Annotated in this window: 46 protein-coding genes and 1 pseudogene; 27 read left to right on the forward strand and 20 right to left on the reverse strand. The window is 71.6% G+C overall.

The genetic code is table 11. The features are described from left to right. Positions 1-117 precede the first annotated feature (117 nt). Complete coding sequence (gene purU / locus ACFVYS_RS36285) at positions 118-999, reverse strand: formyltetrahydrofolate deformylase (RefSeq protein WP_389509112.1); 882 nt, start codon at positions 997-999, stop codon at positions 118-120. Between the two features lie 219 nt (positions 1,000-1,218). On the opposite strand from purU, the gene ACFVYS_RS36290 reads away from it, so the two are divergent. From ACFVYS_RS36290 to ACFVYS_RS36325, 8 genes are all read left to right on the forward strand, one after another. Next, positions 1,219-2,688 carry an aldehyde dehydrogenase family protein gene (locus tag ACFVYS_RS36290; protein WP_389509114.1) on the forward strand — a complete coding sequence of 490 codons (1,470 nt, stop codon included), beginning with the start codon at positions 1,219-1,221 and terminating at the stop codon, positions 2,686-2,688. A gap of 20 nt (positions 2,689-2,708) precedes the next feature. After that, positions 2,709-3,797 (forward strand): glycine betaine/L-proline ABC transporter ATP-binding protein, encoded by a 1,089-nt coding sequence (locus ACFVYS_RS36295; RefSeq protein WP_389509116.1) that lies wholly within the window; start codon positions 2,709-2,711, stop codon positions 3,795-3,797. Then, entirely contained in the window at positions 3,797-5,770 is a 1,974-nt protein-coding gene (locus ACFVYS_RS36300; RefSeq protein ID WP_389509118.1) for an ABC transporter permease, read from the forward strand. The genes ACFVYS_RS36295 and ACFVYS_RS36300 overlap by 1 nt, the downstream gene beginning before the upstream one ends. Positions 5,771-5,781: 11 nt before the next feature. Then, on the forward strand, positions 5,782-6,759 hold the full coding sequence (locus tag ACFVYS_RS36305) for an ABC transporter substrate-binding protein (RefSeq protein ID WP_389509120.1): 978 nt from the start codon (positions 5,782-5,784) through the stop codon (positions 6,757-6,759). A 207-nt stretch (positions 6,760-6,966) separates the two neighbouring features. Continuing rightward, entirely contained in the window at positions 6,967-9,405 is a 2,439-nt protein-coding gene (locus tag ACFVYS_RS36310) for an FAD-dependent oxidoreductase (RefSeq protein WP_389509122.1), read from the forward strand. A 162-nt stretch (positions 9,406-9,567) separates the two neighbouring features. Beyond that, on the forward strand, positions 9,568-10,809 hold the full coding sequence (locus tag ACFVYS_RS36315; RefSeq protein WP_389509124.1) for a sarcosine oxidase subunit beta family protein: 1,242 nt from the start codon (positions 9,568-9,570) through the stop codon (positions 10,807-10,809). Between the two features lie 11 nt (positions 10,810-10,820). Further along, entirely contained in the window at positions 10,821-14,090 is a 3,270-nt protein-coding gene (locus tag ACFVYS_RS36320) for a sarcosine oxidase subunit delta family protein (RefSeq protein WP_389509126.1), read from the forward strand. Next, entirely contained in the window at positions 14,083-14,685 is a 603-nt protein-coding gene (locus ACFVYS_RS36325) for a sarcosine oxidase subunit gamma (protein ID WP_389509128.1), read from the forward strand. Before ACFVYS_RS36320 ends, ACFVYS_RS36325 begins: the two co-directional genes overlap by 8 nt. 32 nt (positions 14,686-14,717) lie before the next feature. On the opposite strand, the gene ACFVYS_RS36330 is transcribed toward ACFVYS_RS36325, so the two are convergent. Continuing rightward, entirely contained in the window at positions 14,718-16,052 is a 1,335-nt protein-coding gene (locus tag ACFVYS_RS36330) for an amidohydrolase (RefSeq protein ID WP_389509130.1), read from the reverse strand. Positions 16,053-16,082: 30 nt separating this feature from the next. Between ACFVYS_RS36330 and ACFVYS_RS36335 the strand changes: the two genes are divergently transcribed. Together ACFVYS_RS36335 and ACFVYS_RS36340 are read left to right on the forward strand one after the other, a co-directional pair. Further along, positions 16,083-16,436: a TetR/AcrR family transcriptional regulator C-terminal domain-containing protein gene (locus ACFVYS_RS36335; RefSeq protein WP_389509132.1), complete on the forward strand. Its 354-nt coding sequence runs from the start codon at positions 16,083-16,085 to the stop codon at positions 16,434-16,436. Positions 16,437-16,673: 237 nt separating this feature from the next. Further along, positions 16,674-17,246 carry a peptidase inhibitor family I36 protein gene (locus ACFVYS_RS36340; protein ID WP_389509134.1) on the forward strand — a complete coding sequence of 191 codons (573 nt, stop codon included), beginning with the start codon at positions 16,674-16,676 and terminating at the stop codon, positions 17,244-17,246. 66 nt (positions 17,247-17,312) lie between these two features. On the opposite strand, the gene ACFVYS_RS36345 is transcribed toward ACFVYS_RS36340, so the two are convergent. Beyond that, a complete protein-coding gene (locus tag ACFVYS_RS36345) occupies positions 17,313-18,488 on the reverse strand; it encodes a spore photoproduct lyase family protein (protein WP_389509136.1) in 1,176 nt (391 codons plus the stop codon). A 76-nt stretch (positions 18,489-18,564) separates the two neighbouring features. Then, complete coding sequence (locus tag ACFVYS_RS36350; RefSeq protein WP_389509138.1) at positions 18,565-19,563, reverse strand: helix-turn-helix transcriptional regulator; 999 nt, start codon at positions 19,561-19,563, stop codon at positions 18,565-18,567. A gap of 92 nt (positions 19,564-19,655) precedes the next feature. Here ACFVYS_RS36350 and ACFVYS_RS36355 point away from each other — a divergent pair, with 92 nt between their 5' ends. Beyond that, positions 19,656-20,078, forward strand: coding sequence for a VOC family protein (locus ACFVYS_RS36355; protein WP_389509140.1), 423 nt, complete (start codon positions 19,656-19,658; stop codon positions 20,076-20,078). Positions 20,079-20,150: 72 nt separating this feature from the next. Here ACFVYS_RS36355 and ACFVYS_RS36360 read toward each other — a convergent pair whose 3' ends face one another. Then, positions 20,151-21,965 (reverse strand): serine/threonine-protein kinase, encoded by a 1,815-nt coding sequence (locus tag ACFVYS_RS36360; RefSeq protein ID WP_389509142.1) that lies wholly within the window; start codon positions 21,963-21,965, stop codon positions 20,151-20,153. 257 nt (positions 21,966-22,222) lie between these two features. Next, on the reverse strand, positions 22,223-23,200 hold the full coding sequence (locus ACFVYS_RS36365) for a zinc-binding alcohol dehydrogenase family protein (RefSeq protein ID WP_389509144.1): 978 nt from the start codon (positions 23,198-23,200) through the stop codon (positions 22,223-22,225). Between the two features lie 138 nt (positions 23,201-23,338). Between ACFVYS_RS36365 and ACFVYS_RS36370 the strand changes: the two genes are divergently transcribed. Both ACFVYS_RS36370 and lexA read left to right on the forward strand, forming a co-directional pair. After that, positions 23,339-23,692: an ArsR/SmtB family transcription factor gene (locus tag ACFVYS_RS36370; protein WP_389509146.1), complete on the forward strand. Its 354-nt coding sequence runs from the start codon at positions 23,339-23,341 to the stop codon at positions 23,690-23,692. 295 nt (positions 23,693-23,987) lie between these two features. Next, a complete protein-coding gene (lexA, locus tag ACFVYS_RS36375; RefSeq protein ID WP_389509148.1) occupies positions 23,988-24,659 on the forward strand; it encodes a transcriptional repressor LexA in 672 nt (223 codons plus the stop codon). Positions 24,660-24,718: 59 nt separating this feature from the next. Here lexA and ACFVYS_RS36380 read toward each other — a convergent pair whose 3' ends face one another. Beyond that, a complete protein-coding gene (locus ACFVYS_RS36380; RefSeq protein ID WP_389509149.1) occupies positions 24,719-29,227 on the reverse strand; it encodes a trypsin-like peptidase domain-containing protein in 4,509 nt (1,502 codons plus the stop codon). Between the two features lie 16 nt (positions 29,228-29,243). Then, the gene (locus tag ACFVYS_RS36385) at positions 29,244-29,567 is read right to left on the reverse strand and encodes a CU044_2847 family protein (protein ID WP_389509151.1); all 324 of its coding nucleotides are present in this window, start codon (positions 29,565-29,567) and stop codon (positions 29,244-29,246) included. 134 nt (positions 29,568-29,701) lie between these two features. Between ACFVYS_RS36385 and ACFVYS_RS36390 the strand changes: the two genes are divergently transcribed. Beyond that, the gene (locus ACFVYS_RS36390) at positions 29,702-30,130 is read left to right on the forward strand and encodes a hypothetical protein (protein WP_389509152.1); all 429 of its coding nucleotides are present in this window, start codon (positions 29,702-29,704) and stop codon (positions 30,128-30,130) included. Positions 30,131-30,145: 15 nt separating this feature from the next. On the opposite strand, the gene ACFVYS_RS36395 is transcribed toward ACFVYS_RS36390, so the two are convergent. The 3 genes from ACFVYS_RS36395 to abc-f all read right to left on the reverse strand — a co-directional run bounded on the left by ACFVYS_RS36395 (position 30,146) and on the right by abc-f (position 35,823). Then, positions 30,146-31,705 carry a mucoidy inhibitor MuiA family protein gene (locus tag ACFVYS_RS36395; protein ID WP_389509154.1) on the reverse strand — a complete coding sequence of 520 codons (1,560 nt, stop codon included), beginning with the start codon at positions 31,703-31,705 and terminating at the stop codon, positions 30,146-30,148. 8 nt (positions 31,706-31,713) lie between these two features. After that, on the reverse strand, positions 31,714-33,870 hold the full coding sequence (locus tag ACFVYS_RS36400; protein ID WP_389509155.1) for a DUF4139 domain-containing protein: 2,157 nt from the start codon (positions 33,868-33,870) through the stop codon (positions 31,714-31,716). Between the two features lie 198 nt (positions 33,871-34,068). Continuing rightward, the gene (abc-f, locus tag ACFVYS_RS36405) at positions 34,069-35,823 is read right to left on the reverse strand and encodes a ribosomal protection-like ABC-F family protein (RefSeq protein WP_389509156.1); all 1,755 of its coding nucleotides are present in this window, start codon (positions 35,821-35,823) and stop codon (positions 34,069-34,071) included. Between the two features lie 280 nt (positions 35,824-36,103). On the opposite strand from abc-f, the gene ACFVYS_RS36410 reads away from it, so the two are divergent. From ACFVYS_RS36410 to ACFVYS_RS36420, 3 genes are all read left to right on the forward strand, one after another. Continuing rightward, positions 36,104-37,291, forward strand: a complete 1,188-nt coding sequence (locus ACFVYS_RS36410; protein ID WP_389509157.1) for a glutamate--cysteine ligase — start codon at positions 36,104-36,106, stop codon at positions 37,289-37,291. 98 nt (positions 37,292-37,389) lie between these two features. Further along, a complete protein-coding gene (locus ACFVYS_RS36415) occupies positions 37,390-39,174 on the forward strand; it encodes an N-acetylglutaminylglutamine amidotransferase (RefSeq protein ID WP_389509158.1) in 1,785 nt (594 codons plus the stop codon). Then, on the forward strand, positions 39,147-41,336 hold the full coding sequence (locus ACFVYS_RS36420; protein ID WP_389509159.1) for a S9 family peptidase: 2,190 nt from the start codon (positions 39,147-39,149) through the stop codon (positions 41,334-41,336). Before ACFVYS_RS36415 ends, ACFVYS_RS36420 begins: the two co-directional genes overlap by 28 nt. Before the next feature lie 17 nt (positions 41,337-41,353). Here the strand turns inward: ACFVYS_RS36420 and ACFVYS_RS36425 are convergent, their stop codons facing one another. Beyond that, positions 41,354-42,106 (reverse strand): helix-turn-helix domain-containing protein, encoded by a 753-nt coding sequence (locus tag ACFVYS_RS36425; protein ID WP_389509161.1) that lies wholly within the window; start codon positions 42,104-42,106, stop codon positions 41,354-41,356. Positions 42,107-42,328: 222 nt separating this feature from the next. Between ACFVYS_RS36425 and ACFVYS_RS36430 the strand changes: the two genes are divergently transcribed. The 3 genes from ACFVYS_RS36430 (at position 42,329) to ACFVYS_RS36440 (ending at position 44,231) form a co-directional block, all read left to right on the forward strand. Continuing rightward, positions 42,329-42,994, forward strand: coding sequence for a DUF4097 family beta strand repeat-containing protein (locus tag ACFVYS_RS36430; protein WP_389509163.1), 666 nt, complete (start codon positions 42,329-42,331; stop codon positions 42,992-42,994). Between the two features lie 95 nt (positions 42,995-43,089). Continuing rightward, positions 43,090-43,443: a VOC family protein gene (locus tag ACFVYS_RS36435; protein ID WP_389509165.1), complete on the forward strand. Its 354-nt coding sequence runs from the start codon at positions 43,090-43,092 to the stop codon at positions 43,441-43,443. A gap of 98 nt (positions 43,444-43,541) precedes the next feature. After that, entirely contained in the window at positions 43,542-44,231 is a 690-nt protein-coding gene (locus ACFVYS_RS36440) for a M24 family metallopeptidase (protein WP_389509167.1), read from the forward strand. Positions 44,232-44,341: 110 nt separating this feature from the next. Here the strand turns inward: ACFVYS_RS36440 and ACFVYS_RS36445 are convergent, their stop codons facing one another. After that, positions 44,342-45,166, reverse strand: coding sequence for a class I SAM-dependent methyltransferase (locus ACFVYS_RS36445; protein WP_389509168.1), 825 nt, complete (start codon positions 45,164-45,166; stop codon positions 44,342-44,344). A gap of 526 nt (positions 45,167-45,692) precedes the next feature. On the opposite strand from ACFVYS_RS36445, the gene ACFVYS_RS36450 reads away from it, so the two are divergent. Further along, a complete protein-coding gene (locus ACFVYS_RS36450; RefSeq protein WP_389509169.1) occupies positions 45,693-46,139 on the forward strand; it encodes a hypothetical protein in 447 nt (148 codons plus the stop codon). Between the two features lie 103 nt (positions 46,140-46,242). On the opposite strand, the gene ACFVYS_RS36455 is transcribed toward ACFVYS_RS36450, so the two are convergent. Further along, positions 46,243-46,896: a pyridoxamine 5'-phosphate oxidase family protein gene (locus ACFVYS_RS36455; protein WP_389509171.1), complete on the reverse strand. Its 654-nt coding sequence runs from the start codon at positions 46,894-46,896 to the stop codon at positions 46,243-46,245. Between the two features lie 535 nt (positions 46,897-47,431). Here ACFVYS_RS36455 and ACFVYS_RS36460 point away from each other — a divergent pair. From ACFVYS_RS36460 to ACFVYS_RS36470, 3 genes are all read left to right on the forward strand, one after another. Further along, positions 47,432-48,292: an oxygenase MpaB family protein gene (locus ACFVYS_RS36460; RefSeq protein WP_389509172.1), complete on the forward strand. Its 861-nt coding sequence runs from the start codon at positions 47,432-47,434 to the stop codon at positions 48,290-48,292. A gap of 105 nt (positions 48,293-48,397) precedes the next feature. Next, a complete protein-coding gene (locus ACFVYS_RS36465; RefSeq protein WP_389509174.1) occupies positions 48,398-49,273 on the forward strand; it encodes a hypothetical protein in 876 nt (291 codons plus the stop codon). 298 nt (positions 49,274-49,571) lie between these two features. Continuing rightward, on the forward strand, positions 49,572-49,748 hold the full coding sequence (locus tag ACFVYS_RS36470) for a hypothetical protein (protein ID WP_389509176.1): 177 nt from the start codon (positions 49,572-49,574) through the stop codon (positions 49,746-49,748). Positions 49,749-49,774: 26 nt separating this feature from the next. Here ACFVYS_RS36470 and ACFVYS_RS36475 read toward each other — a convergent pair whose 3' ends face one another. The 3 genes from ACFVYS_RS36475 to ACFVYS_RS36485 form a co-directional block, all read right to left on the reverse strand. Next, positions 49,775-51,088: a replication-associated recombination protein A gene (locus ACFVYS_RS36475; RefSeq protein WP_389509178.1), complete on the reverse strand. Its 1,314-nt coding sequence runs from the start codon at positions 51,086-51,088 to the stop codon at positions 49,775-49,777. A 93-nt stretch (positions 51,089-51,181) separates the two neighbouring features. Further along, positions 51,182-51,550, reverse strand: a complete 369-nt coding sequence (locus tag ACFVYS_RS36480; protein WP_389509179.1) for an MmcQ/YjbR family DNA-binding protein — start codon at positions 51,548-51,550, stop codon at positions 51,182-51,184. Further along, entirely contained in the window at positions 51,547-51,942 is a 396-nt protein-coding gene (locus tag ACFVYS_RS36485) for an MmcQ/YjbR family DNA-binding protein (protein ID WP_389509181.1), read from the reverse strand. The genes ACFVYS_RS36480 and ACFVYS_RS36485 overlap by 4 nt, the downstream gene beginning before the upstream one ends. A gap of 63 nt (positions 51,943-52,005) precedes the next feature. Here ACFVYS_RS36485 and ACFVYS_RS36490 point away from each other — a divergent pair. Beyond that, positions 52,006-52,446 (forward strand): annotated as a pseudogene (locus ACFVYS_RS36490) (helix-turn-helix domain-containing protein); the annotation flags it as partial. A gap of 28 nt (positions 52,447-52,474) precedes the next feature. Here ACFVYS_RS36490 and ACFVYS_RS36495 read toward each other — a convergent pair. From ACFVYS_RS36495 to ACFVYS_RS36505, 3 genes are all read right to left on the reverse strand, one after another. Beyond that, on the reverse strand, positions 52,475-52,906 hold the full coding sequence (locus ACFVYS_RS36495; protein WP_389509183.1) for a YybH family protein: 432 nt from the start codon (positions 52,904-52,906) through the stop codon (positions 52,475-52,477). Between the two features lie 123 nt (positions 52,907-53,029). After that, positions 53,030-54,058, reverse strand: a complete 1,029-nt coding sequence (locus ACFVYS_RS36500) for an alcohol dehydrogenase catalytic domain-containing protein (protein ID WP_389509185.1) — start codon at positions 54,056-54,058, stop codon at positions 53,030-53,032. Between the two features lie 44 nt (positions 54,059-54,102). Continuing rightward, positions 54,103-55,539: a carboxylesterase family protein gene (locus ACFVYS_RS36505; RefSeq protein WP_389509187.1), complete on the reverse strand. Its 1,437-nt coding sequence runs from the start codon at positions 55,537-55,539 to the stop codon at positions 54,103-54,105. A 256-nt stretch (positions 55,540-55,795) separates the two neighbouring features. Between ACFVYS_RS36505 and ACFVYS_RS36510 the strand changes: the two genes are divergently transcribed. Together ACFVYS_RS36510 and ACFVYS_RS36515 are read left to right on the forward strand one after the other, a co-directional pair. Continuing rightward, on the forward strand, positions 55,796-56,035 hold the full coding sequence (locus ACFVYS_RS36510) for a hypothetical protein (RefSeq protein ID WP_389509189.1): 240 nt from the start codon (positions 55,796-55,798) through the stop codon (positions 56,033-56,035). Between the two features lie 128 nt (positions 56,036-56,163). Then, positions 56,164-56,577, forward strand: coding sequence for a cupin domain-containing protein (locus ACFVYS_RS36515; RefSeq protein WP_389509191.1), 414 nt, complete (start codon positions 56,164-56,166; stop codon positions 56,575-56,577). Positions 56,578-56,903: the final 326 nt, after the last annotated feature.

Here is a 56,903-nt window from a genome sequence, read left to right on the forward strand (position 1 = left end):
GTAGCGGCACGGGGGGCGCGGCGCGGTGGGGGCGGGGCTGCAACGGTTAACGCCCTCGTTATCCGTACGGGGGGGGGGGGCCGCACGCCGGCCCCCGCCCCCCTCGTGTCGTACCCATCAGCGGAAGATCACCGTGCGGTTGCCGTACACCATGACGCGGCTCTCGCTGTGCCACTTCACCGCGTGCGCGAGCACCTGTGCCTCCACGTCCCGGCCGACCGTGACCAGGTCCCCGGGGCCGAGCGAGTGGTCCACCCTGACCACGTCCTGCTCGATGATCTGCCCCTCGTCCAGGTCCGGGGTCACATAGTGCGCCGTCGCGCCGACGAGCTTCACGCCACGGTCGTAGGCCTGCTCGTAGGGTCGCGCGCCCTTGAAGCTGGGGAGGAAGGAGTGGTGGATGTTGATGGCGTGACCCTCGAGCTGCTTGCACAGGTCGTCGGAGAGGATCTGCATGTAGCGGGCCAGCACCACCAGGTCGACGTCCAGGTCCCTCACCAGCTCCAGCAGGCGTGCCTCGGCCTCGGCCTTGGTGTCCCTGGTGACGGGGATGTGGTGGAACGGGATGCCGTACGTCCGCGCCAGGCCCTCGAAGTCCCGGTGGTTGGAGACGATCGCCGGGATCTCGATGTTGAGTGCGCCGGTGCGTTGGCGGAACAGCAGATCGTTGAGGCAGTGACCGAACCGGGACACCATGATCAGCGTGCGGGTCGGCGTCGACGCCTCGTTCAGCGTCCACGTGATGCCGTACGCCTCGGCGACGGGACCGAATCGGTAACGCAGTGTTTTCACCTGCGCGTCCGGGTCGGAAACGTCGAAGTGAACCCTCATGAAGAAGCGGCCCTGCAGCCGATCGTCGAACTGCTGACTTTCCAGGATGTTGCCCGAGTTCCTGACGAGGAAGCCGCTCACCGCGTGGACCAGTCCGGCGCTGTCGGGACAGGAGAGGGTGAGGACGTACTCACGACCGGGCTGCGGACCAGGGTACTCAGCGGACACAGCGACCTCCGTCGGTGCGTATTGCACAACATGATGAGCGATACGCAACATCGTCGACTCGACTCCGCTTTCGGTCAAGGGCGGCCGCATAAGTACCCGCATGGCGAAATCGTCATCCGCCAACCCCTTGACGCAGGTCTGTGGCGTTCGTCAAGGTGTTCCACCACAAGCAATTGAATGCATGATGCGCAACGCATTTCGGCTGAAGGGCATTGGCGCGTGGCAGACCTGTATGTGGCTGGGGAATGGCGGGACCCGTCGGCCGGTGGGAGCCGGGAGATCCGGTGCCCCGCCGACGGCTCTGTCACCGCGACCGTCTCGGAAGGGACGCGTCCCGACACCGAGGCGGCGATCGCCGCCGCCCGTCGCGCCTTCGACGAGGGACCCTGGCCCCGCACCTCCGAGCGGGAGCGCGGCGCGCTGCTGCAGCGCACCGCCGACATCGTCGAGCGCGATGCCAAGGAGTTCGCCCGCGCGGAGTCGCTCGACACCGGCAAACGGCTGGTGGAGAGCGAGTACGACATCGCCGACGTGGTCTCCTGCCTCCGCTACTACGGCGGGATCGGCGGCACCGACGCCGGCCGGGTCATCGACACCGGCCGCGACGACGCCGTCAGCCGCGTCGTCTACGAGCCGATCGGCGTGTGCGGGCTGATCACCCCCTGGAACTACCCGCTGCTGCAAGCGAGTTGGAAGGTCGCCCCGGCCCTCCTGGCCGGCAACACGATCGTCCTCAAACCCAGTGAGCTCACCCCCTCCACCTCGATCCTGCTGATGAGGGCGCTGGCGGAGGCCGGACTCCCGGCCGGCGCCGCCAACCTCGTCCTGGGCGCCGGGCCCGAGGTCGGCGCCCCGCTCTCCGAGGACCCCGCCGTCGACATGGTCTCCTTCACCGGCGGCCTGGAGACCGGCAAACGGATCATGGCCACCGCCGCGGCGACCGTGAAGAAGGTGGCGCTGGAACTCGGTGGCAAGAACCCCAACGTCATCTTCGCCGACGCCGACTTCGAGACGGCCGTGGACTTCGCTCTCACGGCCGTCTTTCTGCATTCCGGGCAGGTCTGCTCGGCCGGCGCCCGGCTGATCGTGGAAGACGCGCTGCACGACCGGCTCGTCGACGAGGTCGTCCGCCGCGCCCGGCGGATCCGCCTCGGCGGGCCCTTCGACCCCGAGGCCGAGACCGGAGCGCTGATCTCCGCACAGCACCGGGAGAAGGTCGAGGCGTATGTCGCGGCGGGCCTCGCCGAGGGGGCCGTGCTGCGCTGCGGCGGTGAACGGCCCGACGACCCGGCCCTCGCCGACGGCTTCTACTACCCGCCGACCGTCCTCGACGAGTGCCGGCAGGACATGCGCGTCGTGCACGAGGAGTCCTTCGGTCCCGTGCTCACCGTCGAGCGCTTCACCGACGAGGACGACGCCGTGCGGATCGCCAACGACACCGAGTACGGACTGGCCGGGGCCGTGTGGACGCAGGACGCGGGCAAGGCCCAGCGGGTGGCCCGGCGGCTGCGTCACGGCACGGTGTGGATCAACGACTACCACCCCTACGTGCCGCAGGCGGAATGGGGTGGCTTCGGGCATTCGGGCGTGGGCCGGGAGCTGGGACCGACCGGCCTGGACGAGTACCGAGAGCCCAAACACATCTGGCAGAACATCCAACCCCGGCCGCAACACTGGTTCCGCGGCTGAACGCCGAAGAGAGGTCGATCATGACCCCAACACAGACCGAGGTGCCGCAGCGGCGCGGCGCGCCCGAGGATTCGGACGGTACTCCGGTCATATCCGTGCGCCGGCTGTGGAAGGTGTTCGGGCCGAAGGCCGACCAGGTGCCGGACTCAGAGGAGTTGTGCGGGCTCACCCGCCGCGAGCTGATGGACCGTACCGGCTGCACCGCCGCCGTACGCGACGTGAACTTCGACGTCCGCCAGGGCGAGGTGTTCGTCGTCATGGGCCTGTCCGGCTCGGGCAAGTCCACGCTGGTGCGATGTCTGACCAGGCTGATCGAACCCACGGCCGGTGAGATCGTCTTCGAGGGCGAGGACATCCGCGAAGCGGACCCCCGACGCCTGCGCGACCTGCGGCGCCGCAAGTTCTCCATGGTCTTCCAGCACTTCGGACTGCTGCCGCACCGCCGGGTCGTCGACAACGTGGCCTTCGGCCTGGAGATCCGTGGCATGAGCAGGGCCGAACGCAACAAGCGGGCCCTGGAGGTCGTCGAACTGGTCGGCCTCTCCGGCTACGAGAACTCCTACCCCGACCAGCTCTCGGGCGGTATGCAGCAGCGCGTCGGCCTCGCCCGCGCGCTGGCCGGCAACCCGGACGTGCTGTTCTTCGACGAGCCCTTCTCGGCGCTCGACCCGCTGATCCGGCGCGACATGCAGAACGAGGTCATCCGGCTGCACCACGAGGTCGGCAAGACCATGGTGTTCATCACCCACGACCTCTCCGAGGCGCTCAAGCTGGGCGACCGCATCCTGATCATGCGCGACGGCAAGATGGTCCAGTGCGGCACCGGCGACGAACTGGTGGGCGCACCGGCCGACGACTACGTACGCGAGTTCGTCAAGGACGTGCCGCGCGGCGATGTGCTCACCCTGCGGTGGATCATGCGCCCGGCGGAGCCCGACGACGCCCTGGACGGTCCCGAGTTGGGCCCGGACGTCGTGGTGAAGGAGGCCACCCGGGCGGTACTCGCGGCGGACCGGCCGGTCAAGGTCGTGGAGGACGGCAAGCTGCTCGGCATCGTCGGTGACGAGGAGATCCTCGCGGTGGTCGCCGGGCACGAAGGCGGGGCGTGATGGCCGTCGCCCTGGAGAAGTCCGCACCCCTGGCCGGCGTGCGCACACTCCGCCGGCGCACGGTGGTGGCCGCGATCCTGGTGGCCTGGCTGCTGCTCTTCGTCGTCCTGCGCGGAAAGCAGACCCTGACCCTGGCGGCGGCGGACCTCACCGACCTGCACCGGTGGTTCAACGACGTCAACGACTCGATCGGCGCCGACCGCAACTCCAACCCGCTGTTCCTGTACTTCTTCAACGAGATCCGCCTGGTCATCGACAACCTGGTGACCTTCATCCAGCACCTGATCTCACAGCCTTCCGCCGGCCGTCCCCTTCCGCAGATCGGATGGCTCGGCGTCGTCGGCATCGTGGGCTACGTCTCCTGGGCCGTGGGCAACTGGCGGGTCGCCCTGCTGGCCGTCGCGGGCTTCACCTTCTTGGGCCTGCAGGGTCTGTGGCAGGAGAGCATGGACACCCTGTCGCTCACGCTCTCCGCGGTCTTCGTGGCGCTGCTGTTCGCGATCCCGCTGGGTGTGTGGGCGGGGCTGTCGGACCGGGTCAACCGGATCGTGACGCCCTTTCTGGACTTCATGCAGACGATGCCGACCTTCGTCTACCTCGCCCCGCTGACCCTGTTCTTCCTGATCGGCGGGGCCTCCGCCACGATCGCCACCGTGATCTACGCGGCGCCACCCGCGATCCGTATCACGGCGCACGCCATCCGTTCCGTGCCGGAGGCCACCGTCGAGGCCGCCGAATCGCTGGGCGCGACCCGACGGCAGGCACTGCTGAAGGTGCTGCTGCCCATGTCCAAGCGGACCGTGGTGATGGGCGTCAACCAGTCGATCATGGCCGCCCTGGCCATGGTGACCATCGCGGCGCTGATCGACGCGCCCGGCCTCGGCAAGACCGTCGTGCAGGCCCTTCAGTCGCTCGACGTGGGAACGGCCTTCAACGCGGGGCTCGCCATCGTCGTCATGGCGATCGTCCTCGACCGGGTCACCACCGCGGCCAGCGCCCGTGCGGAGACGGCCCGGCGTTCGAAGAACCGCTTCCTCAAGTGGCGCGGGCCGCTGCTGGGCGCGGGAGCGGCGGTCACGGCCGTCCTCGTCTACCTCTCGCACACCTATCTCTGGGCGGCGGAGTTCCCCGGCGACGGCGGCACCGGCAGCTCCATCGCGAGCGCGGCCGACACCGCGACCGGTTGGGCGCAGGACCACCTGTCGGGCCTCACCAACGCCTTCCGCGACGGCATCACCAACGGACTGCTCAACCCGTTCCAGTCGCTGCTCACCGACTCGCCGTGGTGGCTCGTCGCCGCGGTGCTGATCGCGCTGGGCACCGTGCTCGGCGGCCGGCGGGCCGGGGTCACCACAATCGTCTGCCTGGGCCTGCTGGTCGGCACCGGCCTGTGGTCGGACGCGATGACGACGCTGGCGTCGACCCTCGTGGCGACGGTGCTGGTCATGCTGCTCGGCATGGTCCTCGGGGTGTGGATGGGGCGCAGTCCGCTCGTCGACCGGCTGCTGCGGCCCACGCTGGACGCGGCGCAGGTGATGCCGCCGTTCGTCTATCTCGTGCCGTTCCTGGCGCTGTTCGGCGCGACCCGCTTCACGGCCATCGTCGCCGCGATCGTCTACGCGGCGCCGGTCGCCATCAAGATCATCGCCGACGGGGTGCGGGCCGTGCCCGAGACCACCGTGGAGGCGGCCACGTCCGCCGGGTGCAACACCTGGCAGATCATCACCAAGGTTCAACTGCCGATGTCACGCAGTGCCCTGACGCTCGCGACCAACCAGGGCCTGATCTACGTGCTGTCGATGGTTGTTGTGGGCGGCCTGGTAGGAGCGGGCGCCCTCGGCTACGACGTCGTGGCCGGCTTCTCACAGGGGCAGCTGTACGGGAAGGGACTCGCGGCGGGGCTCGCCATCGTCCTTCTCGGAGTCATGTTCGACCGGATCACCCAGGCAGCGGCGCGACGCGCGAGCGCTTAAGGAGCACCAGCATGGCAACACAAGTACGACAGTGGAGAACCGGTGTGGCCGGCACAGCCGTCGTGACTGTCATCGGGCTGACCCTCACCGCCTGCGGCGGCGCGAAGGTCGGTGACGACTCCGCGGATTCGGGCAGTTCGGGCAAGTGCGGAACCTTCAACCTCGCCGTCAATCCGTGGGTGGGCTACGAGGCGGACGCGGCGGTCGTCGCCTACGTCGCGCAGCACGACCTCGGCTGTACGGTCACCAAGAAGGACCTGAAGGAGGAGATCGCCTGGCAGGGCTTCGGGACGGGCGAGGTCGACGCCGTCCTGGAGAACTGGGGCCACGACGATCTGAAGAAGAAGTACATCACCGACCAGAAGACCGCCGTGTCGGCCGGCTCGACCGGCAACAAGGGCATCATCGGCTGGTACGTGCCGCCGTGGCTGGCCAAGGCGCACCCGGACATCACCGACTGGAAGAACCTCAACAAGTACGCGGCCGAGTTCAAGACCTCCGAGTCCGGCGGCAAGGGCCAACTGCTGGACGGGGACCCGTCGTACGTCACCAACGACGAGGCCCTGGTGAAGAACCTGAAGCTGGACTTCAAGGTGGTGTACGCGGGCAGCGAGACCGCGCTCATCCAGTCCTTCCGCAAGGCCGAGAAGAACAAGGAATGGGTGATCGGCTATTTCTACGAGCCGCAGTGGTTCCTGTCCGAGGTGCCGTTGGTGAAGGTTGATCTGCCCGCGTACACGACCGGGTGCGACGCCGACGCCGCGAAGATCGCCTGCGACTATCCCGTCTACGACCTCGACAAGATCGTCAGCGCCAAGTTCGCGAAGTCCGGCAGCCCGGCCTACGACCTGGTGAAGAAGTTCAACTGGACGAACGACGACCAGAACACCGTGGCCAAGTACATCGCGGTGGACAAGCTGTCGCCCGACGCGGCGGCCAAGAAGTGGGTGGACGCCAACCGCGCCAAGGTCGACGCCTGGATCAAGTAACCCACGTCGGCGGGACGGTCGGAGATGCCCGGCGGGCGGTGTGCACCTGTGTGCGCCGCCCGCCGGGCATTGCCGCGTTTCGGGCTGTTTCCCGACGTCACCGGACCTCTTGACACCCCCTGTCCGCGACAGGCACATTGAGTTGCGCAACCTGAACTATGTTGCGCAGCAAGCAACTCGACTGGTTTTCGATCCGGAGGTGCGGCGATGGCGGGACCCCGAGTGGTGATCATCGGAGCGGGTGTCGTGGGAGCGGCACTCGCGGACGAGATCTCCGCGCGCGGCTGGACCGATGTGACCGTGGTCGACCAGGGTCCGCTCCCCGCGACCGGGGGCTCCACGTCGCACGCCCCGGGCCTGGTCTTCCAGACGAACTCCTCCAAGACCATGACCGAGCTGGCCCGCTACACCGTCGAGAAGTTCTGCTCCCTCGACGTCGACGGCAAGCCCTGCTTCCTCCAGGTCGGCGGCCTCGAAGTGGCCACCACCCCCGAACGCCTCGCGGAACTGCACCGCCGCCTCGGCTGGATCACCGCCTGGGGCATCGAGGCGCGCCTGCTCAGCGCCGCCGAGTGCGTCGAGCAGCACCCGCTGGTCGACCCGGACCGGATCCTCGGCGGCCTCCTCATCCCGACCGACGGCATCGCCAAGGCCGTCCTCGCCGTCGAGGCGCAGATCCGCCGGGCCACCGAGCGCGGCGTCACCTTCCTGGCCCGCCACGAAGTCCTGGACGTACGGCAGAGCGAGGGCCGGGTGACCGGTGTCCTCACCGACCGCGGCGAGCTCACGGCCGACATCGTGGTGTGCTGCGCCGGCATCTGGGGTCCGAGGATCGCCCGCATGGTCGGCATGAACCTCCCGCTGACCCCGCTCGCCCACCAGCTCGCCTGGACCGGCCCGGTCCCGGCGCTCGCGGGACAGACGCAGGAGGCGGTGCGGCCGATCCTGCGCCACCAGGACGCCGACCTCTACTACCGCGACCGCTTCGACGGCATCGGCATCGGCTACTACGGCCACCGCCCGATGCCTGTCTCGGCCGACGACATCCTCTCCGTCGACGAGGCCGACGACATGCCGTCGGTCCTGAAGTTCACGGAGGACGACTTCGCCGACGCCTGGACCGAGACCAGGTCCCTGCTCCCCGCGACCCAGGAGGCCAAGGTCGAGGAGGGCGTCAACGGCCTGTTCTCCTTCACCACCGACAACTTCCCGCTGCTGGGCGAGTCCCCGGACGTCAAGGGCTTCTGGGTGGCAGAGGCGGTCTGGGTCACGCACTCGGCGGGCGTCGGCCGGGCCATGGCCGAATGGCTGGTCGACGGCTTCTGCTCGTCCTTCGACCTGCACGAGTGCGACGTCAACCGCTTCGAGCCGCACCAGCTGTCCCCGGAGTACGTCCTGGCCCGCGACTGCCGCAACTTCGTCGAGGTCTACGACATCCTCCACCCCCTCCAGCCCTCCGGTGACCCCCGTCCGATCCGCACCAGCCCCTTCCACGCCCGCCAGCAGGAGCACGGCGCGTTCTTCCTGGAGGCCAACGGCTGGGAGCGCCCGCAGTGGTACGAGGCCAACGCGGGACTGGCCGAGGGCCGCAACATCCCCACGCCCGACGACTGGGCCGCGCGGTACTGGTCGCCCGTCGTCGGCGCCGAGGCACAGGCCACCCGCGAGACCGTCGCGATGTACGACATGACCGCCCTCAAGCGGCTCGAGGTCGGCGGCCGGGGCGCCGCGGACTTCCTGGAGGGGCTGACCACCGGCAAGGTCGCCAAGTCGGTCGGCTCGGTGACGTACACCCTGCTCCTGGACCAGGACGGCGGCATCCGCAGCGATGTCACCGTCGCCCGGCTGGCCCCCGACCTCTTCCAGGTCGGCGCCAACGGCAACCTGGACCTCGACTGGTTCGCCCGCCGGCTCCCCGCCGACGGCAGCGTCCAGGTGCGCGACATCACCCCTGGCACCTGCTGCATCGGCCTGTGGGGGCCGCTGGCCCGCAAGGTCCTGCAGCCCCTGACGGACGAGGACTTCTCGAACGACGGCCTCAAGTACTTCCGAGCCAAGCGCGCCTACATCGGCTCGGTGCCCGTCACCGCGATGCGGCTGTCGTACGTCGGTGAGCTCGGCTGGGAGCTCTACACCACCGCCGACCAGGGCCTGAAACTGTGGGACACCCTGTGGCGGGCGGCGAAGCCGCTCGGCGGCGTCATCGCCGGCCGCGGCGCCTTCAACAGCCTCCGCCTGGAGAAGGGTTACCGCTCCTTCGGTACCGACATGACCTTCGAGCACGACCCCTACGAGGCCGGCGTCGGCTTCGCCGTCAAGCTCGACAAGGGCGACTTCCTCGGCAAGGCAGCCCTGGAACGCCGCAGGGAAGACGTCCGGCGCAGGCTGACCTGTCTCACCATCGACGACCCGCGGTCGGTCGTCCTGGGCAAGGAGCCGGTCTACGACGGCGACCGCGCGGTCGGCTATGTCACCAGCGCCGCCTACGGCTACACGATCGGCAAGGGCATCGCCTACGCCTGGCTCCCCGCGGAACTCGCCGTCCCCGGGACGGCGGTCCACATCGGCTACTTCGACCGGCGGGTGGAGGCGGTCGTCGCCGAGGAGCCGCTGTTCGACCCGACGATGTCCCGTCTCCGTGGCTGAGCGGGCCCCGCGGCACGGCCGCCTACCCGTGCCCCGAGGCCGCGACCTGACCGCGCCGGCCCACCGGCCCGAGCCGGACATCGCCGCACCGCGCGCCCGCACCGAGGCCCTCGCGGCCGAGCACCCGCTCTCTCCGCACCTCTCGCACGACGGAGACGTCCGATGAGCCCCAGCACCCCCAGCACCCCCGGCGCCGACCTCCCCGACCACCCGGACCGGCTCTGGCGCAATCCCGAACCCAAGCGGTCGTACGACGTGATCGTCGTGGGCGGCGGCGGCCACGGCCTGGCCACCGCCCACTACCTGGCGAGGAACCACGGCATCACCGATGTCGCGGTCCTGGAGAAGGGCTGGCTGGGCGGCGGCAACATGGCCCGCAACACCACGATCATCCGCTCCAACTACCTGTGGGACGAGAGCGCCGGCATCTACGAGCACGCCCTCAAACTCTGGGAGGGACTGGCGGAAGAACTCGACTACCCGATCCTCTTCTCCCAGCGCGGCGTGCTGAACCTCGCCCACAGCCTCCAGGACGTCCGCGACAGCGTGCGCCGGGTCGAGGCCAACCGGCTCAACGGCGTCGACGCCGAGTGGCTGGACGCCGAGCAGGTCAAAGAGGTCTGCCCGATCGTCAACATCTCACCCGACGTGCGCTACCCGGTCCTCGGCGGCACCTACCAGCCGCGCGCCGGCATCGCCAAACACGACTACGTCGCCTGGGGATTCGCCCGCTCCGCGGACGCCGCCGGCATCGACATCATCCAGAACTGCGAGGTCACCGGCCTGGACGTGGTCGGCGGCCGGGTGGTCGGCGTACAGACCACGCGCGGACCCATCGCCGCGGGCAAGGTGGCCCTGTGCTCGGCCGGCCACACCTCGGTCCTCGCCGCCATGGCAGGCATCGAACTCCCCCTCCAGAGCCACCCGTTGCAGGCCCTGGTCTCCGAGCTCCTGGAACCGGTCCACCCCACGGTGGTCATGTCCAACGCCGTCCACGTGTACGTCAGCCAGGCACACAAGGGCGAACTGGTGATGGGCGCCGGCATCGACGCGTACAACTCCTACACCCAGCGCGGCGCCTTCCACATCATCGAAGAGCAGATGTCCGCCGCCCTGGAACTCTTCCCGGTCTTCGCCCGCGCCCATGTCCTGCGCACCTGGGGCGGCATCGTCGACGTCAGCCCGGACGCCTCGCCGATCGTCGGCCTCAGCCCGGTCGACAACCTCTACCTCAACTGCGGGTGGGGCACGGGCGGTTTCAAGGCCACCCCGGGCGTCGGCTGGGTCTACGCCCACACCATCGCCCACGACACCCCCCACTCCCTCAACGCCCCCTTCTCGCTCGACCGTTTCACCACCGGCGCGCTCGTCGACGAGCACGGCGCGGCCGCGGTGGCCCACTAGGGAGCCGAACGATGCTGCTCATTTCCTGCCCGTGGTGCGGGCCCCGCGACGAGGCCGAGTTCCACTACGGCGGCCAGGCGCACGTGCCCTACCCCGAGGACTCCGCCGCCCTCACCGACGAGGAGTGGGCGCGCTACCTCTTCTTCCGCGACAACCCCAAGGGCCCGTTCGCCGAACGCTGGAGCCACGCGGCGGGCTGCCGCAAGTGGTTCAACGCGGTACGCGACACGTCGACGAACGAGGTCCTGGCGGTGTACCGGCCGGGGGAGACCCGCCCGACCCTCACGGAGCCCGGCCCGGCCATTGCAGCCCGTCCGGCGTTCGAGGACGAGGCCCCTTCAGGGCCGAACGGGGGTCTGGGGGCGGAGGCCCCAGCACGGCCCAGGGCGGAGCCCCCAGCACGGCTCGCGAGCCAACCGCACCGCCTGGCCACCGGCGGCCGAATCCACCGCGACGAACCCCTCACCTTCACCTTCGACGGCACCGAGTACCAGGGCTACCGAGGCGACACCCTCGCCTCCGCCCTCCTCGCCAACGGCATCATCGCGGCAGCGACCAGCATCAAACGAGGCCGTCCCCGCGGCATCTTCTCCGCCGGTGTGGAGGAACCCAACGCCGTCGTCCAGATCGAGGAACCCTTCCCCGAGCCGATGCTCCCCGCCACGACGGTCGAGCTGCACGACGGCCTCGTGGCGGCCGGCCTCCCCGGTCAGGGCCGCCTGGCCACCGACCCGGACCCCGCCCGCTACGACGCCGTACACGCCCATTGCGACCTGCTGGTCGTCGGCGCGGGCCCGGCCGGCCTCGCGGCCGCGGCGGCGGCAGCACGGAGCGGCGCCCGCGTCATCCTCGCCGACGACCAGCCGGAGCCCGGCGGCAGCCTGCTCGGCACCGGCGACCACCTCGACTGGGTGGAGGCGACGCGCGCACAGCTCGAAGCCGCCCCCGAGGTACGCGTCCTGCCGCGCACCACCGTCTTCGGTCACTACGACGACAACCATCTCCTCGCCGTCGAGCGCCGCACCAACCATCTCGGCGCCGGCGCCCCGGAGCAGGTCTCCCGCGAGCGTGTCTGGCGGATCCGCGCCCGGCGCGTGGTCCTCGCGACCGGCGCCCACGAGCGCTCGCTGGCGTTCGGCGACAACGACCGCCCCGGTGTGATGCTGGCCGCCTCGGCCCGGACGTACCTGCACCGGTACGCGGTGCTGCCCGGCCGGCAAGCGGTGGTGTTCACCACCAACGACAGCGCCTACGCCGCCGCGCTCGACCTCGCGGCGGCGGGAGTGGATGTCGCGGCGATCGTCGACACCCGGTCCGAGCCGGGGGAGTGGGCCGAGCGCGCCCGGTCCGCAGGGCTCGTGGTGCTGGCCGGACACGCGGTCACGGACACGCGGGGCGGGCCCCGCCTCACCGCCGTGACGGTCGCCCCGTACGGCGAGTCCGCGGAACAGCAGGTCGCACCAGGACAGCAAGTCGCGCCAGGGCAGCAAGTCGCTCCGGAACAACGGGAGTTCGCCGCTGACCTGCTCCTGGTGTCCGGTGGCTGGAACCCCGTCGCGCATCTGTTCAGCCAGGCGGGCGGCAAACTCCGCCACGACGACGTGCTCGGCACGTTCGTTCCCGACAGCTGCCGTCAGGCCGTGGAGGTCGCGGGCGGTGCGAACGGGGTCTTCGACCTCGCCGCGGCCCTCGCGCAGGGCGCGGCGGCCGGGGCGCGCGCGGTGGAGGCGGAAGGCCACCCCGCCGAGGCGCCGGCCCTGCCGGCCGTCGCGACCCTGCCGCACACCCCGCCCATGCAGGTGTTCGCCGTCCCCTCCTCCACCGGAGCGCCCCGGTTCGTCGACCTCCAGCGCGATGTCACGGTCGACGACCTGGCGCGGGCGACCGGGGCGGGCCTGCGCTCGGTGGAGCACACCAAGCGCTACACCACGGCCGGCACCGCCAACGACCAGGGCAAGACGGGCGGGGCTCTGGCGAGCGGGATCGTCGCCGAACTCCTCGGCGTGGACATCTCGGCGCTCGGCCTGCCCACGTTCCGGCCGCCGTACGTCCCCGTCTCCTTCGCCGCCCTCGCCGGGCGCGACCGCGGCGCGCTGTCCGACCCGATCCGCACCACCGCCGTCCACGCGTGGCATGTCGCGCACGGCGCCCTGTTCGAGAACGTCGGCCAGTGGAAGCGGCCCTGGTACTACCCGCGCGACGGCGAGGACATGCAGGCGGCCGTGCTGCGCGAGTGCGCGGCCGCCCGGGAGGGTGTCGCCTTCATGGACGCCTCCACCCTCGGCAAGATCGACGTACAGGGCCCGGACGCCGCCGTCTTCCTCGACCGGCTCTACACCAACATGATGAGCACCCTGAAGGTCGGCATGATCCGCTACGGCGTCATGTGCCGGCTGGACGGCATGATCTTCGACGACGGAACGGTCATCCGCCTCGCCCAGGACCGCTTCCTGGTCACCACCACCACGGGCAACGCGGCCGCCGTACTGGACTGGATGGAGGAGTGGCTCCAGACCGAGTGGCCCGAACTCCGCGTCCACTGCACCTCGGTCACCGAACAGTGGGCCACGGTCGCCCTGGTGGGCCCGCGTTCTCGGGAGGTGCTCGGCTCGCTCGCACCCCGGCTGGCCGTCGCCAACGACGACTTCCCGTTCATGGCGTGGCGGGACACGACGGTCGCGGGCATCGACGCGCGGGTGTGCCGGATCAGCTTCTCCGGTGAACTCGCCTACGAGATCAACGTGTCACCGTGGGAGGGCCTCGCCCTGTGGGAGGCGCTGTACGAGGCGGGCGCCCCGTACGGCATCACGCCCTACGGCACGGAGACCATGCACGTGCTGCGGGCCGAGAAGGGCTACCCGATCATCGGCCAGGACAGCGACGGCACCGTCACCCCGCAGGACCTCGGGATGGGCTGGGCGGTGTCGAAGAAGAAGCCCGACTTCATCGGCAAGCGCTCGTACGCCCGTGCCGACACCGTCCGCGCCGACCGCAAGCACCTGGTGGGCCTGCTACCCGAGGACCCGGGGACCTTCCTGCCCGAGGGCACCCACCTGGTCGCCGACAGCGTGCTGCCCGCGCCGCCCGTCCCGATGCTCGGCCATGTCACCTCCAGCTACCGCAGCGCCGCCCTCGGCCGTACCTTCGCGCTCGCCCTGGTCAAGGGCGGCCGGGACCGTATCGGCGAACGTCTCTACGCGCCCGTGGGCGACCGGCTGGTCGCGGTGACGGTCGCAAGCCCCGTCCTCTACGACCCCGAGGGAGCCCGCCGCGATGGCTGACACCGCTTCGACCGCTCGTCAGCGCAGCCCTCTGGCGCATGCCGCCGACCGCCTCGCCGCCGCGACGCGCTCGTCCGGGGGCGCGATCCGCCTGGCCGAAGTCCCCTTCCTCGCCCAGTTGAACGTCCGCCTGGACGCCAAGAGCCCGGTGGCGGACGCCGTCGGACTCGCCCTGGGGCTGCAACTGCCCCTGGAACCCGACACCGTCGTGCGCGGAGGCGACCTGCGCGCGGTGTGGCTCGGCCCCGACGAATGGCTGGTGGTGGGCCTGCCCGGTACCCAGCGGGACCTGGAGGGCAGGATCCGCTGTGCGGCGGGGGACGCGCCGGTCTCCGTCACCGACGTGTCCGCCCAGCGCACCACCGTCCTGGTCGGCGGACCGCGCGCCCGCGACCTGTTGTCCCACGGCTGCCGGTTGGATCTGCACCCGCGCGCCTTCGGCCCCGGCCGGTGTGCCCAGACGACGCTGGCCCGCACCCAGGTCGTCCTGGTGGCCCGCGACGAGCCCAGGGCGGGCTTCTGGGTGCTGGTGCGCTCCTCCTTCGCCGACCACCTGACGAACTGGCTGCTGGACGCGGCCGTGGAGTACGGGTGAGCGCACACAGGTGAACGCGTTCGGGTGCCCCCTCAGGCGTCGGGCGCCGCGTGGACGCGTTCCCCCGCCACGAAGGCCTGGAGGACCCGGGTGGCCGCGATCTCCTCGGGCGGTCCGGCGAACGGGTCCCGGTCGAGGACGACCAGGTCGGCGGCCTTGCCGACGGTGATGCTGCCGGTGAGGTCGTCGAGGTGGTTCACATGGGCACTGCCCGCCGTGTACGCGGCGAGGGCGGCGCCGAGGTCGAGGCGTTGCCCGGGAAGGAACCGCGGGGTGCCCTCGGGGGCGTCCGGCGAGACGCGGTTGACGGCGACGTGGACGGCCTGGAGCGGGTCGGGGCTGCTCACCGGCCAGTCGCTGCCCGCGGCGAGCGTCGCGCCCGCGCGCAGCAGGTCACCGAAGGGGTACTGCCGGGCGCCGCGTTCGGGGCCCAGGAACGGCAGCGTGAGTTCGTCCATCTGCGGTTCGTGGGCGGCCCACAGCATCTGGAGGTTGGCGGTGGCGCCCAGTGCCCGGAACCGTCGTACGTCGTCGGGGTGGACGACCTGGAGGTGCGCCAGGTGATGGCGGGTGTCCCGGGTGCCGTTGGCGGTCCGGGCGGCCTCGACGGCGTCGAGCGCCTCCCGCACGGCGCGGTCGCCGAGGGCGTGGAAGTGGACCTGGAAGCCGAGCCCGTCGAGTTCGGTGACGTACTTCTTCAGCTCGCCGGGTTCGACGAAGCTGATACCGCTGGTGTCCGAGGCGCAGCCGCAACCGGTGAGGTACGGGTCGAGCATGGCCGCGGTGTGGTTCTCGGCGATGCCGTCCTGCATGATCTTCACCGCGCCGGCGCGGAACCGGCCGCCGCTCAACTCCTGCCTGCGCGCGACGAGTTCGGGGATCTGCTCGGCCCCGCGTGCGCGGTCCCACCAGAGTGCGCCGACGACGCGGGCGGTGAGCAGCCCCCGGTCCAGGGCCGTGCGGTAGGAAGGAGCCGGGTCGGTCACGTTGACGTAGGCGCCGACGATGGCGTCCTGCCAGGCGGTGACGCCGTGCGAGTGCAGCACGGCCTGGGCGCGCAGCAGGGCGGCCAGTTGCTCTTCGGGGGTGGGATCGGGCACCAGCCGGCCCACCAGGTGGACGGCTCCCTCCTGGAGCATTCCGGTCGGGTTTCCGTCCGCGTCGCGTTCGATGCGGCCGTCGGCGGGGTCGGGGGTGCGGGCGTCGAGACCGGCCCGCTCCAGCGCCCGGGTGTTGACCCAGGCGCCGTGGTGGTCGCGGTTGGGCAGGAAGACCGGCCGGTCGGGGACGACGGCGTCGAGGGCCGCGGCGGTGGGGGCGCCGCCGGGGAAGGCCTCCAGCGGGTCCGCGCCGGATACCTCGCGCACCCCCGCGCGGCCGCCTTCGCCTCGTACCGGGTGACCCGGCGGCGGAACGAGATCCGGGCCGTGGAGACCGGGATCGGGCTCCTGCTCTCCGCGGGTTTCGGACCGGCCGACGCGACGCGTCTGTACCTGACGTTCATCGACACCGTGCTCGGCCACGCTGCCATGGACGCCGCGTTCCAGGCGCTCCCGCAACAGCAGCGCGAGAGCGACGACCGGGCGTGGAGCGAGGTGTACCAAGGACTGGACCCCGCGTCGTATCCCGCGCTGACCACGGTGCGCCAGGAGTTGCACGCCATGGGGGAGAGCTCCTTCGAGGAGGCGATAGACCTGCTGCTGGAGGCGCTGAGGGCCCGTGCCCCGGGGAGCCGGCCGCGTCGACCCTGATCGTGCGCGCGAGAAGCGCGCCATCGAGTGTCCGAGTGGCCGGGGGGTGGCAGGCGAGCGGCGGCCGAGTGTGCGGTGCGGCGGCTTTCGAGCTAAAACCGGGCGGGGCTGTGCGGCTCCTTGACCCCACGAACCGCACCCAATAGACATGAGCATGACCAGGCCGACATTGCCGGAGTCGATGCACCAAGGGGGACAAGGGCACTATCGGCCACCAGAACCAAGCAAGGGGGAAGAGTGAAGAAAGTCAGCTCGGTCTTACTGGCCACCGCGCTCGCGGCGACCGGGGTACTGCTCGCAGGTCCGGCGTCGGCGGCAGTCACCGCGGACTCGGCGGTGGGCGGTGCCGTCGCGGCCCTCGGGCAGCAGAAGATCAACCTGAAGCAGGACGGCTGGGGCGCCGCACAGAGCTGCGTGGTGTACTCCACGTCATCGGTGCGCTGCTTCAAGACGCACGCGGAGGCGGACAAGGCGCTCGGCTACTCCCGCGCCACCGACCCCCTGATGGTCGGCAGGAGCGAAGCCCAGATCCAGGCCACACCGGCCTGCGCGAGCGGCTGGCTCTGCCTCTACCAGGACATCAACGGCGGCGGACGCCGGTTGATCTTCAGCGACTACTACTGGCAGAACCTCAACGAGTACGGCTTCAGCGACCAGACGTCGTCGTGGCGCAACAACCAGGGGTCGAGCCAGTGGGGTTGGCTCGCCCGGGACGAGGGTGGCAACGGCGGGCAGATCTCCATCAGCCCCAACACCTACAGCTCCAACCTCGGCGCCTACAACGACTGGGCGAGCTCGGTCGCCGCCTGACGTCCGAGGCCGGGTTCCACACGTGTTCGAGGGGCGGCACCTTCCCGAGGTGCCGCCCCGCTCGTCTCAGAACGCGTAGCGCACGCGCAGCCAGGGGGCTCGGGAGGCGATCAGCGCGCGAAGTCGGTCCACGGCCCGCCCCTTCACGGGACTCGCGTAGCGGACGTTGAGGGCGCCGTTCTCGGAGCGTTTGGTCTCCTGCAGGTCCGGTCGCCACAAGGCGTCCTCGGCCCGCGGGTGCCAGCCGAGGTTGACCTCGTGCAGCTCCCGGTTGTGCGTCAGCATGATCACCTCGGCGGCGGCCTGCCGCTTCACCCGGTCGGGCAGGACATCGTCGAGATGATCGAGGAGTTCCGTCCAGGCCTCCTCCCAGCCGGGGCGGACGACGACGGGCGAGAGGTTGAAGTGCACTTCGTAGCCGGCGTCCAGGAAGTCCGCGGCGGCGGCGATCCGCTCGGCGACCGGTGAGGTGCGCACGTCCAGCAGCCGGGAGTCCTCCGGGGGCATCACCGAGAAGCGGACGCGGGTCCGGCCGCGCGGGTCCAACGCGAGCAGGTCCGGGTTGACGAACTTGGTCGCGAAGGACGCCTTGGCCGTCGGCCACAGCCGGAACGCGTGGACGAGGTCCGCGGTGTTGTCGCAGATCAGCGCGTCTACCGAGCAGTCGCCGTTCTCGCCGATGTCGTACACCCAGGCCTCGGGATCGCACTGGTTCGGCTCGGGCTTCGGGCCCCGCCGGGCGATGTGCCGGCCGATGTGGGCGATGATCCGGTCGATGTTGGTGAAGACGGTGACCGGGTTGGCGTATCCCTTGCGGCGCGGCACGTAGCAGTAGGCGCAGGCCATCGCGCAGCCGTTGGAGGCACCCGGTGCGATCCAGTCGGCGGAGCGGCCGTTGGGACGGGTCCTCGGCGACTTGCGCTCCCCGAGGACGAGCGTCTCGCCCTTGACGCGCACCCAGCGCCCGACGTTGCCCTCGTTGCCGTGCAGCCCCGGGATGCCCCAGTGGGACTCGACCTCGACCAGCCGCGCCCGGGGAAACCGGGCGATGACCTGCCGGCCGCGCGGAGAGGCGGCGGCCGCGGGTTCGGCGTGGATCTCCCGTACGGGCAGCAGTCGCCGTGCGGCGTCGGAATCGCGGAAGGACGGCCGGCCGGTGCTCGCAGGGGGCTCGGGGCTGAGGGCGTCGAGCCCGAACAGGGCGTCGGAGCCGTCGTCCGGTTCGGTGGACGGGGAGTGCATGAACGTTCCGGTCGGGCTGGAGCGGGAGTGAGTGGAGCACGCGGACGAATCCGCACCGCCCAGCTTACGGCGCACGTCAGCGCGACGCCGTCCCACAGGCGTGGGTCGCGAGGCGGTCCGCGAGCGCGATCACGAGGTCGCGCAGCTCGTCGGGGCGCTCGATGGTGAACGGCCGGTCGAGGGAGGCGAGCACCGGAGGCAGCCAGTCGAGTCGCTCGGCCCGCAGCTCGACGACCAGCCAGCGCTCGGTCGCCTGATCCGCACCCGCCGCGCAGGCGGGATCCGTCACGCGCGCGACGCTCGCGGGAAGCCGGGCGCGGATCTGTTCCACCGTCCCGTGGATCCGCAAGGTCACCTCGTGCCGGTAGGCCGCCGTGGCGAACCCGGACAGGACACGCTGCGCCGGGTCCGGTCCGGCGGGCGCCTCGAACGACCCGGGCAGGGTCCTCGCGTCGGTGACGCGGTCGAGTCGGAGGGTCCGTTCCTCCCCTATCCCGGGGTCCGTGCCGGTGACGTACCACCGGCCCTCATGGGCCACCAGCCCGTACGGGTGCAGCGTGCGCTCGCTGCGCCGGCCGGCCCGGTCCGTGTACCTGACCGAGACCGGTCGGCGGTGATGTACCGCGTCGGCGAGGGTGAGCAGCACCCCGGAGTCGGGGGTGGCGAACTCGCCGGGCGGTTCCGTGAAGGCGAGGGACGCCAGGACCGTGTCGAGCCGGCGGGCGAGGCGCTCCGGCAGCACACGCCGGATCTTGGCCGCCGCCGTCTCGCTCGCGGTGGCTGTCGCCGTCGTCAGCCCCGCTCGGCGGCCGGCGACCAGGCCGAGCAGTACGGCGATCGCCTCGTCGTCGCCGAGCATGAGCGGAGGCAGACGGTAGCCGGGGGCGAGGCGGTAGCCGCCATAGCGGCCGCGCACCGACTCGACGGGGACGTCGAGGTCGATCAGCTGGTCCACGTAGCGCCGCACGGTGCGTCCGTCCACGCCGAGCCGGTCGGCGAGTTCGCGCATGGTCCGGGTGCCGCCCGACTGCAGCAGTTCGAGGAGGGTGAGTACGCGGCCGGTGGGTCGGGACATGTTTCGACCCTAGCGCGCATAGTGGACCGATTCTGTCCACTATTGGTTCTAGCGTGCGAGGTGCAACGGCTTCACGAACCAGGGAGAACACCATGGACTTCGTCTCGATCCGGATCATCACCGGTGACGTCGCCCGCCTCGTCGCGTTCTACGAGAAGGCCACCGGGGTGTCGGCGACGTGGTCCACCGAGGACTTCGCCGAACTCAGGACGCCCCGCGCCACCCTCGCCATCGCCGGCACCCGTACGGTCCCGCTGTTCGCGCCGGGCTCGTCCCGCCCCGCCGACAACCACAGCGTGATCCTTGAGTTCCTCGTGGACGACGTGGACCGCGTGCACGGCAACCTGACCGGCTTCGTCACCGACTTCGTCAACGAGCCCACCACCATGCCCTGGGGCAACCGGTCGCTGCTGTTCCGCGACCCCGACGGCAACCTCGTCAACTTCTTCACCCCGGTAACGGCGGCGGCGATCGCGAAGTTCGCCCCGGACGACCGGGTGACACCGGCCTCGTGAGACGGCGCCTCGGCAGCGAGAGGCCGCCGAGCGGGACGCGGTTCCCCGAGCCCCGCAAGCGGCCGTGGCCCGCTACTCGGCCGTGACGAACCGCAGACGGCGGCGGACCCGGGGCGGGGCGTTCCTGCGGGCCCGGATCTCCTGGACGACGGCGACGATCACGATCACGCCCCAGCCCACCGAGAACACCCCGGTCTGCTCGTCCGAACCGAGGGCCAGCCAGCCGACTCCCAGGCCGCCCAGCGTCAGGCCGGCGGCCGCCGCCAGGGGCGAGGGACGTCGCCGGCTCACCGCGCGGACGAGACAGAGCGTGGCGAGCACGAGCGCCGGAACGGCGAGGATCTCGATGTTGTCGTGCGCGGTGTAGTCGCGGCTGACGTCGGCCTGCGCGGGATCGTAACCGCCGCTGTAGTCGTCCTCGAAGAGCCGGTAGCCGGAGGAGTCGGCCGGCAGCTCGTAGTACGCGCCGTAGGAGGAGTCGTAGTAGTAGAGGGTGCTGAAGTCGGACTCGGTGACCGAGGTGTAGTCGTAGTCGTCGACCCCGCCGCCGACCGCGACGCTCGCCATGACCAGGGCCCCGGCGCCCCACCACAGCAGCGTCGAGGTGAGGGGAAGCCAGCGGAACAGGGCGAGCCCGAGCACGACGACGGCCACCCCCACACCGACGAGCTCGTCGGACGCGTCCGCGTACGCGTCCTGGTAGCCGATGGTGACGACCCCGGACACGACGAGGCCCAGCAGGGCGATGATCCTGCCGCCGGTGGGGGAGAACCGCCGTTTCCCCGGCGAGGACGACGGACCGCCGTCCGGCGGCGCCGGGTGCGGCGTCGCGGCACCGTCCGCGGCGCCGGGCACAACCGGGTCGACCGGCCCACCGGGAGGCGGGACGGCCGGCCTGGGCGGCGTCAGCGCGGTGCGGGTGTCCTGCTGCGCCAGCGCCGTGTGCCCGGGGCCCGCCTTGGCCTCGGCCTTCGTGCGCGCGGGCGGCACGGCGGGCGCGGGCGGCGCGCCCGGAGTCGGGGCGGCGGTCCGCGGTTTCGGCGTGGCCGCCGGGGTGCTGAGCGCGGTGAGGGTCGCCGCCAACGTGTCCCGCAGCTCCGCCGCGCTGCCGAGCCGCTGCTCACGGTGCTTCGCCAGGGTCCGGAGCACGAGGTCGTCCACCACGGCCGGGATCTGCGGGCGCAGCCCGGAGGGCGCGACCGGCTCCTGGCTGATGTGCTGGTGCATCACCGCGAACGGGGAGTCGCCGAGGAACGGGGGGCGGCCGGTGAGCAGTTCGTAGAGCAGACAGCCCGTGGAGTACTGGTCGGAGCGGCCGTCCACCGGCCGGCCGGTGAGCTGCTCGGGGGAGAGGTAGGCGGGCGTGCCCACCGTCATGCCCGTCGCGGTGAGGCGGGTGGTGGTCTCCGCGACGACCTTCGCGATCCCGAAGTCCAGGACCTTGATGGCGCCTTCGGACGTCAGCATGACGTTGGACGGTTTGATGTCGCGGTGGATCAGGCCCTGGGCGTGGCTGTGGGCGAGGGCGTCGGCGATGTCCCGGGCGACCGCCAGCGCCCTGACGACCGTGAACGCGCCGTCGGACAGGGCGGCGGTCAGCGTGCGCCCCTCGATGAACTCCATGACCAGGAACGGAGTCGTCTCGCCGTCGGTGGTGTCCTCGCCGACGTCGTGCAGCACGGCGACGTTGCGGTGGTTGAGCGAGGCCACGGTGCGCGCCTCGCGGCGGAACCGGACGCGGAACTCCTCGTGCCGGGTGAGTTCCGGCGGCAACACCTTCACCGCGACGGCGCGGCCGAGCTCCCGATCGGTGGCGCGCCAGACCTCCCCCATTCCCCCGCGTCCGACGGCCTCGACCAGTTCGTATCTGTCCGCGAGCACCCGCATGGCCTGCCCCCTGGTGGCACAGGGCGGCGCGGCAAGAGCCCGGCCGCCCGAAGTTCCGGAACAGCGGCAGACGAAAGGGCGGCACATCCGGTAACTCCCCGGTGGCGGTGGGTCTTTCGCGCGACCGCCCGCTCACCCTACTGGCGGAGAACCCGCCAGGGGATATTCAGCACTTATCAGTACAGATGTGCGACTCTTGTGTGTCCGTCGCGTGTGTCCTTCGCGCCCGCGGCGGGCGGTACGCGCGGTGACCGGCCTCAGTCGGCCACGCGCAGCAGCAGCTTCCCCGTCGACGTGCGCCCGCCCATCAGCCGGTGCGCCTCGGCCGCGTCCGCCAGCGGGAACTCGGCGGTGACCGGGAGGCTCACGGTGCCGTCGGAGACCGTACGGAAGGCGCGCTCGGCGAGGGCGCGCAAGGCCTCGGGAGCGGACTGGGCGAGCCCCAGGATGGAGAAGCCGCCGACCGAACGGCCCTGCGCGTACAGCTCGGGCTGCCCCACGTGCCACGGCTCGGCGCCACTCGCGTTGCCGAAGGACACCAGACGTCCGAAGGCGGCGAGCGCGTCGAGACCGCGGTGCAGGGTGTCGCCGCCCACCGGGTCGAGCACCAGGTCGACCCCCCTGCCGCCGGTGGCGCGGCGGACGTCGGCGGTGAAGGTGTCGCCGACGAACACCTCGTCGTAGCCGTGCTTCAGCGCGTGCTCGGCCTTCGCCGCGGACGACACCACGCCGTACACGGCGCCGGCGCCCGCCGCCCGGGCCAACTGACCGGCGACCGTGCCGATGCCGCCGGCCGCGCCCTGCACCAGCACGGTCTCCCCGGCCCGCAGCCGCCCGACCGCGTGGAGCAGGGCGTGCGCGGTGGGCACCACGGTGGGCAAGGTGGCGGCGGTACGCAGGTCCAGGCCCTCGGGGAGCGGGAACACGGTGACGGCGTCGGCGACGACCACCTCGGCGTAGGCGCCACCGTCGACCAGTGCGGCGACCTCCTGCCCCGGTCGCAGCCCCTCGACGCCGTCGCCGACGGCCCGGACCCGTCCGGACACCTCCAGGCCGGGCCGGAACGGCAGCGACCGCACCCGGTATCCCTCGGCGCGTGCCTTGAGATCGGCGAAGTTCACACCGACGTAGGCGGCGTCGATGCTGACCTGGCCCGGCCCGGGTTCGGGGGTCTCGGCGCGGACGACCTGCAGCACCTCGGGGGCGCCGTACTCCTGGAACTCGACTGCGCGCATGACGGGTCACCGCACCCTTCGATGAGTGTTCAACGGGAAGCGAACACTCGGACTGTAAGATATCCGTCGAACACTCGGCAACCCGCCGGGACGCTCCGCGAGGAGTCCCGGCGGAGCGGGCATGGAGGCGGGCGGGGTATGGCGAAGGAGGCTGCGGGCGGTGGTCACCGTGCGGCGCCGGTGCACACGGATCCCCAGGAGGTGTCCGTACTCACGGCGCTGTCGGCGGTCTCCGACCCGGTGCGCGTGAAACTGATCCGCGACCTGGCGGGCTCCCCCGACTGGACACGCAGCTGCGGCAGCTTCGACGTGCCTGTCGGCAAGGCCGCGCTCAGTCACCACTTCTCGGTCCTGCGCGGCGCCGGCCTGGTCGAACAGCGCGACGAGGGCCCGAAGCGGGTCAACCGACTGCGCCGCGAGGAGTTCGAGGAGCGCTTCCCCGGGCTGCTCGCCCTGCTGCTGCGCGACGAAGGCGCCGTCGCCGCCGAGTGACCGGCGGGCCTCACCGGCCGGCGCCCGCCGGCGGATCGCCCCCTGTCGGCGAGGCGGTGCGCCGACCCGCTGACGTGGTCCGCTTCGTCACCTCCTTCGCCACCACGCCGCAGGACGTCGACCACCTGGTCCGGGCCGTCGGTCGTCACGCCGCCTGACCGGCCGAAGCTTCGGGAAATCGGCACCGAGAGTCGTATCCCGGGCCCCCGAGCCGCCGGGATTCGATAAGGTGTTCCATTTATGGGGGATGACAGGTTAGGGTCATTCCGAATGATCTTGCACGGAGGTGCCCCGGATGGAGAACACCGCGTCCGCCCGCCGGGGGCGTCCCCCGGGGCCCCGGACCGCCGAAGGAGAGCTGACGAACCGCCAGTCGGCCATCGTCCGCTACATCACGGAGTCGGTCGAACGGCAGGGCTACCCGCCGTCGATGCGGGAGATCGGCCAGGCCGTGGAGCTCGCCAGCACGTCCTCGGTCGCTCATCAGCTGATGGCCCTCGAACGCAAGGGCGTGCTCTACCGGGATCCGCAACGCCCCCGCGCCTACCGGGTCCGGCCCTCGTGGGCGCCCGACCTGGGCGGCAGGAGCGAGACGCGGGTGGATGTACCGCTCGTCGGGCGGATCGCCGCCGGCGCCCCGCTGCTCGCCGAGGAGATGGTCGAGGACGTCTACGCCCTGCCCCGCCAAGTCGTGGGCGACGGCGACCTGTTCGCCCTGACGGTCTCCGGCGACTCCATGATCGGCGCGGCGATCTGCGACGGCGACATCGTGACCGTCCGGCGCCAGGACAGCGCCGATCACGGGGACGTCGTCGCCGCGCTCCTGGACGACGAGGCCACCGTCAAGGTGCTGCGCCGGCAGGACGGGCAGGTGTGGCTCATGCCCCGCAACCCGGCCTACGCGCCGATCCGCGGTGACCAGGCACAGATCCTCGGCAAGGTCGTCGGCGTCCTGCGCCTGCTGTAGGGCGGGCGCGCCCCCGCGCGCGGACCGGACGGGTGGCCACGCGCCGTCGAGCGGCCTGGTCAGCAACTCTTGAGGTACTCCGTCCCATTCGCGTACCGCTTCCAGGCCGACGGTGACAGCCCCGCGTCGGCCAGTCGGTCGCAGGCCCGGCGGGGCAGGTCGCGGCGGGCGGACAGCGTGGCGGACAGGTCCCACAGGTCGATCTGGGTGATGGTCTGTGAGGCCAGCGTCCGGCCGTCGGGGAGAAACGTCATCGCCAGGGGCATCGGCAGCCGGTTGTGCAGGGCCGGCCCCATCCTGCGGGGCTGGCTCGGGTCGGTCAGGTCCCAGAGCAGCACGGTCCCGATTCCGATGCCCGCTGCCAGCACGGAGCGGTCAGGAGACAAGGCGACCGACCCCACCGGACCGTCCTGGACCGCGGCGAGGTGCGACAGGCGGCTGGGGCGGCGCACGTTCGACACGTCCCACAGGGACAGGGCGGCGGTGCTGTGACCGACCACGAGCAGCTTGCCGTCGGCGGAGAGGGCGAACGACGAGCGGTCGCTGCCGATCTGGCCGATGTCCGTGGTGCTGATCTTCGTGGGGTGCCCGGAGCCGGTCGGCACGTTCCAGAACACGGCCTTGCCGTCCGTACCCACGGTGAGCAGGGTGTGCGTCGATCGGGCGAAGGACACCAGGCGGAGACCGGTGGGATGTGTCAACTCCGCCAGCCGGGAGGCTCGTTCCGGACGACTCGTGTCCCAGAGGATGACCTTGCCGTCGAAGTCACCCGTGGCCAGCAGGGATCCGTCGGGTGACCGGCCGAAGGCCTGGGGCACGCCTTTGTGCCCCCGCAGCGTGCTGCCCGGTCGCAGCGTCCTGCCGCCGTCCGTCCTCCGGATCACGACGTCCGTCAGCCGCTCCCCGCCGGCGGTGGCCAGGAGATCACCGGCGGGCGAGAGCGCGGATCCGAGCGCTGCCCGTCTCCACTCGTAAGGCAGGCCCGGCCCGGCGTCGACGGATACCAGAGACCGGGCCCGGTCGGGCCGCCGCACGTCCCACAGCAGTGTCCTGCCGTCGGTGGCGCTGCTGGCGAGGAGGGTTCCGCCGGCGGTGAGTTCCCCGTTGGTGGAACCCGTGGCGTGACCTGCCAGCGGGGTGCCGAGCCGGCGCGGTCGCTCCCGGCCGGCCGTGTTCCACAACAGAACCCTGCCGTCGACGCCGCCGGTGGCCAGGAGGTGGTGGGAGACGTCGGCGGCCATGGTGGTCACCGTGGCACCGTGGACGAGCGGCATGTCCGTGCGCTGGAACGGCAGGGTGTCGAGCCGCACGAGTTGCACGCGGCCGTCGTCGCCGCCGCAGGCCAGTACTCCGTCACCGACGAACGCCACCCTTCGCACCGCACTGTAGAGGCCGACGCAGACGGAGGACGAGGTGTCCTGCAGGTCCTTGGGGTGGCGCGGGTCCTGGATGTTCCACACGGAGATGCTTGCGGAGAGGGTGCCGAGAGCCAGGGTCCGATGGTCGGCCGACAGGGCCAGGGAGGTGACCTGGCCCAGATCCTCGGGGACCGGCACGGGGGCGCCGAGTTTGTGGGCTGCGGCGCCCGCCGTGTCCCACAACTGGACGGAGTCGTCTCCGTCACTGGTGATCAGGAGATCACCGTCGGCGGACAGGGCAAGACGGTCGGCCTTGTCCTCGGGGTTGCCACCGTGCTTGATCTTGGCCGTCACGTTGGCGGTCGCGGTTCCGTCGGAATCGATGCCGATGTCCATGAGGTAGCTGTTGAAATAGTTGGCCAACGCGAGCCGATGACCGTCAGCGGTCCATACGGCGGAGGTGATGGCCGCGCCGAATCCCGGCATCGAGCCGAGAGTCACGGGGGCGGCGGCACCGCCGGTACTCCACAGCGTCAACTCCTTCGAGTCCCCGGACGCCAGGACCTTGCTGTCCGGACGCCAGGCGAGCGCGCTGACCGCGCTCGCACCGGCCTTGCTCGCGGACCCCCCGACGTACGTGGGCTTTTCCGGGCGGGAGATGTCCCAGAACCGCACGGACCCGTCGCCGCCGCCCGCCGCCAGCATGCGGCCGTCGGGGGAGACGGCGAGTGAGGTCGGCTCGGTGCCGAGCCCGTCGAGCGTGGCGAGGTGACTGGAGGTCGTCAGCGTTTCCAGCAGACTCGCCCGCGTCGCCGGCTCGTCCGCGCCCAGCCTGTAGGCCGCCAACCCCAACTGCAGGGCGAGCCGGGGGTCGCTGACGCGGAGCGCCTCGGCCTTTCGCACCAGGTTCCGGGCGGTGGAGCCGCGGGCCTGTGCGGCGGCATCGCGGGCCTGCTCCGACGAGGCGCTGCGCTGCCACAGGAACAGTCCCGACGCGATCATGGCCAGGGTGAGTACGCAGGCCAACGAGACCTTGATCCGCCGTGCCCGGCGGGCCACGGCACGCCGTCGCGCATGACTCGTGGCGACGAAGTCGGCGATGCCGTCGGGCAGTCCACGCCGCTTCGACCAGACGAGCCCCGCGGCGAGATCGGTCCCGTCCAGCAGGTCACCGGGGTCGGGGGCGTCGGACTTGCCGGTCCCCTGATTCCCCGGCCCGGCGAAGCGCGCCTGGCGCTCGGCCGTGCGGTGCAGCCAGGACTGGAACTCCTGGTCCGCGGCCACCCAGTCGCGCAGTGTGCCCCAGTCGCGGATCAGGGCGTCGTGGACGAGTTCGGCGGTCGCCGGGGCCTGACCGCCACCGGCGCGAGGTGCCACCCGGGTCGTGATGATCCGCCGCTTGAGCAGGAGGCCCAGCACCACGTCGAAGTCCTGGTCGACCCGCCCACCGCGCTCCTGGCCGGGGTCTCCGCCCGGGTCCTGGCCGGACTCCTGGTCGTGCTTCTCATCCTTCTCGTCGACCTCCCGGCCGTCCGCCGCCGGCTCCGCCGCCAAGGCGCGCAGATGGTCGAGGGGCACCTGACGACGGGTGGCGGGAATCGCGTGGACGTCGTCGGCGGGGCGTACCAGCGCCGTCAGGATCCGCTCGGCGATGAGCCGGAGTTCGGGAGCGAGCCCCCGCAGCGCGTGGTCGCACCACGCGGTCAGGCTCCCGGCGACCCCGCCGAGCCGCTGGTACGCGTCGTGGGTGAGCCGGCCGTCACGGCGGTCCTCCCACAGCCGGCTGAGCGTCAACTGGAGTGCCGGCAGCAGGGTCGCCGACGCCTTCCGTTCGGCGGCGGCGGCCGGGTCGGCCGCCAGCACGTCCGAGATGATCCGTTCCGGCAGGCCCTCTTCCAGGTGCGCGCCCGCCACCCGTGCCGGCTCGGCGATGACGGCTCGCAGCTCCGGGATGTCCAGGGTGGTGCGCACCGGGAACAGACCAGGTGTCACGGCCTTCAGCAGATCCGGGGCCGAGGCGGCCAGCCGGGCGAAGTAGTCGTCCCGCATGACCAGGATCAGACTGACGGCGCTGTCCGAATCGATCACCGCGACAAGCTGCCGGGCGATGTCCGCCAGGGCTTCGTCCGGCGTCGCCGGGCCGGAAGCCGGACCGGTGAAGAGCTCCTCGAACTGATCGATGACGACGAGCAGACGGTGCGACGCCGGTTCCCCGGCCAGCCGGCGTTCCACCGCCGAGGCGATCCCCTCGGTGGCGGCGCCGGTCAGACCGGCCGCTTCCAGCTCGCCCATCAGGTCCTGCCCCGGCCGGGCCGTCACGGACGGCCACCGGCCGCTGCCGGGCACCCTGCCCCCGGACAGGGCCGGGAGCAGACCGGCCCGGACGAGGGACGACTTGCCCGCGCCCGAGGGACCGAGCAGCAGCATGACCCGCCGCTGCTTCTCCAGCACCGCCAGAGCCTCCTCCACGACGGCTTCCCGGCCGTGGAAGTACCTGGCGTGCTCCTCGGTGAACGGCTCGAGCCCCCGGTAGGGACTGACCTGGCTCTCGGCCAGTTGGGGCCAGGCCTCCCGCAGCGTCCGGGTGGGCGTGGCATAGGCGACGTCCAGGCCTCTGAGGAAGCCGTCCTGGGGCGTGATCGCCGTCGTCATCGCGATGACCAGGCCCGTCGTCTCGTCCACGATCGGGGCGCCACTGAAGCCCGACGTGAGGTCGTTGGCGTCGGTCAGTTGCATCAGCGCGGGTGTGTCGCCGCCGGCCGGGATCAGATCACCGGCCGTGCAGAAGCCGTAGCGGCCGCCGGCGGGCGAGTGGGCCGGAAACCCGAACGAACGAACCCGATGACCGCGACATCCCTCGGCGGATCCGAGGGCCAGCGGCACGGAGCCCGCCGGTGGTCCTTCCAGCCGCAGGACCGCGATGTCCTCGGCGTCGGACGGCCGCCAGCCCGCAACCTGCACCCGGGCCGCGGTCCGCGGTGCGCCGGGAAGGTGGGGGAACTCGAGGTCTATTCGTCCACCGGGACCACCGCCGGCGGCGCGGACCACGTGCGCACAGGTGATGACGAGGTCGCGGGCGACGAGGAATCCGGTCCCCGCCGTGCTGTCGTCCGCGGCCCGTACGCGGGCGATCGAGTGGGTGATCGAGGCGGTTCCGGTTCCGGCCTCCGCCCCGGCGGGGGAGATCGGCGAGCCATGGCGATCTGTCATGTCGTGGCCCCCACCCCTACTGCGGGATCCCGGTGCCGCTCCAGGAGGCTCTCACCTTCATGTGCACCGCGCCCGTCCCCTTGCTGATGACGGCCCCCGCCTCGGCGGACAGGGTCACCCCGAACTCCACCTCGACCTCGTCGGGACCGGCCCGCCTCAACTGCTCCAACACCGCTCGTGCGGCATCGCCCACCGGTGTCAGGGACTGTTGCAGCGTCTGGGGCAACTCCCTCACGGCGTCCCCGAACCGGCCGACCTTGACGGGACCGTCGTGTTCCGCCGCGGCCTCGAACTGGATGACGCCCCCGCCTTCCAGCGGAACCCTGACCACGCTCCGCATATGGCTCCCCCCATGTCCGGCGCCTTTCGTGGTGACCGGATGGGCGCCGACGCTACTGGGCCCGGACCTCGCGGACCCTGCGGATCGAGGCGAGCGGTGCCGCTGTTCATACGGAACGGTGAGCGTTCATACGCATGTTCACACGGATCGGCGGGTGCGAGGCCGGCTCCGCCGCACGGACGGGCCGACCGGTGTCGCCGGGAGAGGAGATCGACGTACTGCGTTCCCTGGCGCCCGAGTACCGGGTATGGGGCGGCTACGACGGCCGAGGTCTGGTCATCCGCTCTCCCGAGCCGGTGGACTTCCACCCCGACGGAAAGATCGTCGACGTCGTCCCGGTCGCCGAACTGACCGAAGCCGTCGGACACGCCGGGGTCGCCACCCTGACGGTCGGCGTGTACCCCCCGACCGAGTCGCGAGGCCGAGCTGCGCGACGCCCTCGCCTGTGCCGGCGTCCAGCGCGTGGTGTCCCTCGGCGGGGCGGGGGGAATGCCCCCCCCGGCCTCTCCCCCGACGGCTTCTACCCGCTCCAACGGCTCGTGCGCCGGGTGAACGACGAGTGATCGCGGGACGGCGCCCTACAGCCCGGCGACCTTCGCGCTCGCCGACAGCTCGTAGACCAGGGTGACGGTGCGTCGGCCGCCGGGTGGCACGGCCAGGCTCCAGCAGGCGATGCCGTCGGCGTCGACCGCGTCGGGGGCGGGAGAGCAGGCCTCCTTGCGCAGCCGCACCTCCACCGCCGAGACCTCGGAGACCGGGATCCGTTCGCGCAGGACGATGACCCGTTCACCGTGTTCGCCGGGGGAGGAGAACCGGGACACGTGGAGGCGGACGGTACGGGTGACCACGGTCCGCTGGGTGAGCGTGGCGGTGTCGCGGGTCTCCTCGGTGTGGCGGACGACCCGGTGGTCGTCGCGGCTGCCGTAGGCGAGTTCGAGAGGGGCGTGCGGAGCGGTGAAGTCCAGGGTGCCGCGGCCGGTGAATCCGCTGCCGAGGATCAGGTCGACGGGTCCGGCGAGCAGTGCGTGGCCGGACCGGTTGTCGCACCGTGCCACCTGTGTGACCAGCGGGGACAGTTCAGGTGTGCTGGCGTACTCGATGCTCGCGGTCGTGGCGAAGGAGGAGAGCGGTACCCGGTGGGCGCGGCCGTCCGCGGGCACGGAGACCGGCGCGGGGGCGTTCAGCACCCGTACCTCGTCGCCGTCGTCCACTCCGGGCAGACCGAGCACCGGTGCCGGACCGAGGTCCGCGATCTCCTCCTCGCGCAGCTCGACGTCGACGGTGCGGCGCTCCGCGGAGGTGCGGTCCTGGAGCGTCAGCCGGTCCTCGTCCAGCCGGGGTGGCTCGGTGGACTGCGCGGAGCGTGCCGTCGACAGCGTCAGCCGTACGTCGGACCAGTCCTCGCCGGTGCGCTGCCAGACCATCGCGTCGGTCTCCAGCGTGAGGGAGTCGCCGTCGAGCACCGCCCGGTAGGCGGGCCGCCACAGCGCACACGGGGTGAGGTGGCTGACGCGCAGGTCGGCCGGTCCGGCGGCCGTGGCCTCCAGGGTGAGCTCGATGTGGCCGACCAGTTCGGCGGGTTGCTCCTCGGCGAGATCCATGACCCGCCGGGCCTCGTAGAGTTCGGCGCCGAGTCCCGCCGACCGGGCTTCCACAGCGCGCAGTTGCTCGCCGTAGGAGTCGCGCTCCTCGTCCACCCGGTCCAGTTCGCGGGTCCAGCGGAGCCCTTCGGACTCTCCGGAGCCGGCGCCTTCGCCGATCTCCCGCAGCAGGTCGGCGGCGAGACGGCCCAGCGCGTCGACGCGGGCGTGCAGCCGGTCGCGCCGACGTCCGAGGGCGAGCAGTTCCTCTTCGAGCGTGTGCACGCGGTGGCGCAGGGCGGAGTCGCCGTCGGCGGGCCGCGGCCCGCGCGGCGTCCAGTCGCGGACGATCCGCACGTCGAGCACGGTCGCCGGGTGTTCGGCGGTCACCTCGGCGTGGAGCGTGCGGTCGACGGCCAGCGCGCTGACCGGCCCGAGACGCAGCCTGTGGACTCCCGCCCCCAGGTCCAGCACGGTGGTGCGCTCGACGAGGGCGCGGTCCTCCAGACAGGTGACGGCGGTGACGGGGAGGGGAATCGGCTCCGGTGCCTTGGACATGGGGTGTGTCAGCTCCTGCGGTTGCCGTCGGCCAGCGTCTTGGCGGACGCGATACGGATCTCGTAGCCGCCGTCGAGGGCGGTGGTGGCGCCGGCGGGCAGGTCCACCCGCCAGACGCGGGTGCCGGGTGCGTGCTGCTCCGGGCCCGCACCGTCCCGGGGCGCCGTCCAGTCGGCCCGTTCCTCGATCCGGATGTCCGCGTCGGAGGTGACGGGGACCCGCTCGCGGATCTCGACCGTGACGGGCTCGCCGAGCTGGTTGGCGAGCTCCACGTGGACGCGGTGGTCGAGCACCGTGGTGCTGCCGCGCAGCCCCGAGGTCGACTCGTGCAGGTTCGTACGGCGGGTGACCCGGACACCCTGGGCCGGACCGAGCCCCACCCGGCACTCACCGCCCGGGGCGAGCGTGGGCAGCGCGGTGGTGAGCAGGAAGTCGTCACCGGCGGTGACCTCCACCGGGCCGGCCAGCAGTGCCTGGTCGGTGGAGTTGGAGAGCACCAGCGTCGCGTAGACGGTCTGTTCCACGGACGGCACGCAGAGGTACTCGGTGCGCAGGCCGACCGGGATCTCGCCGACGGTGACGGTGTGCCAGGTGCCGTCCGAGGGAATGTCGGCGCGGGCCACGGCGTCGAAGCGGTGGTCGAAGGAGCCGGCCGACTCACGAGGCCGCACGGCGTGTCCGGGCAGCGGCAGCGCCGTCACCGCCTCGGCGCGGCGGCGGTACTCGTCCGCCACCGGGTCGAAGGGGGAGTCCGGAAACAGCCGGCCCCGGCGACCGCCCTGCTCGTCGGGGCCGCGCAACACGAGGGCGGTGTAGTCGAGTTCGGCGCCGCTCGGCCGGGGCGGACCGGCCGTCGGAGCCACCGGCTGCGGCGTCGCGGCGCCGCCGGGGGCCGTGGGCGCCGGGGGTGGTGGCGCTGCCGCCCGGGCAGCGGCCGGAGGAGCCATGGCGGCGGCCGGCGCGAGGGGCATGCTGCGGGCCCGCCCACGGCCCCCGCCGCCCGGCCGTGACGGCACCGGCTGCGCGGACTCGTTCGTGCCGCCGCCGAAGGGCTGGGGGTACGCGGCGCTGCTCGGCGGCGGCACGGGGGGCGGCGCGCCGTAGCCCGGAGCGGCCCCGGCCGGCGACTCGCCGTAGCCCTGTGGTGCCGGGTACATCGGCGGAACGGGAGCGGGCCCGGCACTGACCGCCGCGGCCGCGAGCACGGGGCCGCCCCCGGGGGCCGGGGGAGTGCCGGCCGCGGCCGGCCGAGGGGGTGCCACGTCGTACCCGGCGAACAGGTCGGCCAGGCCCGTGGGCGGCTCGCGCCAGCCCGACGGCAGAGGTGCGGGCTGACGGCGTCCGATCCGCAGGGAGCGGAGCCGGGGCAGGTCGGTACGGCGCCGCAGGTCGGCGGTGGCCAGAGCGATGCGCACACCGGTCCAGTCCTCGCCGGTGCGTTGGGCGACCGAGGCGCGCAGCACCAGACGGCCGCTGCTGTCGTCCTGACGGTAGGTGAGACGGTAGGTCGGCACCCAGACCGCGCCCGGCACGCCGTACTCCAGCTCCACCTCCGCGTCACCGGTGCCGTCGAGGGTCAGTACCGCCGAGACGGTGCTCTCCACGTGCGTCGCCGGTGCGTCGGTGGAGGCGCGGGCGAGCCGGTCGGCGGCTACGGAGAGCGCGTGGTCGGCGTGGTCCAGCGCCTCCTCCAGCGCGACGAGACGGGTGTGCAGCCCGGCCAGCCGCTCGTCGACGAACTCGGCGAGCTCCAGCCACGCGTCGACCGGGGTACGGCGGTGCGGGTCATCGCGCCTGCGGGCCGGCGGAACCGGCCGCAGCCCCTTGACCTCCTCGATCAGGCGCAGTTGCCGGTCCCGGCGCCCCTGTGCCGCCGCGCGCTCGTCGAGCAGCCGCTCCACCTCGCGCCGCAGGGAGACGGGGGCGGTCTCGGCGAGCGGCTCGGCCTCGACCTCCACCCGTGCCTCGGTGACGCGTACCCCGGTGGTGCCGGTGACACGGGCCCGCAGGGAGCCGGGGTCCAGTGAGCGGGGCAGTCCCGTCACCCGCACCCGGCCGTCCGGCGGCACGCTGCCCGAGGCCAGGCGGCGGCAGACCGCACCCTGGGCGTAGACCACCACCGCGTCGAGGGTCGACCCCCACCTCTGTGATGTCCGAGCTGTCATGTGCCTCGCCCCCCGGCCGCGTCCGTGCTGAGCGAAGCCTACGCGGAGCGGCGACGGACCAGGTCGAACGGGCTGGATTACCGCCGCTCCACAGCGCCGCGAACTCCCGGCAGGTCGCGCACCTCTCGCCCTTGAGCCGCCGAACGGCCTTGCGCTGAGCAACTGTTCGGCGCCCGGCAGGCCGGCGGAGCAAGGTGGTCAGTTACGGCGCTCCTTCTCGGCGGCCATGGGCAGTTCCAGTCGGGGCCCGTGGAAGCGTTCGCGCAGGAGCCGGTCGTGCGTCACCACGACCAGTGTGCCGGTGTAGCGGGCCAGGGCGGCCTCGATCTCCTCCATTAGAGCGGGAGCCAAGTGGTTCGTCGGCTCGTCGAGCAGGAGCAGATCGAGTGGGCCGGCCGTCACGAGCCGCGCCAGTTCGAGCTTGCGGCGCTGTCCGACGGACAGGTTCCGTACGGGAACAGTGAGGTCGGCGGCGTGGAACAGGCCGAGCGCGAGGAGTGCGTCTGCGTGCTCGTCGGGCCGACCCGCCCGGTCGGCCGCGAATGCCGCGAGCAGGGTGCGGGCATCGAAGGCGTCGTCGGGCGCGCTGTGCTGACGGAGGAAGCCGACCCTGCGCGGCCGGCGCACGATCCCGGCGTCAGGCGTCAGTTCCCCTGCCAGCAACTGGAGAAGGGTGCTCTTGCCGACACCGTTGGGGCCGGTGACGAGGAGTCGGTCACCCGGGGCGAGTTCCAGTGACGGTACGTACAACCGCCCGGCGACCAGGACGCCTTCCAGGTGCGCTGATGTGTCCTCGGCGGTCGGCGTGGCTTCGACGCGGCCGGTGAACCGCAGTGGCTGCGGAGGTGGCGGCACGGGGTGCTCCGTGAGCCGCTGCAACCGCTCGCGCGCGTTCCGGATGCGGCTCTGTGCGCCGTGTGCACGCGAGCGCGCTCGAAAGGCGCCGGCACCGCTGAACGCCCTCGGCCCCTTGCCGGGGATCCCGGCCAGCAGCCCGATGGCGGAGTCGGCGAGCTGTTCCTGCCGGGCGACCTCGTTGCGCCATTGCTCGTGATCCCACGCCCACCGGGCGCGGGCCGCCGCCTTGGCGGCGAGAAAGCCGGCGTATCCATTGCCGTAGCGCCGTACCGTGCGCCGGTTGTGGTCCACCTCCAGGACGGTGTCGGTGACGGCTTCCAGGAACGCCCGATCGTGCGTGGCCACGAGGACCGTGCCCCGATGACGGCGCAGATGCGCTTCGAGCCAGGCCACGGCCTCGTCGTCCAGATCGTTGGTCGGCTCGTCGAGCAGCAGCAGTTCGGGGGCCGAGGCCAGGGTCGCGGCGAGCGCGAGCCGGGAGCGCTGTCCTCCGGAGAGGGTGCTCAGCAGCCTGTCCCGCTCCGGCGGCGCGTGCTCGCCCAGCCGGCGCAGGTTCACCTCGACCCGGCGATCCGCTCCGTACCCGCCTCGCGCGTCGAACTCGGCCACCAGCGCGGCGTAGCGCTCGAACTCGGCGGGGCCGGCCGTGCCCAGTGTCGCCTCGGCGACCCGCATACGGTGTTCGAGGGCGCGCAGTTCGCGCAGTACGTGGTCCACGGCGTCGCCCACGCGCGCCGAACCGGGCAGATCGAGAGTCTGGCGCAGGTGGCCGATCCCGCCCGGTGCGACGACGGTCAGGCGGCCGTTGTCGACCGGCTCCTGTCCTGCCAGCAGCCGCAGGAGCGTGGACTTCCCCGAGCCGTTGTCCCCGACGATCCCGACCCTTTCGCCCGGCCGGACGGTGAGAGACACGCGGTCGAGCACCCCGCGGTCGCCGTAGCGCTTGGTCACCTCGGCAAGAGCGATCTGGGACGTGGTGGGAGGAGAGGCGGTGACGGTGGTGTCGACGGGAGCACAGTGCAAGAGCAGTCCTTTGCCGGGCGAACAGGATCGGGTGGCGAGCGGCAGAAACACCAGCGGCCGGCCGATGTACATGAAGCTAGACGAGACGGTCCGTCTCGTCAAGGACTCAGGGGCGGGCCAGGCTTCGGCGAGCCTTCGCGACGGCACAGTCGGTGATGTCGGGCGCGACCGGATCCCGGATGCCGCCAGCCATTCACCTGTCCGACTGCAATTTGCTCGCGTCACATATGCAATGTGTGCTTATAAATCGGCGTTCTGGTGACTCGGAGCCCCTCACCTGCCGCAGCGCGCGCCGGTGAGGGACCCTTCGCCTGCGGCGAACAGCCGCTCCGCATCACCCCGAGGAGTGACCGTGAGCGTTCGTATCGGAGTGGAGGAGGAGTTCCACGTCCTGGAGGTGGAGAGCGGGCTGCTCGTGCCCCGCGCCAATTCGCTCCTGCGACGCCTCCCGAGGCGTACCTTCACCACCGAGCTGCACCAGTCCACCGTGGAGTCGAACAGCGAGGTGCACACGTCCCTCGACGATCTGTACGCCGACCTCGCCGCGACGAGACGGCAGCTCGACGCGGCCGCCTCTTCGCTGGGCCTCGCGGCGGTGGCCGCCGGCGCGGCGCCACTCGCGCCGGCGGCAGCCGCGCACCCCAGCGCCGGAGCGCGCTATCGCCGCATGGTCGAGGACTACCGCACGGTCGCCGACGAGCAGCTCATCTGCGGGGCCCAGGTCCATGTGGACGTCCCCGACCGCGACACGGCGGTGCGGGTGATGTGCGCGGTCTCGCCCTGGCTGCCCGTGCTGCTCGCGCTCTCCGCCAGTTCGCCGATCTGGCAGGGGGCCGACACCGGGTACGCGAGCTGGCGCACCATGCTCTGGCAGCGCTGGCCCACCGCGGGCCCGGTCGGCTGCTTCGCGAGCGCGGACGAGTACGACGCCACGGTGCGTGATCTCGTCGGGTCCGGGATCATCAGTGACGCGGGGATGATCTATTTCGACGTACGACCCTCCTCGCACCTCCAGACGCTGGAACTGCGCATCTGCGATTCCTGCCCGCGCGCGGAGACCGTCGTGCTCGTCGCCGGACTGTTCCGCGCCCTGGTCACCGAGGCCCGTGAGCGGCTCGGGGCGGGCGGCGCCCCGGGCTGCGAAGGACGGCACGAGTGGCTGCGCGGAGCCTCCTGGCGGGCGGCCCGCTCCGGGCTCGAAGGCGGCCTGGTGGATCCCGCGACCCACCAGGAGGCGCCCGCCGGGGAGGTCGTGCGCACCCTGCTCACCCGGCTGCGCCCCGCCCTGGAGGCGCACGGCGACTGGGAGACCGTCCGCTCGTTGGCGGAGGAGGCCCTCGCCGACGGCAGTGCGGCACGCCGTATGCGCCGGGTCGCGGAGGAAGAGGACTTGCTGGCCTGTGTCGACATGCTGATCGCCGAGACCCGCGGCGAACGGCCCGCTGGCAGGGCGGCGGCCACCCGTCGCGGGAACCCTCCGCCCGCCACCGGTGTGAGCGACCCCTCCCACCGGTGCGCGCGGCCGCTGACCCGCAGGTGAGTCGCCATGGTCACGGACGAACCCTTCCCCTGCGCCGGCCGTCCGGTACCCACGTACCGGCGGTCGGCCCACACCCAACGAAACGGAGGCGGCACATCATGTGCGGTCTGAGCGGGGAGATCCGCTTCGACGGTCACCGACCCGACCTCGCGGCCGTCGAGCGCATGAGCGAACGGCTCGCCGCCCGTGGTCCCGACGGCCGGGGAATCTGGACGAGAGGCGCGGTGGCGCTGGGACATCGGCGACTGAAGATCATCGACCTGTCGGACCTCGCGGCACAGCCGATGACCGACTCCCGCGCCGGACTCACCGGAGTCTTCAACGGCTGTGTGTACAACTACCGGGAACTGCGCGAAGAGCTGCGGAGCCTCGGACACCGGTTCACGACCACATCCGACACCGAGGTGGTGCTGAAGGCCTACCGGCAGTGGGGCACCGCGTGCGTGGAGCGCTTCTACGGCATGTTCGCCTTCGCCCTGGTCGAGCACCGGTCCGGACGCGTGGTGCTGGGGCGCGACCGGCTGGGAATCAAGCCCCTGTACCTGGCGCGGACGCCGGGGCGGCTGCGGTTCGCCTCCTCCCTGCCCGCCCTTCTCGCCGCCGGCGGTGTGGACACCTCACTCGATCCGATCGCCGTCCACCAGTACCTGAGCTGGCACGCCACGGTCGCCGCCCCGCGCACCGTCCTCGGCGGTGTGCGCAAACTCCCGCCGGCCACCGTGCGGGTCGTCGAACCGGACGGCAGCCATCACGACCACCGCTACTGGCAGCCGTCGTACACGCGCCGGGCCGAGTACGCGGCGATGGGCGCGCACGACTGGCGTGACGCGATGCTGGAGGCGCTGCGTACGGCCGTACGCCGACGGATGGTCTCCGACGTCCAGGTCGGCGTCCTGCTCTCCGGCGGCCTGGACTCCAGTCTGATCGTCGCGCTGCTGGCCCAGGCGGGACAGCGGGACCTGATGACGTTCAGCGTCGGGTTCGAGGCGGAGGGCGGGGAGGAGGGTGACGAGTTCCGGTACTCGGACCTGGTGGCCCGGGAATTCGGCACCGACCACCGTCGGCTGATGGTTCCCTCCGACCGGGTGTCGACGGCCCTGGACGGTGCGGTCGCGGCCATGAGCGAGCCGATGACCAGCCACGACGTGGTCGCCTTCTATCTGCTGTCCGAGCAGGTGTCCAAGGAGGTGAAGGTCGTGCAGAGCGGGCAGGGCGCCGACGAGGTGCTCGCCGGTTACCACTGGTACCCGCGGCTCGCCGAGGCCGCCCGCGCGGACGCGGCCGAGCGGTACGCCGACACGTACTTCGACCGGCCGCACGCCGACCTCACCCGGATCCTGGAACCCGGCATGCTGCCCGGCGACGACGTCTCGGGCCGTTTCGTCCGGGACCACATGGCGGTCACAGGCGCCGAGACGGCCCTGGACGCGGCCCTGCGCCTGGACACGCACGTGATGCTCGTCGACGACCCGGTCAAGCGGGTCGACAACATGACCATGGCCTGGGGGCTGGAGGCCCGAGTGCCGTTCCTCGACCACGAACTGGTCGAGCTGGCGGCGGCCTGTCCGCCGGAACTCAAGCTGGCCGACGGCGGCAAGGGCGTGCTGAAGGCGGCCGGCCGTCAGCTGCTGCCCCGGGACATCGTCGACCGGCCCAAGGGCTACTTCCCGGTTCCGGCGATCAGGCACATGGCGGGCCCCGTCCTCAAGCGGGTCCGCGAAGCGCTCGAGGCACCCGAGGCGAGGCGGCGCGGCCTCTTCCAGGAGTCGTACGTGTCCCAGCTCCTGGAGGCGCCCGACGAGCACCGCACCAAGCGGGGAGCGAACGCCCTGTGGCAGGTGGCGTTGCTGGAGATATGGCTTCAGACACACGGCGTCACGTGAGTGGCGGGCCGAGCGCGGCGGCGGCCCCGGGCGGCGACCCGGTCGCCCCGGCGCCCCCCGACCCGGGGGCGGCGGACGCGAGTGGCACCGCCTTCGCGGCCGCCCCGGCCCCGGCGCCGGTCCCCCTGCCCGAGGCGAGCGGTCCGCGGGAGGCCGTGACGCGGCTGCGCTCTCACGGCTGCTGGTATCCCTCCGCCCACCCCGGCGGCTCCGAGGCGGCCTTCATCTGCGACCGGGGCGGCGTCCCCCAGCTGTGGGCCGGGCCGCTCTACGGGGACGAGGTGCACCTCCTCGACTCCTTGCCGGACCCGGTCAAGGAGGTGTCCTGGTCACCGGACGGCCGCTGGATCGCCTACACCACCGCACCGGGCGGTGGCGAGCACACCAGGGTGCTGTGCGTACGTCCCGACGGCACCGGCCGCCGTGTGCTGGCCGGGGCCGACCCGGGCCATACCGCCCACCTGGGCTGCTGGGCGCACGACGGTTCGGCCGTCGCCGTCACGCTCGCCGCGCCGGGTGCCGGCCCGCGCCGGAACGGTGCGGGCCCGACCCGCGCCGACGCCGTCCTGCCTGTCAACTGGGCGGACCGGGACGGCCGGGCGACACTCCTGGGCGGAACCCCGTACGACACCACGCCCGGACCGACGCAGGGCGCCACGGCGGTCGACGGCCCGGAGTCCCCGGTACCGTCGGTCCGCCCCGACGGCGGGCTGTCGGCCTACCTGATCGATCCCGACGGTCTGGCGTCCCCCGTCCTCCTCGCCACGGAGACGCACGCCGCCACCCTGCGGGTGTGCGACATCAGCCGCGACGGCGGATTCGCGCTGCTGCGCCGGGGGCCGCGAGGACGACGGGAGGCCGTCGTCCGGCGCACGGCCGACTCGGCCACGACGTGCATCGTCCCGGTCGCCGACGGCGATCCGTGGATCGGCAGGTTCTCACCCGACCGGCGGACGCTGTGGCTGCGCAGCGACGCCGACCGCGAGTACGCGGCACTCCTCGCCGTCGCCCTCGGCTCCGACGGCCGACCGCACGGCACGTCCGTCATGGCGGAACGGCCGGACAGCGACCTCGACCTCCTGGCGTTCTCCCACGACGGCCGCACCGCCGCCCTGTCCTGGAACGACCGGGGCGAGAGCCGCCTCGAACTCGTCCAACCCCTCCCGACGCGCCGGGCCCCCTACGGCCCGCTGCCCACGACGACCGTCCCCCTGCCCCACGAGGTCGTCACCCGCGTCGAGGCAGCCGGCCCCCGGGGACTGCTGCCGGCGCTGTCCGGTTCCCAACGCCGACCCGGGGTGTGGTGGGCCGCCGAGGGCGTGTCCCTGATGCGCACACCCTGGTCCTCCCGGGACGAGGACGCCACCGCGCCGGACCGCCGGCCCGTACGCCCCGTTCTCCTGCGGCTCACGGCGCGGGACGGGCTGCCCCTGAGCGGCTGGTACTACCGGGCACCGGGCCGGGCTACGGGTGACCCGGCGCCCTGCGTGATCCACCTGCACGGCGGCCCGGAAGAACACGAACGCCCCGTCTTCAGCCCGCTCTACCACGAGTTGACCGGGCGTGGCCTGGACGTCTTCGCCCCCGACGTCCGAGGCTCCTCGGGGCACGGAAGATCGTTCGTCGACGCCGACCTGGGCGCGGGACGCTTCGCCGCCCTGGACGACGTGGCGGACTGCGCGGCCCACGCGGTGCCCGCGGGCCCCGCCGACCCGACCCGACTGGCCGTCATGGGGCGCTCGTACGGCGGCTACCTGACGTTCGCGTCCCTCGTACGGCACCCGGAGCTGTTCCGCACCGGCGTCGCCGTCTGCGGCATGTCGGATTTCGCGACCTTCTTCGCCGGTACGGAGCCCTGGCTCGCCGAGTCGGCGGCCCACAAGTACGGCCACCCCGAGCGCGACCGCGAACTGCTGCGGGAGCTCTCGCCGATGACCCGCATCGACGCGCTGCGCGTCCCCCTGCTCGCCGTCCACGGCGAACACGACACCAACGTGCCGCCGGGCGAGTCCGAGCAGTTCGTACGGGCGGCGCGCGACCGCGGCATCCCGGCCGAGCTGCTCACCCTGAAGGACGAGGGGCACGACTTCCTGCGCGCGGACAACCGGCGACTGTTCCGCCGCGCCGCCGCGGACTGGCTGGAACGCCACCTGAGGGGCTGAACCGCCCGGTCGGCAGGCTAGCCGCGCTCCGGACTCGGCTCGGCAGGGCCGTCCGAGGGTGCCTTGGCTTTCGTGTGGAGGACCTCGCGGGCCTGCTCCGCGGCGCGGGTTATGCCCTCGGCGACGAAGTCGACGAAGCGGGCGATGTTCTCAAGGCGGGCGGCGGCCGGGGTGTCGGAGCCGAGGACCCCGACGCCCTGCCGAGCGGCCTCGGCGAGCAGGGCGCTGGACCGGGCACTGGCGATCGTCGACTGATAGAAGACGTCGTCGTCGACGAGGTACCGCTCGCGGCGGCCCTCGTCCCGTTCCCGGCCGATGAGGCCCTGGCTCTCGAGGAACGCGACGGCCTTGGAGACGGACGCCGGGCTGACCTCGAGGCGCTGGACGAGCTCGGACGCGGTGAGGCTGCCCGCGTCGGTGGTGTAGAGGCAGGTCAGCACCCGGGACATCATCTTGGGCAGGCCCTGTCCCATGAGGAGGTTGGTGAACATCTCCTCGTACTCGCGCACGGCCTCGGCGTCACGTCCGTGGGCCGGCGCGGGCGCCGCCCCCCGGGGAGCGGCCTGCCTTCGCCGGTGGGTGCGGCGTTCGGTCGCGTGGTGGGCCAGGTCGGCGCGGTAGGCGGTGGGGCCGCCGTTCCGCATCACCTCACGTGTGATCGTCGAGGTCGGACGGTCGAGACGTCTGGCGATCTCCGCGTAGGCGAGGCCGTCGGCCAGTCCCAGCGAGATCTGCTGGCGTTCCTGCTGGGTGAGTCTGCCTCCCGGCATTGCGATCTCCTTCGTGTGCCGTGGTGTCGCCAGCATAGCTTTCACTTTCCATCCATTGCAACGATCGAGCCTGCTGTCGTTGCATTGAATTCCAAACCATTGCAACGATTTACCGCCTCTGAACTGTATATATGTCGATCGAGTGCAACGAGGACGTTGAAGAATCAGTGAATGCAACGTAGCTTTTCCGGTGTCAGAAACAACGGACCGAAGGAGAGCACGATGCACAAGTTCCAGACCCCCGCCCCGATCACCGCCGTCGTCGACATCCCCGCGGGGCGCATCCGGTTCATCGCCGCCGACCGGCCCGACACCACCGTCGAGATCCTGCCCGCGGACGCCTCGAACGGCCGCGACGTGAAGGCCGCGGAGCAGGCCCGGGTCGCATTCGGCGGCGGCGTCCTGCGGGTCGAGGCCTCGGCGCAGAACAGGATCCTCGGCAACTCCGGATCCATAGAGGTGACCATCCAGCTGCCCGCCGACTCCTGGGTCGAGGCGAAGGCGGCCAGCGGCGAGTTCCGGGGCGTCGGACGGCTCGGCGACGTCGTCATCGAGGGCTCGCACGGTGCGATCAAGCTCGACGAGACCGCGAGCGCCCGCCTCACCCTGCTCGCCGGTGACATCGCGGTCGGCCGTCTCAACGGCCCCGCGGAGATCAGCACCAAGAAGGGAGACATCCGGATCGCCGAGGCCGTGCGCGGCACGGTCGTGCTGCGCACCGACGCCGGCCAGGTGTCGGTCGGCGCCGCCCGGGGAGTCTCCGCCTCCCTGGACGCCGGCACCAGCTACGGCCGGATCGACAACGCGCTCAAGAACACCGACGGCGCCGCCGGCCTGAACATCCACGCGACCACCGCCTACGGCGACATCGTCGCCCGCAGCCTCTGAGGCGCACGCGGAGCACGGCACCGGTGACACGGGGGTGAAGTGGGCGGGTGGTGTGGTGCCGTCCCGCCCCATCGCCGTCCTGGCAAGATGACGGCATGGAACGTGTGCTTGGAATCGGTGGGTACTTCCTGCGGGCTGCCGACCCGGCGGCGCTGAGCGCCTGGTATCGGGACTGTCTGGGCCTGGACGCCGACGAGAACGGCCTGTGGCGTCAGGAATCCGGGCCGACGGTGTTCGCGACGTTCGAGTCCGGGACCGACTACTTCGGGTCCCGCACCCAGCAGACCATGCTCAACTTCCGGGTCCGCGACCTGGACGCGATGCTCGCGCAGTTGCGTACCGAGGGAGCGGAGGTGACCGAAGAGACGCAGGACATGGAGGGCGTCGGTCGTTTCGGCTGGGTCACCGATCCCGAGGGCAATCGGATCGAGCTGTGGCAGCCCGCCTGACCGCGCCCACGCGGGCATCAGGCCGCTCGTAGCGGAGCCGTGCGCCCCTCCGATGTTCGGTTTGCCGAAGATCGAGCCCTGCTCCTACGGTCGGCTCCATGGCGGACGACGAGACCACGCGCGCGGCACGACTGCTGGACGCGCAGGCGAAGGCCCCACGGCTCTTCGCGGAGATCGACAAGCGCGGGCTGGTGGCACCCGGCCAGGGGGAGCGGGCGGTCAGCGACCGCGTCCGCGACCTGGCGAACGAGCTCTTCGGCACCACCCGGCACTGGCACAAGCGGATCGTCCGCTCCGGCCCGAACACGCTGGCGCCGTACAAGGAGAACCCGCCGGACCGGGTGATCGGCGCGGACGACATCGTGTTCGCCGACTTCGGGCCGATCTTCGAGGAGTACGAGGCCGACTTCGGCCGCACCTTCGTCCTCGGGGACCACCCGGTGAAGCGGCGGCTCCGCGACGACCTGCCGAAGGTCTTCGAGGCCGGCAAGCGCTTCTTCGAGAGCGACCCGGACATCACCGGGAAGGCGCTGTACGCCGAGGTCGAGCGGCTGGCCGCCGGCCTCGGGTGGGAGCTGGGCGGCTGGCACGCCGGGCACCTGGTGGGGGAGTTCCCGCACGAGAGGATCGACGGCGCGGACACGGAGTCGTACATCACCCCCGCCAACGACACCCCGCTGCGGCGCACCGACAAGGCCGACCGCCACTGTCACTGGATCCTCGAGATCCACCTCGTCGACCGCGAACACGGCTTCGGTGGCTTCTACGAGGAACTGCTCACCCTCTGATCCGATCGCGCACGGACAGGGCGACGCCGGTGCTGCGGTCACCACCGTCGCACCACGCGAACGGCTGAAGGAGTGCGCGTTCGCGAGAGCCAGAGCCCGGGGGCGGGTCGTCACGCGCCCTCCCCGGGTTTCCACCCCCAGACGGTGAGCATGCCGGCCGACAGCGCGGCGCATTCGGCGGAGTCCAGGTATCGGACCGCCTCGTCGACGGCCGTGTCGTCGACGAGGCCGGTGGCGAGCATCGCCGCTCGGCTCCGCTCCCAGGTGTCCGCCCAGAAGCGGCTGATGGGGCTGCCCGGCAGCAGCGGCGGCACCTGGATCTCGGCGGCGACGGAGTCGAGCCCCGCCCCACGCAGCAGGTGAGGGTACGACGGCACCCAGGAGACGTCGGTGCCGATGGTGGCCCGCAGGCCTTGCCACATCGCCCGCATCGCCGCACTGTACGGCGTGCCGGGCGGCAGGTCGTTCGTCAGATCGACCGCGTCGCTGAGCACCAACACACCTCCGGGCGCGACGAGTTCGGCCAACGCGGTGATCAGGCGGTCGCGCTCGGGCAGGTGCATCAGCACGAAGCGGGCGTGGACGAGCGAGAACACGCCCGGGACGGCGCCCGGTGCGCTGATGTCGGCCTCCAGCACGTCGAGGCCGGGCACGGGCCGCGCGCTGAGGAAACGGACGTCGCGGTCCACGGCGAGGACACTCGCCACCCCGGCCTCTTGCAGCAGGCGGCGGGAGACCGTGCCCGTGCCGGCCCCGACGTCGAGGCAGTGCCACCCCGGGCCGACCCCGAGGGCGCGCAGTCGCGCCATGGTGGTGTCGTCGTAGGCGAGGGCGCCGAAGTCGATGCGCTTGCCCTCGCCCGCCTGTTCGGGACGGAAGACGGTCTCGCCGTAGCGGCCGCCGCCCGGCGCGCCCCCGCGCGCGGCGCCGCTCACGTCGTGATCGGCGCGACGTCGAGGGTGCGGACCGAGGCACGGGCCGGTGCCCGGTCGGCAGGCGGCCGGCACTGCGGGTCGTCGAACGGTTTCATGGCCGGACCTCTTCACACGGTGGGAGCGGTGCCGGGCGACCCGTCCCGAGGCCGCCACCCCACCGATCTTCTACGGACGGCAGCCCCCACGACCGAGGCGCGCCGTGTCTGAGCCGTTCGGCCGTAGGGAGGGCGCACCGCACCCCGTTGGAGATCATCGGCGACACCCAGGACGACCAGCAGCACACCGGGCTCCCCGAACTCGCCCACCTCGCCGCGGCGGCGGTCCCACCGCGTCGGCGCGGCGGACGTCGGCGCGCGGGTCCCGGACCGCAGGGATTCCGCGCGGGCGGAGCCGGTGACACGCCCGGCTGTCACATCCCCGTGGCAGCCCTGTCACAGGGGCCCGCCGAAATCCCACCTGTGCGACCACCGCCTGTCCTGACCATGGCACCATGCCCTTTTTGGCACCACCGTCCAGGGGGGACACCATGCGCACCAGCGCAACCATCGCCACCGCGGCTCTGCTCCTCGCCGCGCTCACCGCCTGCTCCTCGTCCGGCGAGTCCCCGGCCGCGAGCGACAGCGGGACACCTGCCGCCGAGCCCACGGTCAGCGTTCCCGCCGACCACGAAGGCGACGACCTCAAGGCTGCCGTCGCCGTCTACACCGCCGCCTACTTCGCCGCTGACACGGATACCGCGTACGCCATGCTGTCCGCGCGCTGCGCGAAGGAGATCACCAAGGACGCGTACGCCGACGTCGTGCAACAGGCGAAGACGGACTACGGGCCCGACCACGCGGTGTCGGACGTGCAGGCCGACGTGTCGGGGGACCTCGGCCGGGCCACCTACAAGGTGGAGGGCCTGCCCAAGTTCGATCAGACGAAGCAGCCGTGGGCGTTGGAGGGCGACGCCTGGAAGTACGACGCCTGCTGACGGAGCACCGGGCATCGAGCACCGAGCAGGGAGCACCGAGCGCCGGGCACGACAGCGGGGTCTGGCGGACAAGGCCCCGCCCTGCTCTGCGTCCGTCCGCTGATCACCCGAGACGGGTGCCGGTGCGGGACCCGATGTGGTCGGGCGGTTCGCTGCCGGCCGGGAGCAGGGGGTCGGTCTCGGGTTCGCCCCAGGTCGAGACCAGGGGAAGGACACCGGCCCAGATCCCGAGGGCGGCGTCGGGTCCGTCCCCGTCGTCCGGCCCGCCCGTGCGTATCTTGACCGACGCTTCCTCGAGCGAGAGGGCGAGCAGGACCGTCGCCGCCAGTTCCTTGCGGTTCGGCCGGCGCGCGTAGTCCCACTGTGCCGGTGCGGCCTGTTCGGTCAGGCAGCGCAACCCCTCGAGTTTCTCCTGAGGATCCGTGACCTGGCGCGGCACGCCGTAGATCATCGCGCTGCGGTAGTTCACGCCGTGTTCGAACACCGACCGGGCCAGGACGAGGCCGTCGATGTGTGTCACGGTGACGCACACCGTTGCCCGGGGTGAGGCGATCAGGCTTCGGCCGGCCACCGATCCGTGGAAATAGAGGCTCCGTCGGTCGTTCCCGTAGACGGTGGGAACGACCATCGGGTGCCCGTCGACGACCACCCCGAGGTGGCAGATGAAGTTGGCGTCCAGGATCGCTTCCAGTGCGCCGCGGTCCAGGCTTCCCTGCTCCCGCAGGCGACGGTGACGGGTGCGGTCGGTGTTCGGCAAGGTGGGAGGGAGAGGGCTGTGGGTCACATCGGTCCTTTCGCTGCGTGCGCAGTCAGAAGCTACCGATATCGTCGCGTCATCGCCAGGTATCGACTGGATCAGTTTCTCTAGGACGTGAAGGCAACGGAAACCGAAGCATCGGTGAGGTGAGGTCGGTGGGGGTTCCTACGGCTTCTGCTGATCGTCCCCTGGTGGCGCGACTGCCGGATGTTCTCGGTGGAGGAGAGCCGTCAACTGGCGGCCGAGTATCTGCAGGACATGCCGGACCTGGAGGCCCGACGGGACCGTGCCGCCGCGGCTCTCGGCCTTGTCCTTCCTCCAGAAGACCCGTGTCGGCTCGCTTGCGGGAGGTGGTGCTCGAGGTCGGGAAGGACTTCGTCCTCGTCTTCGGCGGGGGAGCGGGATAGGTATGCCGATACATGCACTCACCTCAAGCGTGGGTCATGGCACGTGCCCGGCGATCGCTGAACCCGCCGCCATGCCCGGATTCGGGCGGTATCGCGGACACTGGACAGCAGGAGAAGGGAGGCCGACCGTGCTGACCGTAGTCCGTGAGCGGCTGGGTCGGGCCCTGTTCCGCCGCGTCGCCGGGCCCGACGGACCGGCGACACGTACCCGTATCCACCACACTCCGGGCCCGCGCTGGTTCGAGCCGGACCGCCCGATCCGTGTGGTCCACGGTGACGCCTCGATGTTCATCGGTGGGCTGAGCGCGCTGCTGCTGCAGTCCCTGCACCCGCTCGCCATGGCGGCGGTGGCCGGGCACTCCGGATACCGCGGCGACCCGTGGGGGCGACTGCAGCGCACCAGCACCTTTCTGGCCGTCACGACCTACGGCACGGCCGGGGACGCTCAGCGGGCGGTCGACATCGTCCGCCACATCCACGAGGGGATCCGCGGGACCACGGCCGAGGGCGTGCCGTACCACGCGGCCGATCCGCACCTGCTCGGCTGGGTGCACGCAGCCGAGACGGACAGCTTCCTGCGCGCCCACGAACGCTTCGGCGCCCGCCCGCTGGATGCCGCCGGGTACGACGCCTACGTCGCCGACACCGCGCGGGTCGCCGAGGCGCTGGGGGTGAGCGACCCCCCGCGCGACCGACGCGAGCTGTGCGAGCGGCTGACCGCCTATCGGCACGAACTGGGAACCACGTCCGAAGCCCGCGCCGCCGCCCGCTTCCTGCTGTTCCGGCCGCCCCTGCCCCTTGCCGTACGGCCCTTCTACGGCGGGTTGGCCGTGAACGCCGTCGTGCTGCTCCCGCCCTGGGCCCGGCGCATGCTGTGGCTGCCCCGGGTGCCGGTCGTCGAGGATCTCGCCGTACGCCCCACCGGAGAGGCCCTGACCCGGACCATCCGCTGGGTCATGACCCCACCCCGCGAGTCCCGCCCGACGTGAGCGCGCGCCACCTCGTGTCACGGCCGGCCCCGCACGGGTGGGTTTCGACAAGGTACGGCTCGCTGTGGCCTGACGAACTCCGTTGCAGGGCCCTACCTTTGAGTCATGGAAACTCGGCATCCCGCCCCGCTGGCGGAAGTTGTGGCACCCGTGACAGCCGGATGGCGGCTGCTGTTCGTGCCCAGCCGGGCCCGCGAGCTGGCCGTCGCGCTCGGCGCGAGCATCATGGTCCCGTCGATGGTCGCAGCCCCACTTCTGCTGGCCGCTCTGGTGGCCGCCGTGATCTCGGGGAGCTCATTCTTCTGGGGCAGTTTCTGGGTCCTACTGGCGCTCACGGTCGTCGCAGTGCTCCTGCTCACCGTGGCCATGGTGTGCGTCACGGCATCCATGACGGTGCGGTGGGTCGAGCTTCGCCCCCTGGGAACTCCGGCCCAGGTCGTGATCGCCCGCTTCCTGCGTTCGTCGACCATGGCGATGGCTGATCTGCGGCGAGTCGTCGTCATCGAGCGACTCAGTCTGGGGCAGCGTCAGTCGATCAAGGTGGTGTTGCATACCCGCAGCGAGACGGTGGAGTGCGAACCGGCGACGTCCGCACCGCTCTCTCGGGTCGACGCACAGGCGCTGACCGGCTGGTTGACCGAGCAACTCGGCGGGGTCCAGGTGGCGGTGGAGCATCAGACGGAGGTCAAGCGAGACTTCCTGCGTCCGGACGAGTGGTGGACCCGGTCCCACACCGCCGAGCTGTGGCGGGTACCCGTCGGCGAGGTCGACGGCATAGCCGCCCAGCGCGGCGTCGAAGGCTATCGGTACACGCCCCGGGCATACGCGATGCACAGCCCTGGCACTTCGGTCACCGTCTACGACCCGGGCCGGGCCTACGAGGTCGCCGAAGAACTCCGCGCGGAACGAGCCGCCGGCCAGGCCGCCGACAGCACGTCAGCCCCCGGCCCGGCCGAGGACGACGCAACGGATTCCCGCTGACTCGGTCGGGCCGGTCCTGACCTGGCTCGGAGACTGCACTCCATGAGCGGGCGGATGGCGTCGCCTGCGTGGTGGCGAAACCCGTCGGAGCCCGCCCTAAATCCCCTGCGTACCGACGGTGACGTGACCGTATGCTCGGCCGCTCGGGGCTGGGAGGTCCGGCCCGGTGGCCAGGGGCTTGTTCCTGCATAGGTGGCTTGGCGGTCAGGGACGTAACTTCGGGATCCTGAATCGTTCTCGCCCTGTCCGACTGATCTGCGGTCCGGAGCCGACGGACGCCGACGCGTACTTCGGGCGGGTGCTGCGGGGCTCACCCGGCGGCACCCGCCTGGCCCGGCCCCAGGCGCTGAGCACGTACTTCGTGTTCCTGGAGCTGCGGCACGAGGTCGAACTCCACGCGATGACCGGCCGAGTGGTCGAGTGCCCGATCGGCGAGATGAACCGGCTGGACTGCTTCTCATTCGGCCATTTGTGAGAACCGTGCAGCGCTCAATCGTCCGGTCAGCCGCGTTGCCGGTGAGCGCGCAAGGCAGCCCAGTGGCGCAGGCGTTCGCTGATCTGGGCTTCGTAGCCGTTGCGGGTGGGCCGGTAGTACGTCTCGCGGTCCATGTCCTCGGGGAAGTAGTCGGCGCCGGAGAAACCGTCGGTGGTGTCGGGGTCGTACCGGTAGTCCTTGCCGTAGCCGAGCTCCTTCATCAGCCGGGTCGGGGCGTTGAGGACGTGGGCGGGCGGCATGAGTGAGCCGGTGCGGCGCGCGGCGCGGTGTGCGGCGTTGAAGCCGCGGTAGACGGCGATGGACTTGGGGGCGGTGGCGAGGTAGACGACGGCCTGGGCAATCGCCAACTCCCCCTCGGGGGAGCCGAGTCGCTCGTACACGTCCCAGGCGGCGAGCGCCTGCTGAATCGCGTGCGGGTCGGCGATGCCGATGTCCTCGCTTGCGAAGCGGACCAGGCGGCGGGCCACGAACAGAGGGTCCTCGCCGCCGTCGAGCATGCGGGCGAGCCAGTACAGGGCGGCGTCCGGGTCGGAGCCACGCATCGACTTGTGCAGCGCGGAGATCAGGTTGTAGTGGCCTTCCTGGGCCTTGTCGTACAGCGGGGCGCGATGCTGGATGTGCTGGGCGAGCGCGGTGGTGTTCAGGGGGGTGCCGGTGTCCGGGAGGGCCTGGAGCTGTTCGGCCAGGTTGAGGAGGTAGCGGCCGTCGCCGTCGGCCATGGCGATCAGGGCGCGGCGGGCGTCGTCGTCGAGGGGCAGCCGCCGGCCGGTGAGCTGCTCGGCGCGGTCGAGGAGCGTGGACAGCGCGGCTTCGTCGAGGCGCTTGAGGACGAGGACCTGGGTTCGGGAGAGGAGAGCGCCGTTGAGTTCGAAACTCGGGTTCTCCGTGGTGGCGCCGATCAGGGTGATCGTGCCGTCCTCGACGTAGGGCAGGAAACTGTCCTGCTGGGCGCGGTTGAAGCGGTGGATCTCATCGACGAACAGCAGGGTGCCCTGGCCGATGGTGCGCCGGCTGCGGGCGGTGGCGAAGACCTTTCGCAGGTCGGCCACGCCGGAGAAGGTGGCCGACACCGGTTCGAAGGCCAGGTTGCTGCCGTCCGCGAGGAGCCGGGCGATGGTCGTCTTCCCGACGCCGGGCGGGCCCCACAGGATTGCCGAGCCGAGGCGCTGCTGGGCGACCATGCGGCCCAGCGGGGCGTCCGGGGCCAGGAGGTGGTCCTGGCCGACGACGTCTTCCAGTTGTGTGGGGCGCAGGCGGTCGGCGAGTGGCCGGGTGGGCTCCTCGTCGAAGAGGGGCAGGGTCGCTTCGGTCGGTTCCATCGGTCTCTCGGGTCTGGGGGCGGAGGCGGAGGGGTGTGTACGTGGGCCCTTGAACGGGACGCTGTCGGGCGGGAGTTCAGCCGTTCGCGGCGCTCATCGGGCAGCGGGACGGTCGCGCGGGGGCAGCCGCTCGACGGCCAGGTCGTAGGAAGCCTCGACCGCGTCGGTGACCAGCCGCTCGGTGATGCCGGGTCCTGGCCCCAGGGAGATCCAGTGCCGTTTGTCGAGGTAGCGGCCCGGTGTGATCGAGGCGTAGCCATGCACGTGCGCGCGGGCGTGTTCGGGTTCGCACTTGACCGTGATGATCTGCTCGTCCGGGTCGTCGGTGACGATCAGGAACACCTTGCCCGCGACCTTGTACACGTCGAGTCCGGGGGTGAAGGGGTATCCGTGGCTGACGTCGGGGAGGGCGAGGGCCGCCTGGCGAGCGGTGTCCTGGAGCCGGTCACCGGCCGCGCTCACCGGGCTGTCCGCGTGCCGATGCCGCAGGTGCGCGGGTCGACGGGCCGCTCGGCCCTGGGCAGGTGGGCGACGACGAGCCGGTAGGAGTCGGTGACGAGCTCCCTGACGAGCTCCTTGTCGACGCCTTCCCCGCTCTCCAGCGTGATCCAGTGCTTCTTGTTCATGTGGTAGCCCGGGGTGATGTGGCTGTACTGCTCCCGCAGGGCGTGGGCTTCCCCGGGGTCCGCCTTGAGGATCACGACGGGACGCCCCGGGACCTCGGTCATCAGCATGAACACCTTGCCGCGCACCTTGTAGACCTCCCAGTCGGGGCCGAAGGGATGCTCCAGCCGGGCTCCGGGAAGCTCCTCGGCGCAGGCGGCTGCGGTCTTGTGCAGGGTCGTTCCGTTCATGAACGTTTCCTTCCTCAGGTGAGTGCGGGCTGGGCACCCATGACGTGAGTGGCGCGCCGATCGGTCGTGGACGAACACCGTGCACTGGGGCGCCGCCCCCTCGACGTCCACCACGCCCTGCGACGCAGCCTGCTCGAATCGCTGCTGCTGCGCCTGGCCAACTCCCCGGGCATCGCCCCCACCGGCACGGCCACGGCCGGCACCGGCCGCGCCGACAGGTACGGACGCTTCCTGGACGCCCTGGAGCTGCACTTCCGCGAACTGCACCAAGCCGCGGACTACGCCGAGCTGCTCGGCTGCTCGGTGCGCACCCTCAGCCGCGCCGCCCGGGACGCCACCGGCAAGGGGGTACGCGAACTCATCGACGAACGCCGCCTCCTCGAAGCCCGGCGCCTGCTGGGAGGTGCCCGATGGGACGCCCGGGCCGTGGCCGTCCACTTTCGTGACCGCACCGGCCTCACCCCGGCTGCCTTCGCGGCCCGCGAAGCCAGGACCGACGCTTGACGCGAATGCGTCGGAGGCCCCTTACCGGTCAGGAGGCGACGGCTGTCTTCGCGGTCTGCGGGAACGCCCAGTGGGAGTGCACGATGCGCCACTCGCCGTCGATCAGCCGGTACGCCTCGGTGGCGTTCCAGGCGCGGAGAAGCCGTTCGTTGCGGTTGTCGTCGAGGACGTAGGTGTTCAGGTTGTAGGCCAGGACCGCGAAGTCACCGCTGTCGGCGACGCTCACCGCCGGGTTGAGGTACTCACTGCGCACGATGTGCGGGTTCGAGTAGATCGGGTCGATGTGTGCGATGACGTTGTCGCGTCCCACGACCAGTTCCTTGACGATCGGGTCGAAGTAGCTGACCTCCTCTGCGTAGTTGTCGAAGTAGCCGCGGTTGTCGCCGGCGCTCCATCGTTCGTTGAAGGACTTCTCCAACTCCAGGATGGTCTTGCCGATATCCGCCTTGTCGACGCTCATATCTGGTCTTGTGCCATTTCTCTTACGGATGCTGCGGCCGGCTGTGTCGGCCGTCGTGCATCAGGGGGTGGGGTGGTTGGTGGTCGTTCTTTCTCGGTTGCCCGGGTCTCAGTCGCCCGGGTCTCAGTCGTCCAGGACGACGACGTGCTTGCCCGGCGTGGTGCCGGACTCGAGGTCGGCCTGTGCGTCACGGATCTGTTCCAGGCCGTGGTAGACCTTCGCGACCGGGACTGTGAGGCGTCCTTCGGCGATGGCCCGGAGCTGGTGGGCGAAGACGTCGGCCGGGAGGTCGGTGGCCTGGCCGCCGTAGGAGGTCAGCCGTACCCCGCCCGGGATCATGAACGGGGTGAAGTCGGGGATCGTCCACTGGCCCGCCAGGGCTCCGGTGAAGCAGACCGTGCCGTGGCGGCGGACGGTGCGGAGGGTGTCGGCGAGGACCGAGCAGCCCACCAGCTCCAGTGCGGCGTCGACACCGTCCGGCACCAGCTCGCGCACCTGGTCGGCGAGGGTGCCGTTGTCGACAAGGGGATGGTCGACGCCCGCCGCCCGCAGTTCCCTTGCCCTCTCCTGGCTGCGGGTGGTCGACAGCACGGTGGCTCCGAGGTCCTTGGCGATCGTGGCCGCGCTCAGCCCGACCGTGGAGGTGCCACCGCGGATCAGCAGCGTCTGCCCGGCCTTGAGGTCCAGGCCGCGGGTCAGGGAACCGTACGCGGTCTGGAACATCTCGGGCAGTGCGCCGACCACGTCCCAGGGCAGGGTGGTCTCGAAGGGGATGACCTGCCCGACGGGGACGGTGACGTACTGGGCGTATGCGCCGTCGTAGGCGCGGCCCATGCCGCCCATCATCGTGGCCACCTGCTGTCCCGGCCGCAGCCCGCTGCGTTCATCGGCCTCATCGACCACGCCGACGCCCTCGATGCCGGGCACCCGCGGATACGTGACCACCGCGTCCGACTCCCCCTTGCGGGTGGTGACCTCGGACTCGTTGACGCCGAACGCCTTGACCTTGATCCGCACCCAGCCGGGCTTGCGGACAGGCACCGGCACATCCTTGATCTCCAGTGCGTCGAGGCCGCCGGGCCGGGTGACGACGACGGCCCGCATCGTCGCCGGTGCGTGGTCACCGGCTCCTGCTGCTGTCGGTTGGCTCATGCCGAGTTCCTCACTCTGTTCGCCCCCTTGGTGTGCTGTTCCCGTCAGGGGCGGTCGATGCCTTCCCACAGGTCGAGGACCTGCTGGTAGTGGGCGGTGCCCTCGAAGGGAGAGTTGCCCACGGTTTCCGACGTGGGCTTGTCCGTGACGGCGGGCCACAGGCGGGAGTGCTCGCCGGTGGCGAAGTCGAGCACGATGTCGCGGATACGGGTGTCACGCTCCGCCTGCTCCGCGCTGCGGCCCGGCTGTTCCTGGCCGACCAGGGCGTACATCTCGGTGCCGTGCACGGCGGGCGCGCCTTCGGCGGGGCCGATCAGGAGGAGGTGGGCGTTGCCGCCGGCGGCGGCGTGGGCCAGGGCGCCGCGGGCGGCGGGGATCGCGAAGAGGTAGTCCGCCATGACCGCGGCGCGGACCTCGGCCGGGGTACGGCCGCCCTGGTCGTAGGCGTCGACGATCTTCCTGGCGCGGGAGCGGGAAATGCGCCACCCCGCGACCTCGTCGACGATGCGGTCGATGGTGCCCGGGTCGAACCGGTCGAGGTCGTTCGCCACCCACCAGCCCATGTCGTCGCTGGCCATGCTCAGTAGCAGGTCGACGTCGCGGTGCGCGCCCGAGGCGAGGACGTCCATGGGGTGGGCGTGCACCACCGCGCCGGGCTGCCCGATGTCCAGGACGACGCCGGTGGCCTTGTTGTCCACCCCGCCGCGGACTCCGAGGTCCGTCGGGAGGACCTTGCGCAGGGCGTCCCGCAGGGAGAGCGGGTCGAGGTCGAGCAGCTTCTCCGGGTTGTCCGCGACACCGAGTTCGGTGACGAACAGGTGCGCGAGTTCCTCGGCCCACCAGGCCGGGATGGAGCGCGCGGGCCCGCCGGAGAACCCGGCCAGGCGCCGGTACAGGCCGTCGGCAGAGGAGGCGCCGAGCAGTCCGAGGGAGGAGTAGGCGCCGCCGCTGTGGCCGTAGACGGTGACGTCGTCGGGGTCTCCGCCGAAGTGGGCGATGTTCCGCTGGACCCAGGTGAGCGCGGCGATGATGTCCTGGAGGAAGAGGTTGCTGGCCTCGGCGAGCTTCCCGCTGTACTGCGAGAGCGAGAGCGGGCCCAGGGCGCCGAGCCGGTAGTTGATGGACACGCCCACCACGCGCCCCGTCGCGGCGAGACCGGCGGCGTTCGAGGTGATCTGCGTGTTCGCGCCGTACTCGAATCCGCCGCCGTGGATGTACACGGTGACCGGGAGTGCCTTGCCGGCCGGCTGCTCGGGGGCCCACACGTTCAGGTTCAGGCAGTCCTCGCCCATCCCGCTGTCCGCTTCGAGCCAGTCGCCGCTGTCGGGCTGGACGGAGACGACGCCCTTGCGGTCGTAGGGGAGGTTCGGATCGAAGCCCGCGACCACCGGGCGGCGGTACCGCTCGGCAGTGGCGTACGGGATTCCCCACCAGGACCGCACCCCCGGTGCAGTCGGAGCCTTGGGTGGGGCAGCGGTCATGACATGTCCTTCCGGCGCGATTCGGATGCTTTGCGCGATGTCGGCGGCTGGTCGCTCGTGCTGGCGCTCTCCCATCGTTCCCTGGGGTCCGACAAATCGCCCGGCGGACAGCGGTCACCTGATAGTCACCAGGCGACACTTCACCCGGCTCGCCTGGTCCACCGGGGCAATTCGCCGATACCCGCGCCGCGGTACACCGGCGCCCAGACCGTCCAGCCGACCGCTGGGATCCGGTTTCGAGCAGGGAGTCGTTCGTATGCCCCGGCAGTCCGTGCCCCAGGCGTCGGCCCACCGCAGCCTGGTCACCGTGAGCGGCCCGGCCGCTCTCCACCGCATCGAGCAGCTCGACTGCGGCCTAGGCGTGGCCCCGGACAACGGGCTGAGTGTCGCGGAACCGTCCGAGGCGATCACGCACCCGGCCTTCCACGCGAGCCGGCCCGCTGCCATGACCGCGATCACCCAGCTCGAGAAGATCGCCGCAGAGCGAAGCACCTGAACAGCAGAGAAGAACTGAACAGCAGAGAAGAACTGAACAGCAGAGAAGAACTGAACAGCACAGCAGAGCGGCATCGCCACCGTCCCGGCACCGCCGCGCCCGTCTCCCTTCGATCAAAGATCCAAGCCATGGAACACATCACCGAGACCCCCACCCTGAAGGCCCCGGCCGAGCGCTTCACCGGCGACGTCTACCTCAACATGATCTCGACTCCCGCCGAGCCGGCCCGCCTGGCCGCCGCTCTGGTGCGCTTCACCCCCGGAGCCCGCACCAACTGGCATGCGCACGCCCTGGGACAGGTCCTGCACGTCACCGACGGCGTCGGCCTGGTGGGCACCCGTGACGGCAAGGTCGTCCGCGTCAGCGCCGGCGAGACCGTCAAGTGTCCGGCCGCCGAGGAGCACTGGCACGGCGCCGCCGACACCACCCTCATGGCCCACCTCGCCCTGCTGGTCGGTGACGGCACCGGTGACGGCACGACCTGGCTGGAGCCGGTCACCGACGACCAGTACGCGGCCGCCCTCGGCACCGTCGCCGGCTGACGCCCGAGCGGCGCGAAAGCAACAAGGTGCCTTCGACCGTTTGTCGTCGCCGGACGAGCCCCGTGCCATCAAGGCCCTGGTGAAGCCGCGACCGGTCGATGAGGTGTCGACAGCGAGCATCCCTCTGGCCCTCGGTCGTCGGCTGATCACCTCTGGTCGTCGCCGCGCCGGGCAGGCATGAGGTGATCAAGATGCTGTCGAAGGCCCGAACCCCGAACCCCGAAGGCCCGAAGGCCCGGTGGTGCCGGCCCTCCGCGTAGTGGTTTCCGGCAGGCCCCGCCCGGTGACGACATCGCGCCCGCCCGGTCTCCTGCATGAAGACCGGG

Source organism: Streptomyces sp. NPDC058295 (assembly GCF_042880655.1).
In the GTDB taxonomy this organism is placed as follows: domain Bacteria; phylum Actinomycetota; class Actinomycetes; order Streptomycetales; family Streptomycetaceae; genus Streptomyces; species Streptomyces coriariae.

Coding starts and splice junctions, on each gene's coding strand:
- lexA (WP_389509148.1), top strand. CDS start 23,988: ATGGAGAACACCGCGTCCGCCCGCCGGGGGCGTCCCCCGGGGCCCCGG.
- ACFVYS_RS36370 (WP_389509146.1), top strand. CDS start 23,339: ATGGCGAAGGAGGCTGCGGGCGGTGGTCACCGTGCGGCGCCGGTGCAC.
- ACFVYS_RS36450 (WP_389509169.1), top strand. CDS start 45,693: ATGCGCACCAGCGCAACCATCGCCACCGCGGCTCTGCTCCTCGCCGCG.
- ACFVYS_RS36305 (WP_389509120.1), top strand. CDS start 5,782: ATGGCAACACAAGTACGACAGTGGAGAACCGGTGTGGCCGGCACAGCC.
- ACFVYS_RS36315 (WP_389509124.1), top strand. CDS start 9,568: ATGAGCCCCAGCACCCCCAGCACCCCCGGCGCCGACCTCCCCGACCAC.
- ACFVYS_RS36325 (WP_389509128.1), top strand. CDS start 14,083: ATGGCTGACACCGCTTCGACCGCTCGTCAGCGCAGCCCTCTGGCGCAT.
- ACFVYS_RS36310 (WP_389509122.1), top strand. CDS start 6,967: ATGGCGGGACCCCGAGTGGTGATCATCGGAGCGGGTGTCGTGGGAGCG.
- ACFVYS_RS36465 (WP_389509174.1), top strand. CDS start 48,398: ATGGAAACTCGGCATCCCGCCCCGCTGGCGGAAGTTGTGGCACCCGTG.
- ACFVYS_RS36350 (WP_389509138.1), bottom strand. CDS start 19,563: ATGTCCCGACCCACCGGCCGCGTACTCACCCTCCTCGAACTGCTGCAG.
- ACFVYS_RS36365 (WP_389509144.1), bottom strand. CDS start 23,200: ATGCGCGCAGTCGAGTTCCAGGAGTACGGCGCCCCCGAGGTGCTGCAG.
- ACFVYS_RS36380 (WP_389509149.1), bottom strand. CDS start 29,227: ATGACAGATCGCCATGGCTCGCCGATCTCCCCCGCCGGGGCGGAGGCC.
- ACFVYS_RS36495 (WP_389509183.1), bottom strand. CDS start 52,906: ATGAGCGTCGACAAGGCGGATATCGGCAAGACCATCCTGGAGTTGGAG.
- ACFVYS_RS36345 (WP_389509136.1), bottom strand. CDS start 18,488: ATGCACTCCCCGTCCACCGAACCGGACGACGGCTCCGACGCCCTGTTC.
- ACFVYS_RS36395 (WP_389509154.1), bottom strand. CDS start 31,705: ATGTCCAAGGCACCGGAGCCGATTCCCCTCCCCGTCACCGCCGTCACC.
- ACFVYS_RS36390 (WP_389509152.1), top strand. CDS start 29,702: ATGTTCACACGGATCGGCGGGTGCGAGGCCGGCTCCGCCGCACGGACG.
- ACFVYS_RS36295 (WP_389509116.1), top strand. CDS start 2,709: ATGACCCCAACACAGACCGAGGTGCCGCAGCGGCGCGGCGCGCCCGAG.
- ACFVYS_RS36415 (WP_389509158.1), top strand. CDS start 37,390: ATGTGCGGTCTGAGCGGGGAGATCCGCTTCGACGGTCACCGACCCGAC.
- abc-f (WP_389509156.1), bottom strand. CDS start 35,823: ATGTACATCGGCCGGCCGCTGGTGTTTCTGCCGCTCGCCACCCGATCC.
- ACFVYS_RS36485 (WP_389509181.1), bottom strand. CDS start 51,942: ATGAACGGAACGACCCTGCACAAGACCGCAGCCGCCTGCGCCGAGGAG.
- ACFVYS_RS36510 (WP_389509189.1), top strand. CDS start 55,796: ATGCCCCGGCAGTCCGTGCCCCAGGCGTCGGCCCACCGCAGCCTGGTC.
- ACFVYS_RS36400 (WP_389509155.1), bottom strand. CDS start 33,870: ATGACAGCTCGGACATCACAGAGGTGGGGGTCGACCCTCGACGCGGTG.
- ACFVYS_RS36505 (WP_389509187.1), bottom strand. CDS start 55,539: ATGACCGCTGCCCCACCCAAGGCTCCGACTGCACCGGGGGTGCGGTCC.
- ACFVYS_RS36300 (WP_389509118.1), top strand. CDS start 3,797: ATGGCCGTCGCCCTGGAGAAGTCCGCACCCCTGGCCGGCGTGCGCACA.
- ACFVYS_RS36475 (WP_389509178.1), bottom strand. CDS start 51,088: ATGGAACCGACCGAAGCGACCCTGCCCCTCTTCGACGAGGAGCCCACC.
- ACFVYS_RS36425 (WP_389509161.1), bottom strand. CDS start 42,106: ATGCCGGGAGGCAGACTCACCCAGCAGGAACGCCAGCAGATCTCGCTG.
- ACFVYS_RS36355 (WP_389509140.1), top strand. CDS start 19,656: ATGGACTTCGTCTCGATCCGGATCATCACCGGTGACGTCGCCCGCCTC.
- ACFVYS_RS36500 (WP_389509185.1), bottom strand. CDS start 54,058: ATGAGCCAACCGACAGCAGCAGGAGCCGGTGACCACGCACCGGCGACG.
- ACFVYS_RS36515 (WP_389509191.1), top strand. CDS start 56,164: ATGGAACACATCACCGAGACCCCCACCCTGAAGGCCCCGGCCGAGCGC.
- ACFVYS_RS36360 (WP_389509142.1), bottom strand. CDS start 21,965: ATGCGGGTGCTCGCGGACAGATACGAACTGGTCGAGGCCGTCGGACGC.
- ACFVYS_RS36385 (WP_389509151.1), bottom strand. CDS start 29,567: ATGCGGAGCGTGGTCAGGGTTCCGCTGGAAGGCGGGGGCGTCATCCAG.
- ACFVYS_RS36420 (WP_389509159.1), top strand. CDS start 39,147: ATGGCTTCAGACACACGGCGTCACGTGAGTGGCGGGCCGAGCGCGGCG.
- ACFVYS_RS36435 (WP_389509165.1), top strand. CDS start 43,090: ATGGAACGTGTGCTTGGAATCGGTGGGTACTTCCTGCGGGCTGCCGAC.
- ACFVYS_RS36430 (WP_389509163.1), top strand. CDS start 42,329: ATGCACAAGTTCCAGACCCCCGCCCCGATCACCGCCGTCGTCGACATC.
- ACFVYS_RS36320 (WP_389509126.1), top strand. CDS start 10,821: ATGCTGCTCATTTCCTGCCCGTGGTGCGGGCCCCGCGACGAGGCCGAG.
- ACFVYS_RS36440 (WP_389509167.1), top strand. CDS start 43,542: ATGGCGGACGACGAGACCACGCGCGCGGCACGACTGCTGGACGCGCAG.